We start from the raw sequence: 56871 nt of genomic DNA, 5'->3' as shown, positions 1-56871 counted from the left end.
GCAGCTCGATGCCGCACGCGATGAGATCTTCCGCCAGACCGAGGAGATTGAGCGCGAAACCGTCCGCAACATCCCCGACGGCGTGTACGAAGCCGAAGGCTTCCTGGACAACGACGGCATCAACCTGGACACGCCCATCCCCATCAGGCTGAAGATCACCGTCGCCGGCGACACTGTCGACTTCGACGTCACCGGCTCCGCCGACCAGACTATGGGCCCGGTCAACTGCGGCGCAGCCCAGGCCGTCTCGGCCCTGCGCGTGGGGTACAAGCTCCTGGTCAGCCCTGACTCCAACTCCAACGGCGGATCCTTCCGCCCCATGACCACCCAGGTGCGTTCCGGCTCGGTGCTGGGCGCCGTGGCACCGGCACCATGCCAGTGGTACTTCTCGCATCTCGGGCTGCTGATCGACTTGGTCTCCAAGGCAATGGCACCCGCCATGCCTGAACGCGTAGCCAGCGCCAGCCATGGTGACTCCATGATCATTACTGCCGCCGGCTTCGACCCCCGCTTCGGCCGGAACTTCGTCAGCATGGAAGCCACTCTTGGCGGCTGGGGCGCCTGGCAGGGAACCGACGGCGAATCCGCCATGATCAACAACGTCAACGGGTCCCTCAAGGACCTGCCCATCGAAATGATGGAAACCCGTTACCCGCTGCGGATCAACGAGTACTCCATCCGCCCGAACTCCGGTGGCCCTGGCCAGTGGCGGGGCGGCAACGGAGTTATCCGTGAATACGAGTTCCTGGCCGACTGCGTCGTGGGGCTGTGGTTCGAAAGGTCCAAGACGCCGGCCTGGGGCCTCTTCGGCGGTTCTGACGCCCAAGGCCCGGAGGTAGTGATCAATCCTGGCCGCCACGATGAGGTCCGGACGCTGAAGGCCAACGCACGGAAAATCAAGGCCGGCGACGTCGTCCGCCTCGCCGTCGGGGGCGGCGGCGGTTTCGGAGACGTCTCCAAGCGCTCCCAAGAAGACATTGAGTACGACATTGTCAACGGTTTCATCACCGAGGACTTCGCCAAAACCCACTACGGCTACTAAACGCCGCGCCAGAAAGGATTGACTGTGAAAATCACCAAACGTCCAGCCGCAGCGATGGCCCTCATGAGCCTCGCCCTGCTGACCTCAGCATGCGCCCCGCCCGCCCAGACCAGCACCACAGAAGCAGTGGCTGCCGGTGCAGACCAGAAACTCAACGTTGGATTCTTCGGTTTTGCCAAATCCAACGGTTTTGCCCAGGGCACGTACCTCGGCGTGGAGCAGGCGGCCAAAGCCAACAACGCCAGCGCCACCTTCGTGGACTCCAATTTCAGCGCCCAGACCCAGGTCCAGCAGATCCAGGACGCCGTCACCTCCAAGCAGTTCGAGGTGATCGTGGTCCAGGCCAATGACAACCAGGCCCTCATCGCACCTTTGACGCAGGCCGTACAGGCGGGCATCACGGTGGTTGTCGAATTCTCGGTCATCGGGCCAAAGTTCGACACCATCGAGGCGCAGGTCCCTGGTGCCATCAGCATCGTGGACCTGCCCACCCGCAACGGCAAGGTGCTCGGCGAGATGGGCAAGCAAGCCTGCGCCACGGTGCCGGGCGACACGTGCAAGGTGGCCTACCTTGAAGGCTTCAAGGCCATGCCCCTGGATAACGCCCGGACCGATGCCGTGAAGACGGAACTGGCCACCGATCCGAAAATCAAGCTCGTGGCCAGCGTGGAAGGCGGGTACACCCAGGACACCGGCCGCCAGGCATTCCAAAACGTCTCACAGGCGAACCCTGATGTTGACGTGGTGATTGGCGCATCCCAGGCCATCACCGGGGCCGCCGCAGCCGCCGGGAACAGCGACGTCAAGTTCATCGGCAACGGAGCATCCGTTTCCAATGTGGAAGCGGTCCGGTCCGGTAAATGGTTCTCCATCTACGTCAGCGACGTCGTAGCCAACGGCGCCAAGGCCACCGAACTGGGGCTCGCCAAGGCGCGGGGCAAGCAGGTGGAAACTGCCATCGACGAAGCCAGCCTGGCCCCCAACAACAGCAAGGGCACCAAAGAGGCACTCGATGCCCTGAACTACGTCTCAAAGTACTCGGACTAGTCCAGCCACCTCCCGGGGCAACCCCTGGGCCGGAGTCTTACCGCTTCGGCCCCGGGGATCCGGCCCTCAACTCCCTTCCATTTCCAGAGGTCAACATGGCGATACAACAGTTGGAAAAACCTGAGCATGCCAGCCGGCGGACCGCACCGGAGATCACCGTCTCCGGAATCGGTAAACGTTACGGTGCAACCCCGGTACTGAAGGACGTCACACTGTCGGTAACCCCCGGGGAAATCCACGGCATCATGGGGGAAAACGGCGCAGGAAAGAGCACCCTGCTCAAAATCCTGGGCGGTGCCATCATGGCGGACTCCGGCACCATGGAATTGGACGGAAACCCGGTCAGGATCACAACCCCACGGGACGCCATTTCCCACGGGATTTCCCTCATCTCCCAAGAATTGGCACTGATCCCCAATCTGTCGGTGCTGGAGAATGTCTTCCTGGGCCGCTGGGCCCAGAGGGGAAGCATCCTCCGCCCCAACAAGGACGGTGACCATTTCGCCCGGCTGTTGGAAGAGACCGGTTTTGACCTGGACCCCCGGGCAACCGTGGGGAACCTGCCTATCGGCCAACAGCAGCAGGTGGAAATCCTGAAAGCCCTCGCCCGCGGGGCGAAGGTGCTGTGCATGGACGAACCCACAGCGGTCCTTAACGAGGCCGAGAAGGAAAAACTCCTGCAGGTTATCAAAAGGCTGGCCTCTACCGGGACCACCGTCCTCATCGTCTCCCATTACCTGGAGGAAGTCCTGGAGTTGGTGGACCGGGTGACCATTCTGCGCGACGGACAGCACATCGTCACCGAAGACGCTGCCGGCCATACGCCGGAGTCGCTCGTGCGGCTGATGGTTGGCCGGGACGTCGATTTCCTCCTCCCCGAAGTTCCGCAGGTGTCGTCCAAAGCTGAGACGGTTCTTCGGGTTGTCGGATTGACCAGCACCAAGGTTAGCGACATATCCATTGAGGTCCGTCGCGGAGAGATCCTGGGCATCGCCGGCCTCGTGGGCAGCGGCCGCAGCGAAACCCTGCTCGCCATTTTCGGTGCAGACCGGACCACCGGCGGCTACGTCGAGATCAACGGCCGCCGCCTCCGCGCCTGCTCCATCAGGGACGCCATCAAAGCAGGTATTGCCCTCATTCCGGAGTCGCGGAAAGAACAGGGACTGGTCATGTCCCGTCCAGCCTCAGAGAATATTGCCCTCTCAACCCTGTCGGGCCGGTCATGGGCCGGCTTCGTCAGTTCACGGCGGGAAAGGGCGGCCGTCAAGGACGTCAGCAAGTCAGTTGACCTGCGCGGCGCCCGCCCGGGACAGCCCATTGCCAACCTTTCCGGCGGGAACCAGCAGAAGGCGCTTTTCGCCAAATGGCTGTTGGATCCTCCGGCAGTGCTGTTGGTGGATGAACCCACCCGGGGAGTGGACATCGCAGCCAAGGCCCGGATCCACAGCATCATCGTTGAACTGGCTGCTAAGGGTACAGCAGTCATCGTGGTCAGCTCCGAGCTCGAGGAAGTGCTCGGCCTGTCCCACCGTGTCCATGTCATGAGGCACGGGCGCATTGTTGCCGAGTTCGACCGAAACGCCTCCCGCGATGAAGTCATGACTTCCGCTTTCCTGAAATAGGTGAATCCACATGAGCACAACAACAGTTGCCGTGCCTTCGACGGCAGAGAAAAAGTTCAATCTGAATCTCAAAGATTTCGGAATCGTTTTTGGCCTGGCCGCCATCATGCTGTTCCTGGCCCTGAACACCGGAACATTCCTCACGGGCCGCAACTTCATCAACCTGTTCGACCAGGCCGCCGTCGTGGGGCTGCTCGCCGCGGCAGCCACGCTGTGCATCATCAGCGGGGTTTTTGACCTTTCCTCCACCGCAACCCTCGCAGTCTCCGCCATTTCGGGCGTGATGCTCACCCAGCACTTCGGTGTTGCGGCAGGGTTCTTCGGGGCTTTGCTGGTGGGCGCCCTGCTGGGGACCCTCACAGGGCTGATCGTGGTGAGCACGAAGGTCAACTCGTTCATCGGAACACTCGCGGTGAGCATCATTTACCGGGGCCTCGCCATCGTGATCACCGGCGGCGCGATAGTCGCACCGCTGCCCGACCAGCTCGCAACCTTCCAAACCTGGACGTGGCCCAGCATCTTCGGCCTCACGGCCGGCTCGGTATTGATGCTGGCAATGACCGCGGTCCTGGGAATTGTTCTCTGGCGCACCACCTTCGGCCGCAGGATCTACGCCGTAGGCGGCAACCAGGAAGCGGCCCGCCTGAGCGGCATCCGTACGGGCTCAATCCACGTTGCGGTCTTCGCCATCAGCGGTCTCTGCTCGGCAATGGCCGGCATGATTCTTGCCTCGCGTGCCGGCTCGGCGCAACCGGCCATGGCCATCGGCATCGAGCTCACCGCAATCGCCGCTGTGGTCATCGGCGGCACCAGCATCATGGGCGGGCAGGGCGCCATGTGGAGGGCCTTCGTGGGAGTCATGATCCTCACCGTCATCAGCAACGGTTTCAACCTGCTGCATTGGGATACCACGTACCAGCAGGTGGTGACAGGTGTCCTCATCCTGGTGGCCGTTGCAGCCGACGGATTGTTCTTCCGCAAAGCCACCAGATGACGGTCCAGGGTGGACCCTAGAGATATGACATGGATGCACCGCGGGGCAGGGGCCCGGCAGGAAGTTGAACAGGAGGCCCGGCAATGCGGATAGGACTGATGCTCCAGGGCACCAGTTGCCGGGCGCTCGTTTTGGAGGGACGCTCCGTCATCTCCGTGGCCGAACAGCTGCAGGCCGGCAGTCTGGCTGAGGCGCTGGACGGGGTGCTGTCCGCGTTACGCCTGCAGTTCGGGAGCCGGATCACAGACGTAACGGCCGACGTCGGACGCGTGCTCGCTGCGGGGCAGCCAGGGGACGTCGTCGCAATCCGCATCTCCCCCCGCCCTCCGGCTGATCGATTCCACCACACCGTCCTCCCGGCGCTCATTGAGCCTGCAGTCACCAGGACCATGCATGTCCGCGGCGGCCACGACCTGCGGGGACGGCCCCTTGCGCCGCTGGACCTGAACGCGTTCCTGATGGAATTGCCCTCAATGCTGTCCGGACACTTGCGGAACGTAGCCATCACCGCCGTCGGCTCCACCGCCTCCCCGGAGCACGAAACGCGCATCGCGGACGCCATCCTGTCGAACGACAGCGACACGCGGATCAGTGTTTCCAGTGATTTCTACTCGAGCGTATTCCGCGACCGTGACTACACAGCCATCCTTAATAGCGCCTTGATGGAATCGGGCGAAGAGCTGGGGGCAATTCTGGAAGAGGCCGGGAAGCGCCACTTCCCCGCCGCCACACTGTCCTATGCCAGGAACGACGGCGGCCGTGCACCCCTTGCGCGGCTGGCGGTAGCGCCCGTGCACGCGCTTCGTCCGGAACCTGCAATGGCAATCCTCGGCGCGGCCACTTTGGGCGGGATGCGTGACGGCGAAGTAGTTGTCTGCACCGATGCGGGTGTGAGCGTGGGCAACATGCGCCGCGGTCTTCCGGTTGCACACAGTCTCATCCGGCAGGGGTATGGAGCGAGCCTGGCCACCAACGCCACCATCGTGGAGCCCTACACTGCCAACCATCCAGTCCGAGCCGACATCCCGTCACTGGTCGCCGACGTCCGCACCAGCCAGGACACCCCGCCTGAGTACGGCCTGGTGCCAACACTCCCAGATGCTCAGGACCTGCCCCTCATAGGCTGTGCCGCGGCACCGCTGACGGCGTGGATCGACAGGCTCGAAAGGGTCAGCGGACAGGAGGATCTGCAACGGGTGCAGCACCGCGCTGAGGAGGAAGCCCAGTCGGCCGCGGTCCAGTTGGGCGCGAGCCCCACAGACACCCGCATCATCGAATCAAACGTCTTCGCCATGCCTTACGGGAATCCCGGAATCGTCCGGATCCGGGTCCAGGCCGCGGACGGGACTTCCAGCCCTGAGGAACAGGCGTCCACCGCGCAAGCCATGGAGGCGACGGCATGAGCACGGTCCTCACGGCCGAAGACGTCGGGCACCTCCGGACCGGTGCCCATTTCCTGGCCTGCGCCATCGATCCCACCGCCATCCACATCTACGCCGGCATGATCCAGGAGGCCATGAAGACCCGGTCCGTGGAGCTCGTCACCGTGGATGAACTCGCTCCAGATGACCTGGTAGTGGCAGTGGGCATGGTGACCCAAGGCCTGTTCATCGCTGACATGCCCCCGGTGGGTGACGAGTTCATGGGCTGTATCGATGCGATTGAAACCAGGCTGGGCCGCAGGGTGCGGGCCATCTATTCACTCGCCGCCGCCAACATCAACGGAATCATTCCGCTCATGGTGGGGCTGCAGTCCTCGCTTCCCGTGATCGACTCCGATCCCATGGGGCGCGTCTTCCCCCTCATCAGCCAGACCACTTTGAACATCGGCGGGGTGGCCATTGGCCCCATAGCGCTCATGGGGGTAACCGGCGAGCGCGCCCTGGTGGAGGCGAGTGATCCGCAGCGTGCCGAGACGCTGGTCCGCGCGCTCGTCACCGAGCTCGGCGGCTGGGCCGCCACCGTCATGTATCCATGCTCCGCGCGTGAGCTGAAGGAGCACGGAGTGCACGGCTCCATCAGCCGGATGATCCGCATAGGACAGATCCTCGACGCCGAAACCTCGGCGGAGAGCAAGTTCCTGTCACTTGCCGACTTCCTGGGCGTGACGCGGATTGCACGGGCGCGGGTGAGCCACATCGAAGGCCTGTCCCGCCCCACCGACCTGGGACTGCCTGCCCAGCCGTCAAGCCTGACCTTGGAGGATGAAACCACCGGGCAGATCATCCGGCTGGAGATCCAGAATGAGATTCTGTTGGTGCTTGTGGACGGTGCTGTAGCGGCAGCCGTCCCCGACATGGTGACGCTGCTCAACTCCGAGCACGGCTCTGTGGCCAACCTGGACGACGTCCGGGTAGGCAACGTCGTGGATGTGCTTAAACTCAATGCCGCGCCGCAATGGTATTCGGAGGCGGGACTGGACCTGGCCGAACCGGCTGCATTCGGCATTCCGCTCAAGCATCCAAGGCGGCGCCATGAGTAGGTCGATGAAGGACACACGGCTTGATGTAGCGGGCCTGCTGGCGCACGGGTCCCTGCGCGGCACGACGCCGCTGTATCTGACCCCCACCAGCGCAGTGATCGAAAGCGTCGTTCTTGTCTCCCAGCTGGAGGCGATCCAGCGCGTGCGGCCCAACACCGTTGTGGTCCTCGCCTCAGAAATGGGTTCGGGTGGATGGCTTGTGTCCGCCGCACTGCGGCATGCCTGGGAGCGGCGGGCCAGTGCCGTCGTCGTCGCCGGGAGCACCTATTCCAACGCTGTGATCGGCCTGGCTGAACGGCTGGGCATCACCCTTTTGGCTGCGGAGGGAAATCCGGCCGAAGTCGCATTGTCTCTGGCAGCTGAAATCGGTGCCGCCCTGTCCGTGGTGGATGCCGAGCTCGCCCGGTTCGCCCGAGCAGTGGCCAAGGACAGTACACTCGCTGACGTCCTCAAGACCATATCCGGTGAACTGGATGGCGTGGGCGTTTCGCTGGAATACGACGGAGTCGTCCTCGCCTCAGCCGGTGCTGCCCCGCGGGATTCGGCGAAGGTCATCACGGTTGACGTTGGCGCGGCCAACGCCGCCGTCCCTTCAGCCCTCACCGCCCGGGTACCCGCCTCCGGAGTACACAACCTGCGGCTGGTTCGTTCGATTCTCGAAGTAGCGGCTCCTTCCGTTAAGGCCGCATGGTTGTTGGGCAACTCCCGGGACGAGGCCCGCGCTGTTCCCACTGCGGCACTGGCCAGGCTAAACCAGGGTTCAGGTTCTTCCGGCACCGCCTTCGAGGAAGATCACCGGCATCTCCTCTCACAGCTGGGTTGGCGCAGGGACGAAGGCTACGCGGCTATCTGGATCTGCCGCAGCGGTGGGCACACGGCAGACCACGACCTGACGGCTGTGCTGAGGCTGCTCTGGCGTAAAGTCGCTGGGCGCAGTCCTCTGGCGGAGGTCGACGGCGGCTGGCTGGCACTTGTTCCGGCCGCACACCAGGAAGTTCTTTCGCAGCTTGAACTTCGGCTCAAGGCACGGCTCCAGCCTGCCTTGGCCGAGCTGGGCCTGGTGGCCGGCCTGTCCCGCTGGGCGGAGGAGGCTCCGCCGCTTCCGTCCATCATTCAGGAAGCCCGGCTGTCTGCTGTGTCAGCCCGGTCAGCGGGCCCGGGCACGGTATTGGGTTTTGCCGGTCTGGGCGTAGCGGCGGCATTTACATTCGTCGACAAGGACGCCGTGGCACTTGTGGCTGAGCTGACCCTGCCACGGCTGATGGCTTCTCCCGACCGGGAAGCGATCGTGGCAGCCGTAGCGGCGTTCCTTGACCACCGCGGCTCGGTAAGCCTCGCAGCGTCGGCACTTGATGTGCACCGCAACACCCTCCAGGCCCGGCTTAGCCGTGCACGGGAACTCGGCGTCCCCTTGGACAATCCGTCCGAGTTGCTGTCCGTCCATTTGATCCTCACCGTGCTGTCGGCGACAACACATGAGAAACCAGCTTTCCAAGCTCCCAACGAAACCAGAAAGGACTCCCATGAGTTCCCAGTTTGAATCCTTCGACGACGTCTACGCCTCCGCCCGGGACACCGTCGGCGTCCGCCTCTTCACTGCCTCCGTCATCGCCGACGAAGGCACCAGCATGGCTCGCATTTACACCACCCACCCCGAGGTCTACCCGATAGGCGGGAAGAAAACCCTCGCGGGAGACACCAATCCTGTGTGGCTGGAGCAGGTCCTCATCGGCCAGCAGCCATTCCTGGGCGCTGACAGGGAAGCCGTCCGGGCCTTCTTCTTCGACTCCGGAACCATTGAATCGCTGGGGTGTGGCGCGATTGTCAACGTTCCGGTGGTGAGCGGCCGCCGTACCATCGGCTCCATGAACTTCCTGGCGCCCGAAGGCAGCTATGACCAGTCTTCCGTGGACGCCGCCGTAGAGGTTGCGCGGCGCTCCGTCCAGCTCCTCGAAGCCGCTTTGGCCGCCACCAGCTAGCTTGCCGACGACAACAGGAAGGAAACACTCCACGTGATCCCCAACTTCCCGGGAAACCTGACCATCCGGAACGCCAGAATCTTTGACGGCGAATCACCTGCACTCGTAGAGGGCTCCATCACTGTCCGCGATGGCCGGATCACGGCCGTGCACGGTACCGCTGAGGACAGTGGCGCCTGGCCCGGCTCCGAAACAGTACTCGACGCGGGCGGCCGGGTGGTGATTCCCGGCCTCATCGACGCCCACTTCCACGCCTACGCGCTCAGCCTGACCTCGGCCCTGAACGAAACCGGGCCTTTGAGCTACTCCGCGCTGGCCGGTGCCCGCAGGCTTGAGGCCGCGCTGCGCCGGGGCTTTACCTCAGTGAGGGACGTGGCTGGTGGTGATGTGGGCCTTGCGGCTGCAATCGAGGAAGGACTGTGCCCCGGTCCCCGCTACTTCTTTACCGGTCCCGCGCTGAGCCAGACCGGCGGCCACGGTGATATCCGCGCCGCGAACGACGGAAGCTGCTTCCATGGCGGTCACATGTGCGAGGTGGTGGATGGTGTTGAGGACTTGCTGCGGGCGGTGCGCCACAGGTTCCGGACCGGTGCCACCGCCATCAAGCTCATGACCTCCGGAGGAGTGATCTCCCCGGTCGATCCGATCCGCGTCCCGCAGTACAGCGCCGCGGAGATCAGGGCGGTCACTGAGGAGGCATCCCGGCGGGGCAGTTACGCCACCGCGCACGCCTATTCACCAGAAGCCATCAGCCATTCGGTCCTCAACGGGGTTCGCTGCATCGAACATGGCAACCTGCTGGATGCTGAAACCGCCCGGCTCATGGCGGAGTACGACGTCTATCTCGTGCCCACGCTGGTGACGTACGACGCGATGGGCCGCCGCGGAGCGGAAATCGGGCTTACAGAAGTGGGTGCAGCCAAGAACCAGGAAGTACTGGCCGCGGGCAAGAACGCCGTCACACTGGCACAGGAGGCCGGGGTCCGGATTGGCTTCGGCACCGACCTTATGGGTGACCTTGAGGATGAGCAGCTGGCCGGGCTGCGCCTTCAGGTCGAAGTACTGGGCGTCTACGAAGCACTCCGCTCGGCGACATCAACGAACGCCGCACTCCTCCGGCGGGAAGACCTGGGACGCATCGCGGAAGGGGCCTGCGCGGACCTGGTGATACTGGACGGCAATCCCTTCGATGAGCCGTCAGTGCTGTGGGACGGGAGCCTGAACCGTATCGTCATCAAGGCCGGCCACATTGTCTCCTCAGACGCCCTTCGGGCCGGTCATGCGGCGATGGACGAGGCCATCAGCGGGGCTCACGGCTGACGCCTACCTTCAGGCCGCCGTTGCCGTCCCGTGTCAGGACAGCAACGGCGGCCCCGCCACATCAGTCTGAAACCACCTTTGACGTAATTCGCATCACCTCGTATTCTTGATGAAACGATTCAAGGGAAAGGGCTTTCCAAACTCTTGAACCAGTCACGGTCACGCTGACCATCCGGAACAGAACAGCTCCGGTTCCTTGCCGATGACGACGAAGGAATACATCGAAATGAGCACCACCCGCGGGACCACCCGCCCAATCCCGGAAGCCGCCAGCGGACGCCGGGATCCAAAGAAGGCCGCCATGAGCGGCTGGATCGGCAGCGCGCTTGAGTACTACGATTTCGCGCTGTACTCCCTGGCCGCAACGCTCATCTTCCCGGCCATCTTCTTCCCGACAGAGAACCCGACAGTGGCGATCATCGCCTCGCTCGCGACGTATGCCGTGGGGTATGTGTCCCGTCCGATTGGCGCTGTTGTCCTGGGCGCGTACGGGGACAGGCACGGCCGCAAACAGGTGCTGGTCTTTGCCATGCTGTTGATGGGCTTCGCCACCTTCGCCGTTGGGCTCCTGCCCACGTACGGCCAGGTCGGCATCCTGGCACCGGTCCTGCTGGTAATCCTCCGGCTGATCCAGGGGTTCGCGGTAGCAGGTGAACTCGGCGGTGCCAGCGCGATGATCGTCGAACACTCCCCCGATGCCAGGCGCGGCTTCTTCGCAAGCTTCAGCCTGCAGGGCACGCAGGTCGGCTCGATCCTGGCCACGGCCGTCCTGCTTCCGCTTGCAGCCATCCTGCCCGCGGACCAGTTCCAGGCCTGGGGCTGGCGCATCCCGTTCCTGCTCAGCGCGTTCGTGATCCTGGCCGGCTACGTTATCCGCCGCCGGGTGCAGGAGCCGCCCGCGTACGCGGCGCAGTCCGACAAGGGTAAGACCAAGCAGCGGTTCCCGCTCATTGACCTCGTGCGCAGCTACCCGTGGGTCCTGGTCCGGTGCGTCCTGATGACCTTCACCAACGTGGTGGGCATGGCGACGCTCATCTTCGGCGTGTCCTACGCAACTCAGAAGGGCTACGGCAACGGCTTCACCAGCAGCGAGTTCCTCTGGGTGACCCTCGTGGCCAACATTGCGGCCGTCGCGACGATCCCGCTGTTCGGCGCCCTGTCCGACAGGATCGGCCGGCGGATGCTGATGGTGGCCGGCGGCATCGGCGGCGGCCTGCTGGCAGGCGGCTACCTGTGGGCCATCGAGCAGGGAAGCCTGGTGCTGGTCTTCGTGTGCATCGTGGTTGTACAGGGCATCTTCTTCCAGATGTGGAACGCCACCTTCGCCACGTTCTTCCAGGAGCAGTTCCCCATGCGGATCCGGGTGACCGGGTTCGCCGTGGCGCAGAACGTGGGCCTCATGATCGCGTCGTTCTTCCCCAGCATCTTCACCGCCATCGCTCCCCCGGGGACGGCCAACGTTCCCCTGGTCATCGGGCTGACCACGTTCGGCATCTGCGTCGTCGCGGCCCTGGCCACCCTCATGTCCCCCGACACCAGGGGCAAGTCACTCGAGGACCTCGAAGCCGGCAAGGCCGACGCGCCGGCACCAACCGACGCACAGGAACACCAGACGGTCGGAGCCAACGCACCCAAGTAGCCCCTGCCGGCGGGCTTACGCAAGCGGCACTGAGAAGAAGAGGCCGACGGCGGGACCTCCCGCCGTCGGCCTCTTCCGTTAAGCGCGTCCCGGCGCGCTAATTCCCCGCCTGCCGTGCGGCGTGCAACTCCAGCCGCGCAAAGAAGTCTGCAATGACCAGCCGCGAATCGACGTCGGTGTAGATTCTTCGGTCCGGTGATTCGCTGGTCTGCTCGAACGACGACGTCATGTCGCCAAGGCCTGTCACGATAAGGGGAGCGCTGTCCCCCAGGCACCACAGCGGCCCAAATTTGATGAAGTCCGGCACCTTCAGGCCGTTAAACACGTCCCACAGCCATGTGCCTGCCGGGCCTGATTTCCTCAATGCGTGGTCAAGCTCGGCCGCAGAAACCACGAGGCGGCGGTACGTTTCTGACGGGAACTGCCAGATGTCGAGGCGCTGATTGCCCAGGACAAATTCTGCGGCCGCAGGATCGGTGAAGTAGTTGTACTCGTCCGCGTTATCGGCTCGCGCCGAGCCGCCCACCCAGACGAGCGTGATCAGGGCTGCAAGCTCCGGTTCCAGCAGCAGCGCGTCAGCGACGTTGGTCAGGGGGCCGGCGCACACCAGGAACAGGCGAACTCCGTCGGCACCCGTGGCGGCGTCAACGATGGCACGGGCGGCGCCTGTCTCGCGGGTTTCTCCGGTGAACGGGGAGTCCGGGCCCGCGTGGACCGTTGGCCGGTCCGGGTAGTCCAGGACACGCAGCAGGTCCGCCGCCAAATCCGCTCCGGCCTTGGCCATGCCTTCCGGCGGCCCAAACATCGGGTTGGTCAACGAACTTGTGACCGCAACAATGCGGTTTGCGGGCGACAGTGCATGATGGGCCAGTCCTATCAGCCCGTCCGGATCACCTGCCCAGTCATTGTCGATGATGACGCGGCAGTACTGCTGAATGGGGATCATGTGAAAAGACTGGCCCGGACTCCCTCCGTTTCCACCGGGGAATTCCATTAGCCGAAAGGCTTGTCGCCGGGATCGAGGCGGAGGCCCCAACTCCGGTGCCTCAAACACCCAGCCACACTTGAGAGACCTTACGGCTGACCCCTCCCCCGCGCGGCCCTTAAGTGGTCAAATGGGAAGGTTAGACCGGTTGCCCGAGTCCGACCGCGGCCTCGGCCATAGGGAAGGAAGCACATGACCGATCGCCAGGAACAACCCCCGGTCCCCACCCCCGGAAGCGCCGATGCTCCGGACCCCAGGGCCGAGGGTGAGTACCCCGTTGCCTCCGACAGCGCAACCGCACACGGCAGCGACAGCGAAAACCCTGTGATCGACGCGCCGCAGCCCAAGGCGCACCGGCCGCGGACCATCGCGGATTGGTGGCCAAACCAGCTGAACCTCTCCGTGCTCCACGCCCACAACCCGGCGGGGAACCCCCTGGGTCCGTCGTTCAGCTACCGGGAGGAGTTCCAGAAGCTCGACGTCGAAGCACTGAAACAGGACATCACCCAGGTCCTGACCACGTCCCAGGACTGGTGGCCCGCGGACTTCGGCCACTACGGCGGCCTGATGATCCGGCTGAGCTGGCACGCTGCCGGCACCTACCGCGTCCACGACGGCCGCGGCGGTGCAGGGGACGGCAGCCAGCGGTTCGCGCCGCTCAACAGCTGGCCGGACAACGCCAACCTCGACAAGGCCCGGCGGCTGCTGTGGCCTGTGAAGCAGAAGTACGGCCAGAAGCTCTCCTGGGCCGACCTGCTGGTCCTCGCAGGCAACGTGGCCCTCGAGTCGATGGGGTTCAAGACCTTTGGCTTCGCCTTCGGCCGCGAGGACGTGTGGGAGCCTGAGGAGATTTCCTGGGGGCCGGAAGAGGCCTGGCTCGGCGAAGGACGCTACGTCGACGAAAGCCATATGGCCGAGGGCGTGGGCGCCACCGAAATGGGCCTGATCTACGTCAACCCCGAAGGGCCCAAGGGCAATCCGGACCCGGCCGCAGCCGCGGCCTTCATCCGCGAGACCTTCAAGCGCATGGCGATGAACGACGAGGAGACCGTTGCACTGATCGCCGGCGGCCACACCTTCGGCAAGACCCACGGCGCCGGTAACGCCGATGCCGTTGGCCCCGAGCCTGAGGGCGCCAACCTCGAGACGCAGGGCCTGGGCTGGCTCAGCAGCCACGGGACCGGCAAGGGACCGGACACCATCACCTCCGGCCTTGAGGTCACCTGGACCGACAAACCGACCCAATGGAGCAACCGCTTCTTCGAGATCCTGTTCGCGCACGAGTGGGAGCTCGTCGAGAGCCCTGCCGGTGCCAAGCAATGGGTAGCCAAGGACGCAGAGGAGATCATCCCGGACGCCCACAACCCGGAGAAAAAGCACCGGCCCACGATGCTCACCACCGATCTCTCGCTGCGCGTCGACCCGACCTACGGGGAGATCTCGCGGCGTTTCCTGGAGAACCCCGACGAGTTCGCCCTCGCGTTCGCCAAGGCCTGGTACAAACTTCTGCACCGCGACATGGGCCCCGTCAGCCCCAACCTGCTGGGGCCATGGGTGCCGGAGCCGCAGCTCTGGCAGGACCCCATCCCCGCCGTCGACCACCAGCTGATTGATGAGCAGGACATCGCATCCCTCAAGGCCAGCCTCCTGGACTCCGGCCTGTCCGTCTCACAGCTCGCCAGTACGGCGTGGGCGGCGGCCTCCACCTTCCGCAAGACCGACAAGCGCGGCGGCGCCAACGGGGCACGGATCCGGCTCGAACCCCAGCGCGGTTGGGAGGCCTACGAGCCCGGGAAACTGGACACTGCGCTGCAGGCCATCGAGGCGGTGCAGGAGCAGTTCAACTCCGCCCAGGCCGGGGGCACGAAGGTCTCGCTCGCAGACCTGATCGTCCTCGGCGGCTGCGCGGCGGTGGAGAAGGCCGCGCAGGACACCGGCTTCGCCGTCACTGTGCCGTTCCGGCCCGGACGTACGGATGCCGCCCAGGACCAGACCGACGTCGAGTCCTTCCAGTACCTGCAGCCGCGGGCGGACGGGTTCCGCAACTACGTGCGCCCCGGTGAGAAGGTCCAGCCGGAGACCCTCCTGCTGGACAAGGCGTACATGCTGGACCTCTCCGCGCCGGAGATGACAGCCCTCGTCGGCGGCATGCGCGCCCTCGGAACCAACTTCGGCGGTTCCGCCCACGGCGTCCTCACCGACAGGCCCCAGGTCCTGACGAACGACTTCTTCGTCAACCTGCTCTCCCCCGGCACCCGGTGGAAGGCATCGGAGGCGGAGGAGAACGTCTACGAGATCAGCGACGTCAGCACCGGCGAGCTGAAGTGGACGGCAACGGCGGTAGACCTGGTCTTCGGCTCCAACTCCCAGCTCCGGGCCCTGGCCGAGGTCTACGCGAGCGAGGACGCCCGGGAGAAGTTCGTGAACGACTTCGTGGCGGCCTGGGTAAAGGTCATGGAACTGGACCGCTTCGACCTGAACTGAGCCTTCACTGACTTGGGGCACCCGGGCCGGCCGCAGACGCGGCCGGCCCAGGCAGTCCGCGCGTCAGGGTTCAGGAATCCACGGCAACGGGTACCAGGCTGGGCGCACCGAAGTCATAGCTGAGGCTGTCCGCAGCGGTGCGATTCCCAGCATCAGGCCGTCCAGGCTGAAGGACGCCGGTGCCCCCTTGGCCACGCATTCGAGGGAATCGGAAGCACCCCGTCCGTTCCGACGACGCGCAGATCAGCACTCGCGACTTCATGCAACTCGCCGCACAAGAAAAGTTCCAAACTTCCGGTTTTTCAACCTCTTATGAGGTAGAGTTTCAAGAAGTTGCTAATAGGAGAGTGCAGACTGAATGAACGCTATTGTCCATACCGAACAAAAGGCCAGCTTCCGACTGTCGGAGCTGGGACTGGATGTCGCGGGCATTACGAGGACACTGCAGCGCGCCGACGCCGAAGCTGCCACAGTCACCAAGCTGGCCCCTCCGAATTTTGCGGGGATCATCTTCTACGGACGGACGGTCCAGTTCCTCCGAGAGGAGTATCTGTCCGAAGGATGGAACTACTCCAATCCGAAGAATCAGTGCCGAACGATTTCCCCAAGCGGCGAGTGGCAGCTCATCGCCAGTTCCGGTGCAGTCGGAACCGGCGTGGAAGGAGGCAACCCTTCAACCCGCAACCCAAAGGGCATCACAATGGACGAAGTGGTTGCCAAGAACGCAATCCAGACTTCGTTTGACCTGGGGCCTGAATTCGCCCTTGAACAAGCGCCAGTTGAAGAGGGTCTACTGACGTGGATCCTGCTTTATCAGGTGGTGGACGATGGTATTTTGAGCGAAATTTCACTCCCGCGAAGCATGTCCGGGTCATTTATCAACGACTGGCAGGAACGCATCATCCTTCCTCGTGTGGATCGAAGCAGCGACGCCGCACGGTGGACGACCCCGATCGATGAGCCGACAGCAGACCTGGATACATACGATGTTCCTGTGTCTCGAATTTCCTAAACAAGAAGCCAGCCAAGCAATAAATGCACTTTGAACCCACTCGTCTTACCCTCGCTCGTCGTCGGCGGGGCCTTTCACTAACGGCACTCGCGCAACTCACAGGTACGACCTCCCGGTCTATTTCTGCATACGAGAACGGCGAATGGACACCGAACTCCGATTCCATTCAGGCCATAGCTTCTTCGTTAGACTTTCCGCCCGAGTTCTTCCTGGCACCTGCCATCGACGAAGTCCCCGTGGACTCTGTTAGTTTCCGCGCGCTCAGCAAGATGACGGCGCGCCAACGCGACGCCGCGCTTGGGGCCGGTGCGATTGCCGCGCTGATCGACTCATGGATACAAGAGCGGTTCACCCTTCCACGAGCGGACCTTCCTTCCCTAACGGGATACGACCCGGAGCTGGCGGCGGAAACGCTGAGGGCTAAGTGGGGGCTAGGTGTGCGCCCTTTGGGCAACACGGTCCACCTAGTGGAGTCAAAGGGTGTACGCGTCTATTCGCTTCCGCACGACACCGCAAACCTAGACGCTTTTTCCCTTTTTCGATCCGAGAGACCTTACATATTTATCAACACTCAGAAGAGCGGCGAGCGCGGAAGATTCGATGTGGCGCATGAACTAGGACACTTGATTCTTCACCAAGAGCATCTGCCAGTTCACGGGCCAGCAGCCGAATCCGAGGCGAATAAGTTTGCAGCAGCGTTTCTCATGCCAAAAGGTTCGGTGCTGGCCAAGGGACTCCATAATGCTTCCGTGGCGGAGACCCTAAAGGCCAAGACCACTTGGCAAGTTGCAGCGATGGCCCTTACTCATAGATTGCATGAATTGGACCTGCTAACAGATTGGGGATACAGGGCCAACTGTGTGCAGCTATCACGCATGGGCTATAGAAGCAGTGAACCGAACGGGATCCCGAGAGAAACGTCGCAGCTACTCAGCAAAGTCCTAAAGGAGCTACGCCGAGAAGGCACGACCACGTCTCGACTTGCAGGCGAGCTCAACATCAGTCAGCAGGATCTGACCAGTCACCTCTTCGGACTGACATTGATGGCGGCCTGAACTTTGCGTCGCCAAAGGGGCCAACAAGTGGATGGTCAGGCAAGCGCTTAATAGGTTCTTGATGTTGAGCCCGAGGCACATCGCCGCGAACGCAGCCGTGTCTACGCCAGGTGCCGCGCGACGCCGGCCGGGTGCCGCAGGTGCGCCAGCATCGCGGCGAGTGCGGCGGGGATCAGGAAGATCCCGGTCAGCCAGCCCCAGCCCCCATCCTCAAACTGCAGGGCCAGGCCGCCCACCACCACCGCCGGCAAGGCCGTGAGGACCTTCACCCACAGCGCTCCGCCCCGCAGCCATACCCATACCGCGGCGCCGGCAAACCCGAGGGCTCCTAGCAGTACGAGCCGGTGCCCCACCGGATACGTGGGCGGCTCGACGATGAAGGTGAAGGTGTCGGCCAGCCCGCAGGCCATCAGTACCGCAGAGAGCAGCACGAGCAGCGCCCACGCCCCCTCGGCCCAACGGATCTGGTACATGCGTTGACGGTACTTGATGGACTTCATCCCGGGCGGGAATCGGACGTGGTCCATCAATGTCGCGACGGACAGTACCGGGGAAAACGTCGCCACCAAGAAAGTTTGCTAAAACGCTTGATCATGTGATCTGACGCACTTATGCTGAAGGTGATTAAACGCTTTAGCAGATTGGACATCAGAGCCGATGAATCGCTCAGTTTTCTTCAAACCCGCCGACGGCTGGGTGGGAGACCTTATCCCTTTCGAGAAGGACGGGGAGTTTTGGCTCTTCTACCTGCACGAGGTCCGCGCAGACCCGAAACCGGGAACCTCCTGGCACCTGGTGACCACCAAAGACCTCACGCAGTTTGAGGACCACGGCGTTTCCCTCCAGCACGGAAGTGAAACGGACCTGGACTTCAACGCCTACACAGGCAGTGTCGTCGTCGACGGGACCGGCACCCACCATCTGTTCTACACGGGCCAGAACCCGCGCAACCTCGGACCGGATGGTTCGCCCCTCCAGCTCGTCATGCACGCCACAAGCACCGATGGCATGCAGACCTGGGTGAAGCACCCGGAGCTCACCTTCGGCGCCCCGGACGGCTACGAGTCCGGCGACTGGCGGGACCCCTTCGTCTTCCGGGACGAGGCCGCAGGCCAGTGGCGGATGCTTCTGGCGGCGCGGCACTCAGCCGGACCCGAACGCCGTCGGGGTGTCATTGCCCAGTGCATCTCCAGCGACCTGCTGACCTGGCAGCACACTGAACCGTTCTGGGACCCCCGGCGCTACATCACCCATGAATGCCCGGACGTCTTTGAGTGGGGCGGCTGGTGGTACATGGTCTACTCGGAGTTTTCCGAATCGTTCACGACCAGATACCGGATGGCCACAAGCCCCGACGGCCCCTGGACGGTTCCGAACCTGGACTCGGTGGACGGCCGCGCCTTCTACGCTTCCAAGACGGCTGAGCGCGACGGACGCCGCTTCTTCTTCGGCTGGATCGCCAGCAAGGAAGGCAACGCCGACGGCGGACCCTGGCAGTGGGCGGGCACGATGTCTGTCCTCGAAGCCCGGCAGAACCCCGACGGAACACTGGGATTCGGCTTCGCGGACGAACTCGTTGACAGCTTCTGGGATGACGTCCCGGTATCCCTGGCTGACGCGCTGCCCGCACGGCTGGACGTACCGGACGGATACACCGCCAACGTCTCCGACGAAGTCCTGCCCGCCCAGTTCTACGCCGCCGCAGTACTGGACATCGAAGCCGGCACCACCGAATGCGGGCTGTTGCTCCGCTCAAGCAAGGACGGGGACCAGTCCTATGTCCTCCGCCTGGAACCGAAGCGCGGGCGCATGGTGTTCGACCGGTGGCCCCGGAAGACCACCGGTGACGCGCAATGGCATGTCTCCGGCGACGTTCCGTTCGAGATCGAGCTGGAACGCCCCTGCGACCTGGCTCCCGGCGAGCACACCCTCGAACTCGTCGTCGACGGGGACATGTGCGTGGCCGTGCTGGACCGGCAGGTCGCCCTCAGCACCAGGATCTACGACCTGCCGTCGGGACGGATCGGCGTCTTCACCGGGGAGGGGTCCGCGACCCTCATCGACCTTCAGATACGCAAGCGCACAGACAACTGAACACCCGCACTGCTTTCACCCGAATCAAAGGAGATTTTCATGAAGAAGCTATTCACAGCCGCCGTGGCTGCGGCCGCGGCCATCGCCCTCGCAGGATGCGGCAGCGGAGGAACCACTGCCCCTTCCAACGTCAGTCCCACCGGCGAGGTCAAGCCACGGGAAATCTCGTGGCTGCTGTCCCGGCCGGCCGACGGCGCCGTCATCAACATCATGAAGAAACTGGCCGACGACTACGCCAAGGACCACCCGGGCTTCTCGCTCAACCTGATCACCACCCCCGACAGGCCCTCGTACATCCAGAAGCTGGAAACCCTCGCGGCCGCGAACAAGCTTCCCGAACTCTTCGACACCGACGCCACCCCCTTCGCCCAGCAGCTGGCGAAACAGGGCAAAATGCTCGATGCCGAAAAGCTGCTCAAGTCCCTGGACGTCTATGACGACTACCGGCCCAGCGCCCTGGACTACCAGCGCTTCGACGACGGGTCCCTGCACATGATCCCGTTCCAGTTCGAGCTGGAATTCATCTGGTACAACAAGGCGCTGCTGCAGAAGGCCGGCGTCGCCGCCCCGAAGTCCCTCGATGACTTCCCCGCAATGTGCACGGCCCTGCGCGAGGCCGGCATCACCCCCATCGCCATCGACGGCCAGGACCAGTGGCCGCTGGAGCGGTACGTCGCCTACCAGCCGTTCCGCGAGGCCGGGCCAGAGTTCATCCAGAAGCTCAAGAAAGGCGAAGCCAAATTTACGGATCCGGCAGGCCGGAAGACCGTCGAATGGCTGGCTTCGCTGGGCAAGGCCAAGTGCTTCCAGGACGGTTTCTCCTCACAGGGCTACTCCGATGCGCAGAACCAGTTCACCTCGGGCCAGGCAGCGATGTACAACATCGGCACCTGGGAGCTGCCAAGCCTGGCAACGGACAAGCTGAATCCTGCAGTGCGGGATGACATCGACTTCTTCACCCTGCCAACCACGGACGGATCCGTCACGGCGGCAAACGAGTTCGTCTCGCCGTCGGGCATTGGCATGGCCGTGAACGCCAAGACGTACGACCCGCTGGTGAGCGACTTCCTGAAGTTTGCCCTGACGAAGTACCCGTCCGAGTACGCGGCCACCGGCGCGCTGTCACCGACCACCAACGTGGAGACAGCACTTCCGGCCAACGCCACCCCGCTGTACAAGAAGGCCCTGGACATGGCCAACGACCTCGGGGGCAAGCAGGCCATGCCGTGGGACACCCAGCTGGACCCGACCACCAACGGCCGGCTGCAGCAGGAGCTGGTGCTCCTCGTCCAGGGCAACATCACGCCCGAACAGTTCACCAGCACGATGGACAGCACCATCGCGCAGAACGCCCCGAAGTTCTTCAAGTAATCACAGCGGTGGGGGCTCCGGCCCCCACCCGAAAGGCCCTGCCATGCTCCCCAACAGGTCACGACTCTCAGTCCTGGTCTTCCTGCTCCCGCCCCTGCTGCTGTACGGCGTCGCCGTGCTGTTCCCCATCATGCAGTCGCTGTTCCTGAGCTTCTTCTCCTGGAACGGCATCAGCGACATGGAGTTCGTGGGGCTCGCCAACTACGTCCGGATGCTCACCGCGGACGACATCTTCTGGCGCTCATTCTTCAACGCCCTGGGTTACCTCGCCATCTGCCTTGTCCTGCAGCTCGGCGGTGCCCTGCTGGTGGCCAGCCTCCTGACCTCGATGCGGCGCGGCCGCGAACTGATCAAAACGCTCTACCTCCTGCCTGCGGTGATCTCCACGGTGGCCATCGCGTTCCTCTTCGTGCGGATCTACTCGATCGAACCGGCTGGCCTGCTCAACCAGCTCCTGCACTGGATCGGCCTCGGCGCCCTTGAACGCCCCTGGCTCTCGGACATCAACACCGTGCTCGCCGCGGTGTCGGCGCCGGAGGGCTGGCGTTTCACCGGCCTGTACATGCTCATCATCTACGCGGCGCTGCTGTCCGTCCCGCAGGAGCTGGAGGAGGCGGCCCGCCTCGACGGCGCATCCCGGTGGCAGCTGTTCACCAAGATCCGGTTCCCGCACATCATGCCCGTCTGGATCACCACCACGATCATGGCGACAACGTACGGCCTGCGCGGATTCGACATCCCGTACCTCATGACCAACGGCGGCCCCGGACAGTCCTCCGAACTGCTGACCACGTACATGTACAAGACGGCGTTCACCAGCACCGACTTCGGGTACGCCAGCACCATCGCCGTCTTCATCGTCATCGAGTGCCTGGTCGCCGTCGGACTCATCCTCTTCATGCTCAAACGAAAGGCGGACGCATGACCGCGCCAGCAGCTCCCGTCACCCGGCCCGTGGCAGCACCGCCAGAGAGCGTCCCGCCGCTCCGAAGAAGGCGGAAGCCCGGCCTCCACGCCACCCTTTCGAGGGTGATCATCGCCCTCATCGCGATCGTGCAGGTGTACCCTCTGGCCTGGCTGTTCATCACCAGCCTGCGCACCGAACACGACTTCGCGACCGGCGACCCGTTCGCGCTCCCGAAGGCGATCACGTTCGAGAACTACGCCCGCGCCTTCGAGACCGGCAACCTCGGCATGAACATCCTCAACAGCTTCGTCGTCACCATGGGCGCCAACCTCCTGATTGTTCTCCTGGGCATGATGGCCGCGTACGCCCTGCAGGTCCTCGGCTTCCGGTACAGCAAGTTCGTCCGCGGCCTGTTCCTGATCGGCATCATCGTGCCCGTGCAGATCGCGCTCGTACCGCTCTTCATCGATTACGCGAGCATCAACCTGCTCGACACCTACCCGTCGATGATCATCCCCCTGGCCGGCTTCGCCCTGCCGATGTCGATCTACCTGTTCTCGTCGTTCTTCGAGTACATCCCCCGGGAAACATATGAGGCGGCGTCGCTGGACGGGGCAGGGCCTTACCGGATCTTCGGACTGATCACCCTGCCGCTTTCGCTAAACACCGTGGTGACCGTGGTGCTGGTCAACAGCATCTTCATCTGGAACGACTTCATCTTCGCCAACACTTTCGTCCTCTCCGAGGAACTGAAGACCATCCCGCTGGGCCTGCAGAACTACATCGGCGCGATGGGAAAGACGGACTGGACGGCTACGTTCGCCGCCGTCTGCGTCACGATCACACCCCTGCTGCTTGTCTTCCTCGTGCTCAACAAGGCAATGATCCAGGGCCTGGAAAGCGGGGCGTCCAAGGGATGACCGGCCGATATACTCCTGAAGGAGGGCACATGAATTCGCAGGAGAATAGTTCGGGCACGCCATCGTCGCCTGCCCCCGCGCAGCAGACCCGGCGCGCCCAGCCCGTCACCCTGCGTCAGGTGGCCGAAGCCGCCGGGGTCTCCACCGCCACTGTTTCCCTGGTTGTGAACAACAAAAAGGCGGCCCGGATATCCGACGAGACCCGCAAGCGCGTCCACGACGCGATCCAGGATCTGGGCTACCGGCCCAACGCCATGGCCCAAACCCTGGTCAGCGGCAGTTCCCGGTTCATCGGGCTCGTCGCCGACGCGATCGCCACCACCCCGTTCGCCGGCCAGATCATCCACGGCGCCCAGGACGAGGCCTGGAAACACGGCTACGCCCTCCTCATCGCCAACACCGAAGGCAACCGCGAGCTTGAACGGGACGCCATTGCCATGATGCTCGAGTACAAGGTCCGCGGCATCCTCTACTCGACCTGGTTCCACAGGGCAACGGACGTGCCGGACTCGCTCCGGGAATCGGACTTTGTCCTCGTCAACTGCTTTGCCGAAGAACCCGGCGCCCGTGCCGTCGTCCCCGACGAGGTCCAGGGCGGCCGTTCAGCCACCGAGGTCCTGCTGAAGCACGGCCACCGCCGGATCGCCTTCATCAACGCCACCACCCCCGCCCCGGCCAAGGACGGCCGGCTCCAGGGCTACCGGGAGGCGCTGGAAGCGGAAGGCATCCCGTTTGACAACAGCCTTGTCCTGGAAGCCTTTCCGGATCAGGAGGGCGGGTATGGGGCAACCGAAGGGCTGCTAAAACTCGGCGTCACCGCCGTGTATTGCTACAACGACCGAATGGCGATGGGACTGTACGACGGGCTGCGGGAGCAGGGCCTCTCAATCCCCGACGACATGGCTGTGGTGGGATTCGACAACCAGGAAGTCATTGCTGCCCACCTGCGGCCTCCCCTCTCCACGGTGTCCCTCCCCCACTACGAACTGGGCGCGGCGGGGGTAAGAATGCTGCTGGGCCTTGACGCCGAGCAGGCCAGCGGCCCCGAAAAAATCTACTGCCCCACCGTGGAACGGAACTCCGTCCGGGCGCTGGCGCCTGCGTAGCTCGCCAGCCTGCCGGGAATGGCGACGGCGGCGATCACGTCTGCGCCTTGCTGACTGTTTGACTGCAGGCAGGCGAGTTGCGTCAAAAACTGCTCGGAGGTTCGGGGAAGTCCGTGGCGGGCGGGCCATCATAGGCACGGCGTCCGGAACGCGTCACGGCGCGCCGGTCAACCTTTCCGCATTTCGTGCAGTGCCGGGCGAATTTCCCATCCCGGTCCGTCTCGGCCAACCAGTGGTGCCCTAGGTTCACTTTGCAAAGCAGTGTGTTGAGCATGAGGGCATCCATCCTGGGAGTCGCCAACGGGCTTGTATTCTACGCGCCTGCCATCCCGACATCCACAGGACGGGAACCGGATAGCACGACGGCGGCACTCCGCTCAAGCCAGGGGCTACTCTTCGATCTCCCCGCCGAACGCGCGCAGGTGCTGCCGGAACGTGAAAGCGGGGTTCGAGGCGCGGGCTGCCAGGAACTCGCCCAGGTGCGCCTGGGTCCGGAATGTGGTGCCCATGTGCATCTTCGCAGCCTGCGAGCGTTCTGTGTCACGGATCGTGGCCGCCACGTCTGCGACCTCGGCGGCACGGGTGAGCGGGATGAACAGCGCGCCGTCGTCGTCGCTCAGGGCGAAATCCTCGGCCGTAACGCGGTGCCCGCCGCACAGCGCGGCTTCCAGGGCATCGGGGTCGCGCGGATCGAGCCGCTGCGGGCCCACCGGCAGCGCCCCCTGGCTGAAGACGGGCAGCCGGATGGTCCGCAGCTCGGTAGTGTCGCGGTGCAGTCCCCAGATCAGGATGCCGGCCAGGCCGGCCCCGCTTGCCTCCAGTGTCACGAGGTCCCCGACGCAGGCTTCGTCTTGGCGGCCGCCGTTGTCCACCACCAGGACGTCGCCGGGTTCGGCGCGTTCAATGGCCTCAAGGAAGACGTCGACGCTGCCGTAGTGCCGGGCCGGGCGGACCCGGCCCGCCAGGTGCGTGCCGCTCCACAACGGGACCGTCCCGGGCGGGGCGCAGCGGACCTCGATGCCGAGCCGCATGCAGGCGTCGGCCACGTGCGGGGTGGTGAGGTCCAGATAAGTCCGGTGAAGCTGTTCTGGATGCAAGGGTTTCTCCTATTTGTTGCGGGTTGTTAGGGCAATCTGGTGAGGCGCCGCCGTCGGGCATTCCACAATTAATGCATCAGCTGCTCCGCCAGGAGGAACAGCCCGATGGCCACCATGGCGGCGCCGGAGAACCGGGTCACCGTCCGGGCAGCGGCGGGCCGGGTGCGCAGCACCACCCGGGCGCCGGCGCCCACGCCGGTGTAGACGACGGCGCAGCTCGCCACGTGCACCAGGCCCAGCACCACGATCTGCCCCGCGACGGGCCACGCGGCGCCGGGGTCGGTGAACGGCGGCAGCAGCGCCAGGAACAGCAGGAAAAGCTTCGGGTTCAGCCCGCTGATCCCCGCGCCCCTAAACATTTGGCGGGCCCACGAGCCCGAAGCCTGTTCCTCGCCGGCCTGCGGGATCGCGGGTCGCCTCAGCATCCCGATCCCCATCCACACCAGGTACGCCGAACCGGCCACCGTCAGCACAGTCAGCACCATCGGTGAGCCGGCCACCACAGCGCCCACGCCGGCGGCGACCACGGCAGTGGCCGCCAGATGCCCGGACAGCAGACCCCCGACGGCGGGCAACACCGTCCGGTGCCGGAGCCCGGCCGAAATCGCATACGCCCAGTCCGCCCCCGGAGTGAGGACAAACAGGAAGGACACCGCCCAGAACGCGGCCACGGTCCCAAAAGCCATATCTTCTCCCTCAAGGCTGACCCACAGAGTGCCTGAAGGTGCCTTACCAGCCTAGGAAAATCGGACCGAAAGCCGCTTCCAACTTCTCCCTCCCCAGGCCCCTAGTTGAGAAGAATGTTCTCCACTAGCGACGTGGACCGGAAAATTCTTGCCCGCTTGCGGATCTGGCCACGGCCAGGAGACTTGGCGGCCAGCAAACAAGGACCTCAGTCTGTGAGGGATCCTGAGAGGAATTCGATCACGGCCGCAGTGACCTGTGGTGAGAACTCCTCGAAGAATCCATGCCTGCTTCCGGGGTAAACGTGCAGCTGGGCACCGGGAATCCGGTCAGAGAGAAGGCGGGCATTCTCCACCGGAGTCATCAGGTCGTCCTCCCCATGCAGGACCAGCGTCGGCACGGCAATCGACGGCAGCACCTCCCAGGCATCATGCCGCCGGCTTGCTTTCCGGTGCGCAGCCAACTCCTGCTGATTCATCGTGGTATCGCCGAGCAGTGAACTGTCCTTCGGGGCATGAGGCCAGGCCGGCGTGTAAAACAGGTCATGCAAAACGCTGAGTCGGTCAGCCGCAGTAGCCCGGGCAAGTTCCTCGGTGACTTTCCGCGAGCGATCGAATGCATTCGGCCCGCCGGGGGTAGTGCATGCCAGGACCAGGGCTTTCACCCTGTCCGGATGATGTGCCGCGAGCATCTGGGCCACGCGCCCGCCCATCGACGTTCCATATACAAAAGCGTCAGAAGCCCCGGTACTCTCCAAAACATCAGCGGCGTCGGCGGCGAAACTTTCCGTAGTCCAGGAAGCAATGGCGCCGCGGCTTGACCCGGTTCCGCGGTAATCCAAAGTGATGGTCTGGAAGTCGGACTCAAAGTCCCCCCGAAGACCATCCCACCAGACATGGGAGTTTGCTTGCCCCTGCAAAAGGAGCAGGGCCGGCGCGCCGGCAACGCCGCCTGTCTGCACGGCTAAGTCAAAACCATCCCTGGTTTTGCAGACGGACTCTGCAAGCAATTCTCGAACTCCCTCTGACACACCGGACCATTGCGGATTCCATCAGAACACAGATTAAGAGAAGGGGGCGCGACTCATAGAGGAGAGCGGAAGTCCTGGCGGCACAGGAGCTTGCCGTTGGGCAGCGGATAGGTCCTCTCCTTGACTGCCTCGAAGCCGCCCTCGACCATGGCGTCTGCGAACCGTCCGGTGACGATGTCCGTTGCGATGGACGCCAGGCCGTCGAAGGAATCCGAGAACTCTGTCTTGCTGACGAGTCCCGCGGCGTTGTTCAGCTGGGTCACACAGGACAGGACCTTGATCGAGGCCCGGTTCTTTGCGGCGAAAGCAGCGAACTCCCGCTCACCCACGTATTCGACGATCAGGTTGGCGATCAGGAGGTCCGTCGTTTCGAGTACCAGGGAAGGCCCAATGGCGCATTCAACAAGGTGCAGGCGGTCACCGAACACCGGCTCGTAGCGTGTCCGGCACACGTCGAGGTAGGCCGGATTGATGTCGTAGCCGTAGACGGCCTGGACCGTCTCCGGGTCGACAAGGTCCAGTCCGTTTCCACCAGCCACTCCGAGCACGCCGACGGCACGGGGGCGATAATCCGCCAGCTGCTCGCGCGTGATGGCGTGAAGGGCCTGGAGTTGGCCCACCTGCGCATCGCTCATGTGACGTTCGTAGACGTCCAGGTCTATGTGGCGCCAAGGGTGCTCGGGCATGGAAACTCTCCTGTGCGGTTGCCTTCAGGATGGGGAGTGCATTCTTCCCCCTGGACATCAAGTATGGGGAAGAATACTCCCCATGGACAACGTGGACAGGAAAATCCTTGCCGAGCTCCAGATGGACGGCCGGCTCTCGCTGACCGAACTCGCCGAGCGCGTCAACCTCAGCCTCTCGCCCTGCCACCGCCGGCTGCGCGCACTGGAGCAGTCCGGCGCGATCAGCGGCTACCGCGCCCACCTCGACGCCGAAACCCTGGGCCTCACCTTCGAAGCCCTCGTCTTTGTCACCATGCGCGACGCCGACCACGACACGGTGGCGTCCTTTGAACAGGCCGTCGCCACCATCCCCAACGTCCTCCAGGCCCAACGGCTCTTCGGCGATCCCGACTACCTCCTGCAGGTGGTCGCCCGGGATCTGCGGGCCTTCCAGAAGCTCTACGACGAACGGATCTCCACCCTCCCGGGCGTCCAGCGCCTCAGCTCCACCCTCGTGATGAAAAGCGTCGTCGAAAACCGGCCCCTCCCCTTGTAGCCACCTCGCCACAAAACAATAATCTTCTCGCAAATGAGAAATAGTTCTTGACTCTGTGCATGCCCCGCCGTAGGCTCAAAGAGGCGCTGAAGCACACAGATGACAGCCAAGAGAACTTCGAGAAGAGGCACCCTCCATGGACCACCCATCACCCTTTGACCTCACCGGGCGAACAGCCCTGATCACGGGATCAAGCCGGGGCATCGGGAAGGCCCTGGCCGGCGGCCTGGCCCGGGCCGGAGCCACCGTGGTGCTCCACGGCCTGGACCCGGCCCGGCTGGAAGCCACCAGGAAAGAACTGGCCGGAACTTTCGGCGAGGACAAGGTGGGTGCAGTCTCCTTCGACATCACCGCCGAGGACGCCGTGGCGGCGGGAATAGCCCACGCCGAAGCCGCCTACGGGCCGCTGGACATCCTGGTGAACAACGCCGGCATCCAGCACCGCGTGCCCCTGCTGGACCTCGACGTGGCCGACTGGAACAGGGTGCTCGCCACCGACCTCACCAGCGCCTTCCTGGTGGGCCGCGAAGCCGCCCGCCGGATGCTGGAGCGCAAGCGCGGCAAGATCATCAACATCGGCTCCGTCCAGTCGGACCTCGCCCGCCCCACCATCGGCGCCTACACGGCCGCGAAGGGCGGGCTGCGCAACCTCACCCGCGCCATGACGGCCGAATGGGCCGGCCAGGGACTGCAGATCAACGGCATCGCCCCCGGCTACATCCACACCGAAATGACCCAGCCCCTGGTGGACGACGCGGCCTTCAATTCGTGGATCCTCGGCAGGACGCCGGCGGGCCGCTGGGGAACCGTGGACGACCTGTCCGGGCCGGTCACCTGGCTGGCCTCGGACGCGTCCAACTACGTGAACGGACAAACAATCTTCATCGACGGCGGAATGACAGTGGTGGTCTGACATGGCAACAACAACTAACCCAGTAGCGGGCCCCGCCGTCGTCGTCCACGGCGTCGGCGACCTTCGCATCGAAACCCTCGAGCACGCAGCGCCCGAACCCCACGAAGCAGTGGTGGACATCGCCTACGGCGGAATCTGCGGCTCCGACCTGCACTACTGGCTCCACGGCGCTGCCGGCGAATCCATCCTGCGTGCCCCGCTGGTTCTCGGCCACGAGGTGGTGGGCACGGTGGTCCAGGCGGCCGCCGACGGCTCCGGTCCGGCCGCAGGCACAGACGTGGCCGTCCATCCCGCCACCCCGGGCGGAGACGGCGTCCGCTATCCCGCAGACAGGCCCAACCTGTCCCCCGGCTGCACCTACCTGGGCAGCGCCGCCCGCGTCCCGCACACCCAGGGCGCCTTCAGCCGGTATTCCGTGCTGCCCGCCCGGATGCTCCGTCCCCTCCCGGATGGGCTGCAGCTGCGCGCAGCCGCCCTTGCTGAGCCCGCCAGCGTCGCCTGGCACGCCGTCTCCCAGGCCGGGGACCTCGCCGGCAAGCGGGTCCTGGTCATCGGCAGCGGCCCGATCGGAAGCCTCATCGTGGCCGTGGCCAAACGTGCCGGCGCGGCCGAAATCATCGCCGTCGACATGCACGAAGCTCCCCTGAAAATTGCCCGGGCCGTAGGGGCCACGGGCACCATCCTGGCTACCGACGCCGACGCCATCGAAGCCGTCCAGGCCGACGTGGTGCTGGAGTCCTCCGGGAACCACCGCGGCCTGGCCTCCGCACTCCGCGGTGCCATGCGCGGCGGCAAGGTGGTCATGGTGGGTCTCCTGCCCAGCGGCGACCAGCCGGTCCCGATCTCGCTGGCGATCACCCGGGAACTCGAAATCGTTGGTTCGTTCCGCTTCAACGACGAGATCGACGACGTCCTCACTGCCCTGGCGGACGGCTCGCTCTACGTGGACCCGGTGGTCACCCACGAATTCCCGTCATCGGAGGCACTGGAGGCCTTCGACCTTGCCAAGGACCCCACCAGGTCCGGCAAGGTGCTCATCTCGTTCCGCGACCAATAACAACTGCACTCCCCAGGCATCAGGAGCAAGAAAATGATTCAGACCTTCAAAGCACCCACCCTGCGCTGCCGGCCCCTCCGGGCCATGACGGCGGGCACCGGCACGCACTGCCCGGCCAGCGGCCGGTGGAGCCCGATCGGCAAAGTACAGGACGGCCAGGTGTTCTTCGAAGGCAGCCTCATGCCTTCCTTTGACGGCGCACCGGTGGTGTGGGTCCTGGCCCCGGAAGCGGACAAGCACTGACGTGGCCGTCCAGCCGCTGCGGGCAGGCCGGCGCCGCCGGTTCGAACCCATCGACCAGGAAACGCTCCGCCATGAACTGGCTCTGAACCGCCAGCAGGTGGCGCAGGCGGACAGCAGCGTCCGGGGTGCCCTTCGGCAGCGGAACGACAGCGTTGCCCAGGCCCTTGCCGACGGCGTCCCGGTGGCCAGGATCGCTGACGCAGCAGGCGTCAGTAAATTGGAGGTTCGACGGCGGATCGGCGCCGGGTACACGGACCTTCAGCCGGCAGGCTGGCCGGCCGATACGCACCTCGACGCGATCCGCGGCCGCACGCAGGCCCTGGCTGCCGCCGTCGAGCATAAAAGCGTGCTGGAAGTACGACGCCGGTCCCTCACCGTGATGGCGCTGAAGACGGACCAGCTGGACCTCTTCGAAGTCGCATCCCTGGCCGCTGTTCCGCCCGAGAGGATCCGCAGCGAGATGCGCGGGATAACGCTCCGGAGCGTCCGGCTGGCGAACTAGGCCCGGGGTTCAGTCCTTCGCCGCGGACTTGTTTTCGTCCCAGCCAATCAGTGCCCCGCGGAGCGCGGAGACCAGCCGTTCAGTGGCCTGCTTCTTGTTCAGGCCCACCGTGTTGATCAGGTCAAGGATTTCACGGGGATCAAAAAGGATGTTCCACAGGAACATCGCCTCGTCCCCCAGAGGGCTCAATCCCAGCTCGGTGCAGGCTTCCTCCAACGGGCGCTGCAGTGCCTCGGCCTGGACGGTGAGATAGAAGGCTCCGGTCCGCAGCCGGGCGAGGTACCCCTCGCCGGAACGCGTGTACAGCATTGCCCCGCCGTGCTTGACCACCAGGTCCACCCATTTGCGGCTGACCGCTTCGAGCAGCTCAAGGCCGCCGGTGGCCTGCTTGAGGCTGTAGTCCCGCAGCTTCTGGCCCACGTTGAAGCGGTACTCGGCCAGGACATCCTCGACGGACGCGAAATGCCGGTACGCCGTGGCGGTGGAGATCTCGGCGTGCTTGGCGATGTCCGTCATGTTGATGGGCCCCCGCCGGGCGGCAAACAGCGCACCGGCCGCGTTGACCAGTTCCCTGCGGTTACGTTGGGTATCGCTTCGCATTCCCGGGCCCCTTTCTGTTGCGTACCAAGCTTATTGCCTGTGCCCGCCGATCGGGCCGCACCAGCCCTTCAAGGCCCCCACCAGCGTGGCTACGAGCCGGCGGGCTGTGTCGTCAGGACTCAGTCCCAGCGTTTCAATGAGATCGAATATTTCGCGCGGATCGAACAGGACGTTCCACAGGAACATGGCCTCATCGCCGGGATCGTCCACGCCGAGTTCCAGGCACGTGTCCCTGAGCGCCGCGCTCAGGGCATCGGCCTGGACGGTCAGGTGCGTGGCACCGGTGCGCAGCCGCGCAAGGTAGCCTTCGCCGGACCGGGTGTGGACCATCGCGCGGCCGTGGGCCACCACCAGGGTGACCCACTTGGTGCTGACGAGGCGCAGCAGCTCCAGGCCGGTGGCCTCCTGCTGCTGGCTGAATTCCAGGAGTTCGCTGCCGACGTCGAACCGGAACCGGGCCAGGACCTCATCCACGGAGGCGAAATGGCGGTACGCGGTGGCCGTTGAGACCTCGGCGGCGCGGGCAATGTCCGCCATGGTGGCCTGGCGGCCTTCGGCGAACAGTTTTCCGGCGGAACGGATGATGAGCTTCCGGTTGCGCAGCGTATCGCTGCGCAACCCGGGAGCTGCGCTGGTGGTGGCCACAGGTGCTACTTCAAGGCTGCGAGGCCGGCCGCGAGCCGTGCCACGCCGGCGGTGATGGCCGCGGCACTGGCGGCGTAGGAGAGCCGCAGGTGGTGCTCGCCGTTGCGGCCGAACTCGCTGCCGGGACGGACTGCCACACCGTGGCTGCGCAGGTGCGCCACCATCTCGGAAGCCGGCAGGTCGGCGTCGTACTTCGGGAAAAGGTAGAACGCGCCTTCCGGTGAGCTGACCGTGAGCCCCGGGATGTTCTTCAGGCCGTTGTACATCAGTTCACGCCGGAACGCGTAGGAGGCGTGCATCCGCTCGATGTCCGGGCCGCAGGTCTGCAGTGCGGTGAGGGCGGCCAGCTGGACTGCCGTGTTCATGGAGCCGTTGAAGGTGTTGTGGACCCTGGCGGCGGAGGCGATGACGTCCGCGGGACCCCACAGGTAGCCCACCCGCCAGCCGGTCATGGCGTAGCTCTTGGAGAAGGTCTGGCAGTAGATGGTGCGGCCCGCGAGGCCTTCGATTTCCAGTGCGGAGGTGAACGGCTCCGGCGTGTAGACCAGGTCGCTGTAGGCCTCGTCGGAGAGGACCAGGATGTCGGTGCCGGCGACCATCGCGGCCAGGGCTTCAAGCTCGGCGCGGGAGTGGACGATTCCGGTGGGGTTTGACGGGTTGCAGAAGACAAACATCTTCGCCCCGTCGAGGGCGCCGGCGAGCGCTTCGAGGTCCCAGTGCAGGTCCTCGGCGAGGGGCACCGGAACGATCGTGCCGCCGGCCATGCTGACCAGGTCCGCGTAGAGGGAGTACGTGGGATCCGGGATGACCACCTTGTCGCCCGGGTTGACCGTGCCGAGGATCGCGGCGGCCAGTCCGGCCGTGCCGCCCTGGGTGATCAGCACATCGTTGGTGCTGACGGGAGATCCCAGCAGGGCACCGATCCGGACGGCCAGTTCGTCGCGGAGTACCGGCTCGCCGAGCAGCGGCGAGTAGTGCGTGTAGCCGTCCTGCAGGGCCTTTGCAGCGGCGTCGCGGACCTGCTGCGGGGTGTCAAAGTCCGGTTCGCCCATGGCCAGGGACACCAGGTCGCCGCTGGACTGCGGCTGCTGGACGCGCAGCGACGTGTCGAGCACGCGCTGGACGGCGTCGGAAGGACGGAAGCTGAGGATGCTGGGTGCTGCGGGAGTGGTCACGACGGTGTCCTTTCAGACAGGGAGGCAGGGGGTAGTCAGGGGCGGCGGAAGGATCCCGGCCGTTTGGTGCTTGAAGGGACGCGCTATTTGAGCGTCCGGGGGAGGTCGGATTCGGGGGCGCCGGTCCAGCGGCTGATTTCGATGTCCCCGGAGGTGTCGCGCTGCACGGTGGGGGCGATGATCAGTTCCTGGACCACCGTCCGCTGGGGCAGCGTGGCCACCAGGTGGATGGCCCGGGCCACGTCCTCCGGCTGGACCATGGCGTCCCGTTCCTCCTGGCGCGGCGGGCGGGCCCGGTTGTCCAGGATGGGGGTGGCCGTTTCACCCGGGAGGATGGTCACGGCGCGCAGCCCGTCGTTGCGGAAGGTGGTGTGCAGGTACGTCATGAAGTTCCGGACCGCGGCCTTGGCAGCGCCGTACGCGGCGCCGCCCAGCAGGTTCGGCGTGACCGCCGCCAGCGAGGAGACGGTGATAATGGTTCCGGTGTTGCGGCTGAGCATGTCCGGCAGGACCGCCTGGGTGAGCAGGAAAACGGCGTTCAGGTTCACGTCCAGGACCTGGTTCCATTCCTCTTCGGCGATCCAGCGCACGTTGAGGACCTTGCTGGCGCTGCCGGCGTTGTTGATGAGGATGTCCACCTGGCCCACGTTTTCGTGGATCCAGTCCACCAGGGCGTCCACCTCGGCCTTGCCGGTGATGTCGGCGGTGCGGACGTGGGACTTGCCGCCGGCGGCCGAGATCTCGGCGGACAGTTCGTCCAGCACGTCCTGCCGGCGGCCCACGAGCACCAGGACGGCACCTTCGGCTGCAAGCAGCTTCGCCGTTTCCCGGCCCATGCCGGTACCGGCGCCGGTGATGATGGCAACCTTGCCATTCAGGAGCTCCATGATGCGTCTCTTTCGTCCGGCCCGCTGCGGGAGGCAGCGCGGCAGTGGCAACCGGGAAACCCGGCTAAAACAAGAACCAAATTAGATATGAGAATAGTTTCTCATTTGAAACTGGGGGCGTCAACCCTTTTCAGGCTGCGCGGGTGCCGGGCGGCGTCGCGGGATCCGCAGCCTCTGCGACGGGAAGCCCGACGGCGGCGAACAGGTTGTGGACCCGCTCCTCCAGCGCGCAGAGCAGCCGCTGCTGTTCCCGCCAGCGTTCGACGGCGGCCTCCTGGCTGACCCAGCGGAAGGTCATCTTCCGCCCGGGGCTGGCCTGGCCCAGGAGCGGCAGCGAAGCTTTCGTCGCCACGGCCACGATGGGGTAGCCCGCGGTCAGGGTGCGTGAGCGGCCCAGGATGATCAGTTCGTCGCCGTGCGGGATCTCGAAGGCGCCGATCGGGACGCCGTGCGACACGATCTCGCCCAGCCCTTCCGGGTGGATGACCGGGCCGTCCAGACGGAGGCCCACGTGGTCGGATTTGCCGCCCACGGTGTAGGTGCTGCCGCTCAACAGCTCCCGGATGCCGGGGGTCCTGTCCGTTTCCGGCCCGTCCACCACGTCAACAGTCCAGACGCCGGGGCTGAAGTCGGGCACCGGAACCGGCAGCCTGAAGAGCGGCTGGCCGAGGTAGGGCTGGCTGAAGCCCCGGTACCGGGTGGCGAGCGCCACCTGCTGGCCCGCGGCCAGCCGCTGCGGGAACCCCATCCGGGCTTCCGGTGCAGCGCTGCCCATGAACCTTGGGGTGTCCAGCTCGCCGCTGAAGGCCAGGTAGGTGCGCATGCCGCCTGTTGCCTTGGAGATGACCACTTTGGTCCGGGCCGGCACGCAGACCGGCTGCCACAGCGGCACGGGGACTCCCCCGACGGTTACTTCCGCCGGGGTGCCGGTGATGGAGATGAAGATGTCGTGCGACGGGGTGAACGCGAAGCGTCCGCCCATGATTTCCAGCAGGGCGGCCCCGCGCCGGTTGCCCACCAAAATGTTGGCAGTCGCCGCGGAATGCTGGTCCGCCGCACCACCGCAGGGCACTCCCATGAACTCGGAGTCCTCGCGGCCAAGGTCCTGGAACGTGGACAGCCAGCCGGCCTCGCTGATGGCGAGGGTGACGGCCTGCTCAGGCTTCGCTGCCATGGGTGCCGCCTTCCTGCTGGGGTGCGGACAGTTGGTCTGCGGGCGGTACGGGCCGGAGGAACCGGCCTTCCAGTTCCGCCCAGCCGCTTTCCGGGATGACCTGGAATCTGACCCTGTCCCCCGGCCGGTAGGACGTTGCGGGGTCCTCCCGGATATCGCAGACGGTCAGGGGCGTGCGGCCGATCACCTTCCAGCCGGTGGGTCCCGGGAACGGCTGGATGATGGCGCTGGTGCCGGCCACCATGACCGAACCGGCGGCAACGTCGGTCCGGGGCTCGGCGCACCGGCTCACCTGGCCCGGGAAGTTAACCCCGGCCATCATGGGCGCCATCGCGGCCGCCAGCAGGTTGATGGTGAGCACCGACGAGGTGAGCGCCTCAAGCGTTGCTTCCTGGCTGAGACCCAGCTCCTCGGCCACTCCGGGAAGGTCCGGCGCAAACTCGTCGCTGACCACCATGGGGATCACAAAGTCCTTCGCACCCGGGGCCGGTCCGGTGTCCTGCAGTCCCAGCCCGGCCACGGCGAGCCGGACGGTCTGGGCGAGCTGGCCGTGGCTGACCGCCAGGCAGTCGAACTCCACCAGCAGCGATTCCGCGCCCGCCACCAGGTTCAGTACCCCGTACGGCCGGACCTCCAGCAGGACGTCCCGCAGCCTCCTGGCACCGGCCCGCCGGACCTCGGGGTCGTCGTCGGCGATGCCCAGCATAAGCGCTGAATCTCCAAACGGGTGCGCCTCAATGCCCGGTGGCCGGCTGTGGTTGGCGGCTGGCGGTGGTTGCGTGGTCATATGTCCTGCTCGGTGGTGCGGGCGGCGGTCAGGGGCGGACGGGCCAGGAGGCGGACGCGGCGGTCAGGCCGCTGCCGCTTTGGCTTTCTCGGCGAGGACTTCCTGCAGCCCGGTCGCCTTCACGCCTGCCTTCTCCAAGGCCGCGCGGAGGGCGGTGCCGTTCTGCAGGACCTGCGGGTGGTCGCCGTGGAGGAGGACGACGTCGGCATCGTGGCCCAGCGGGACCACCTTGCCGGTGACGGCGCGCACCGTTCCCTCGGTGACCACCTGGACAACCCGGCGGCCGATCTCTTCAGGATCGTGCAGCAAAGCGCCTTCGGTGTTGCGGGAAACCGGCATGCCGTCCTCGCCGTAGCCTCGGTCCGCCAGGAACACGTAGCCCACCTCGAGGCCGCGCTTGCGGGATTCGTCGGCGAGCAGGCCGTTCTGGCAGATGACGATGTAGGACGGGTCGTACGCCTTGATGGCGTCGGTGATGGCCCGGGCGTGCTTGGCGTCGGTCTGGGCGATGCTGCCCATCCGGCCGTGCGGGGCGACGTGGCTGATTTTGCCGCCGTGGATGCGGGCGAAGGCGTCCAGCGCGCCGATCTGGTACAGGACGTCCGTGCGGATTTCCTCTTCGCTGGCCTCGATGAGGCGGCGTCCGAAGCCCACCAGGTCGGGGTAGCCGGGGTGGGCGCCGAGTTCGATGCCGCGCTCCACGCAGGACTTCACGGTGGCGTCCATAACGCGGGGGTCCCCGGCGTGGAAGCCGCAGGCGATGTTCGACGCCGTGACCAGGCCCAGGAGGGCCTCGTCGTCGCCGATGCTGTAATTTCCGTAGCTTTCGCCGAGGTCTGCAACGACGGCGACTGAATTGATGCTCAAGGTAACTCCCGGAGGTTCTTGTTGGGATGCTGGATGGTCCAACGACGGCGGCCTGCCGGCAAAGGCGGGAGGCCGCCGTCGTTCGTGTTTGCTTAGTGCGTCTGGAGCGGCTGCCCCTTGGTTTCCTTCAGGAAGTAGACGGACGTGAGGGTGATGATGGCCGTGCCGATCGCGGCGTAGGCCGGGACCATGCTGTTGCTGGTGGCCTTGATGATCTCGGTCATCACCAGCGGGGCGCTGCCGCCGAAGATGATGGTGCTGATGCTGAAGCCGATGCTGTACGCGCTGTAGCGGACCGTCGTGGGGAACATTTCGGTCAGTACGGTGTGCACGACGGCGGCGTGGCCGGAGAAGGCGATGGCCATCACCACGGTGGCGATGCAGGCCAGCAGCATGTTGCCGGTGGTGATCATCGCGAACATCGGGTACGACACCAGGGCCATCAGCACGGCGGAACCGGCCAGGACCGGCTTGCGGCCGATCCGGTCGGACAGCCGGGCCATCAGCGGGATGCTGATGATGATGGCCACCAGGCTGACGGCAGTCACCATCAGCGCCTGCACCATGGTGAAGTTGTTGCCGGTGCCCAGCTGGGTCTTCAGGTAGGTGGGCATGTAGGCGAACAGGAGGTAGTAGCCGGGGCCGTTCAGCGCGGGCAGGAAGATGGTCAGCGCGATGGCCTTGAGGTGGCGCTTGGAGGTGAAGACGGCCTTCAGCGGGTTGCGTTCCACTTCGTTGCGTTCACGCAGGGCGGCGAAGTGCGGGGTGTCTTCCATCTTGGAGCGGATATAGTAGCCCACGTAGCCCAGCGGAAGGGCGAACAGGAACGGGATGCGCCAGGCCCAGGATTCCATGGTGGCATCGCCCAGGGTGGTGATGAGGGTGGCGGAGAGTGCGCTGCCGAAGAGCAGGGCGCAGAAGGAACCCACCGCGATGAAGCTCATGGAGAAGTTGCGGTGCTTGTTGTGCGCGTACTCGCCGACGAACGCCATGGCGCCGGCCACTTCGCCGCCCGCGGAGAAGCCCTGAAGGATGCGGAACAGGATGAGGAGGGCCGGAGCCGCCCAGCCGATCACCGACGAGGAGGGGATCAGGCCGATACACGCCGTGGCGCCGGAGATCAGGAGCAGCAGGACGGCCAGGAGGTTCTTGCGGCCCAGCTTGTCGCCCAGGAAGCCGCAGATCACGCTGCCAAAGGGGCGGGCGAGGAAGCTGACCAGGAAGCCGACGTTGGTCAGCAGCAGGGATCCGAGGTCCTTGGACCCCATGATGTTGATGGCCAGGTACGTGGTCAGCAGGCCGTAAATGCCGTAGTCGTACCATTCCACGAAGGAGCCCATGGTGCCGGCGATGGTCGCCTTGCGCACCATCTTGCCGTCAGCGGTGACAACCTTGATTTGTGCGGTATTCAGTTCCACTGAGTCCGTCGATGCAGTAGTCATTAGGTCTCTCTTAGTCTAGGGCTGGTCCTTTGCGCGGTGAAGCGCAGGTCAGCTGTATTCGCGGGTGATTTCGGCCGTCATTTCGGCCTCGTGGGCGGCAACAGCGATCACGCGTTCCAGGATTTCGGACGCACGGGCCGCCGGGATGATGACGACGCCGTCATCGTCAGCGGCGACGATGTCACCGGCGGCGCACACGATGCCGCCGATGGCCACGGGTTCGCCGATGACGCCGGGGCCGTTCTTGAAGGGACCGGCGGGGGTGACGCCGCGGGCGAAGACCGGGAACCTGATTTCGCTGATCGTGTGGCGGTCCCGGATGTAGCCGTCGATCACGGCGCCGGTGGCGCCGGCAGCCTCGAAGCGCTGTGACAGCTGCTCGCCGATCAGGGCACGGTGTTCGTGGCCGAAGCCGTTGATGACCACCACGTCGCCGGGCTGGATGTAGTTCAGGGCCTCGATGACCGCGGCGTTGTCGCCTGCCGCACCCAGGACGGGCAGTGCCGAGCCGACGCAGTGGGCGCCTTCCCAGACAGCGCTGATGCCGCCGTCGACAATTCCCAAACGCTCCATGGCGTCCCCGATGTTGGCCACGGGGAAAGCGGCGAAGGCTTCCACGAGTTCCTTGGGAAGCCGGGTCCAGGTGGCCTTGCGGACCGTGAGCTCGAGTGTTGTTGCCATTGTTGTCACCTTTGGTTGGTTCGGTGGATTGCGCCCTCCCCGTCGACTGGGGCCAGTCAGATGAGGCGGCTGTCACATATGAGAAAAGTTTCGCGTTTCAAACGTGATTCGTCAAGGGGGTCCGGCGGATTGGCCCAAATAAGTCGGGTGATTGTTGCCGGCAGGTAAATTGCGGCGGCCCCAGGTAACGGCTGTGTGTCAGCTCACAAAAAACCGTTGACTTGGCCGAGTGAATAAGAGAAACTCTTCTCATTCGCGAACTTTCTCGCAGATCCCCCGTTGTATCGAGGAGACACCATGCATGGAAGAATTACCGCCCTGGCCGCAGCCGCGGCGGCAGCAGCGCTGCTGCTGACCGGCTGCACCACAGGCACCGGAACCACCAGCACCGGGACCGGCGGAAGCGCGGGCCCCTCCACGGACACCATCCGGACCGCACTGAACTCGGACCCCACCACGTTCAACGCCGCCAAGGCCAACGCCAAGGACGACTACGAAGTAGCCCGCTTCCTCTACGACACCGTGGTGCGCCGCGACGCGGACGGAAAGTTCATCGGCGGACTCGCCACCGAATGGACCTCCACAGCCACCGACGCCTCACTGACCATCCGCAAGGACGCCACCTGCGCCGACGGAACTGTCATCACCCCCACCATCGTGGCCAAGTCCCTCACCTACTTCGCCGATCCCGCCACCAAGAACAACTTCGGCAAGCTCGTCTTCGGCCCCGGCCAGCCCACCATCACCGCCGACGACGCCGCAGGGACCGTGTCCGTCAAGCTGGCCCAGCCCTGGTCCGAACTCATCGGCGGACTCACCCTGGCCCAGACCGGTATCATCTGCCCCGCAGGACTCGCGGACCTCGAGGGCCTCGCCAAGGGATCCGTGCAGGCAGCCTTCTCCGGGCCCTACACCCTGACGAAAGCCAGCCACGGCGTCAGCTACGACATGACCCTCCGCGAGGACTACAAGGCCTGGCCGAAGTGGTCCAAGCCGCTTGAGGGAACGCCGGCCAAGACCGTGCGCTTCTTCCCCGGCGTCAACAAGACCACCGTGGCCAACCAGCTCCTCACCGGCGAAATGGACATCTCGGACATTGCCCCGGCGGACACTGCCCGCTTTGAAGGGAACAAGGACTACACCGTCACCTCCGTGCCGTTCGCGGGAATCTTCCTGCTCTTCAACCAGCGCCCCGGCAGCCCCTTCACCGACCCCGCCCTCCGCAAGGCCGTGGCCCAGCTGATGAACCAGCAGGCCTTCAACGCCGCCGCCTACGCCAACAAGGGAATCCCCTACACCTCCATCGTCGCCCCCACGGTGGCCTGCTCCCTTGAGGACAACTCACACTTCACGAAGGAAGACGCCGAGGCTGCCAAGGCGGTGCTCGCCGGCAAGACCTTCAAGATGGTGGGCACCACCAGCATCGGCCCGAACGGCGCAGGCAGCACCTACGTCCAGGAAGCCCTCCGGGCAGCCGGCGCCACCGTCAACCTGAACCTCGTGGACAACGGCACCTGGGCCACCATGACCCAGACCAAGCCGGAGACCTGGGACCTGACCATCCAGGGCGACGCGAACTTCGTGGGCACCGTGGCAGCATCCCTGACCCGCATCGCCGGCGTCCCCACCGAAAAGGGCGGGCGCAACATCGGCGGCGGCGAGAACGCCGACATCCTGGCCGAAATCGCCACCGCACAGTCCGCTACGGACCAGGCCAAGCGCTGCGAAGCCTACGAACGGGCGCAGATCAGCATTCTCGAAGACAACGACATCGTCCCCTTCGTCGGCGAACCCCAGATCGTTGCCCAGCGCGCAGGATTCTCCATCCAGGCGCCGTCCGGCATCGTCGACTACGCCACCATGCGCATCACTAAGTAAGGCCAAGGACCATGACTGAACCGACCATGCTGAACAGGGAAAGCGCCCTGTTCAGCAACCCCCCGGGGGCTCCCAAAAGCCCCCGGGGCGGGCTCCGCAATCTCTCCCCCTGGGCCAGCTACGGCCTGCGCCGCGCCGGCGGAGTGCTGCTGTCCGTAATCCTCCTTGTGGTGGTTACTTTCTTCATGGTCCCGCTCATCCCCGGCGACCCGGCCGTGGCAGTCGCCGGCGCGGACGCCACCACGGAGCAGATCGAGGCCATCAGGGAAAGCCTGGGACTGAACCAGCCCCTGCACCTGCAGTTCATCCAGTACGTAGGAAACCTGTTCACGGGCAACCTCGGCGAATCCTTCGCCTACAGCACGTCGGTCTCCTCGATCATCGCCACCAAGCTGCCCTTCACGGCAGAACTGGCCCTGCTGGGCATCATCGTGACCCTGCTCCTTTCGATTCCGGCCGGAATGGTGGTGGGCATCCTCACCCGCGGCGGACGCCGGAAGTGGCTGGATGTGTCCTTCGGCATGCTCACCGGTTTCTTCCAGGCTGTGCCGCAGTACGTCATCGCCACGATGCTGGTGGTCGTTTTCGCCATCGTCCTCAAGGTCCTCCCGGCCGCCGGGGCGGCAACCCTCACGTCCCTGATCCTGCCCGTCGTGGGCCTCTCGGTTGCGCCGATCTGCTCAATCGCCCGCGTTGTCCGCCGGGAAACCTCGACAGTCCTCGAGCAGGACTACCTGCGGACCGCCCGCGGCTGGCGCCTGCCGCCCCTGAGGCTCTACGCCCGCCATGCCCTGCCGAACCTGATGACCACAACCCTGACCCTCGCCGGGCTGATCCTCGCCGGCATGCTCGGCGGCGCGATCATCATCGAAAACGTCTTCAACTGGCCCGGACTCGGCAAGGAGATCGTCACGGCCATCATCAACAAGGACTACCCGGTCATCCAGGGCATCATCCTGGTCCTGGGCTTCCTGGCCATCATCCTCAACCTGCTGGTCGACGTCATCCTCGGCATCATCGATCCGCGCACCCTCGGAGGAGGAAAGTCCCATGGCTGAAAAGACCCGCACCAAGCGCCACTTCCGCTGGACCACCGGCCTGATCATCGGCATTGCCCTGATGACCGTCATGATCCTGATCGGCCTCCTCGCACCCCTGTTCCTCACCGAAGCCGCGGAAAAGCTCACCGCCAACGCCTCCCAGGGGCCCAGTTCCGCGCACTGGCTGGGAACTGACGACTTCGGCCGCGACGTCCTCGCCCGTTCGCTCGTGGCCACCCGGCTCACCCTGGTGATGACGGCAGCCACAACGGTGATCTCGGTGGTGGGCGGCGTATTGATCGGCACGTTCATCTGGCTGGCCCCGGCAAAGATCCGCAACGCCGTCCTGCGCGTCATCGATGCCGCCGTCGCGTATCCCAGCCTTATTTTCGCGCTGCTCATTGCCGCCATCCTCGGCCAGGGAGCCTGGTCTGCCGTCCTGGCCATCGCCATCGCCAGTATTCCGGCGTTCGCCCGCCTCACGGCCAACATGGCTGCGTCCATCTCACAGCGCAATTACGTGTCAACGGCACGCCTGCTGGGGGTCCCGGGCCCACGGATCATCACGCGGCACCTGTTGCCGAACATGGCAGAACCGCTGCTGGTGCTGACTGCCACGGTGTTCGCCACCACCCTTATCGAGCTGTCCAGCCTGTCGTTCATCGGACTCGGCGTCCAGAACCCGGAGTACGACTTCGGGCGCCTGCTCAACGAGGCCCTCGTGAACATCTACTCCCAGCCGCTGCAGGCTGTGATGCCCTCGATCATGATCACTGTCGCGGGATTGAGCGCGATGCTCATCGGCGACGGCCTTGCCGCCGCCACGGACCCCCGCGGCGGACGGAAGTTCGGCAGCGTCAAGGCTGCCTCCGAGCTCCCGGCCTCGATGCGGGCCGACCGGGAAGCGCTGGTGGAGGTGGACAACCTCACCGTCCTCACCCCCAACGGCGTGCCCCTGGTCAAGGGTGTGTCCCTGAGTATCCACGCGGGCGAAGTGGTGGGGCTCGTGGGTGAATCCGGTTCCGGAAAGTCCCTCACGGCCATGTCCATCGCCGGCCTGCTCCCGGAGGAACTCACTGTCAGGGCACACTCCATGCGCCTCGGTGAACTGGACCTGCTCAAGAGGAACGATCCGCGCACGCTGGCCACGTCCATCGGGCTGGTCTACCAGGATCCGGGAACCAGCTTCAACCCGGCCCTGCGGATCGGGTCCCAGCTGACCGAAGTCAGCCGGATCCACCTGAAGCAGTCCGGGAAGACCGCGTTCAACAGGATGGTCAAAGCCCTGGCGGACATCCGGATCACGCAGCCGGAACTGCGGATGAAGCAGCACCCGCACGAGCTCTCCGGCGGCATGCTCCAGCGGGCCATGATTGCCTCCACTCTGGTGACGGACCCGCGGCTGATCATCGCCGACGAACCCACCACGGCGCTGGACGTCACGGTCCAGGCGGACGTCCTGCGGCAGTTCCGCACCATCAACCGGGAAATGGGCACCGCCATGCTCTTCATCTCCCATGACATCGGCGTGGTGCAGGCCCTGTGCGACAAGGTGATCGTGATGAACGGCGGGAAGATCCTGGAACGGCTCACCGGCGCCCAGCTGGCTGCCGGGGACGTCAGGCACCCCTACACCAAGGCGCTGCTTGCCGCGACGCCGAGCATCGCCGAACGCAAGACGGAACTCGTCGCCGTCCGGGCAGAGGACTTCACTTTCGACGAAATCACCGACGACGTGCCCGGACCGGTTCAGCCGGTGACAGAGAGGCCACAGCCATGACAAGCACCGCAACGTCCGCCGCCCCGGTACTGGAAGTCCGCGACCTGGAAGTCACGTTCGGATCCGGGCACGCAGCGGCCAAGGTCCTCAAGGGCGTCTCAGCCACCATCGAACGCGGCAAGACCCTGGGCATCGTGGGCGAATCCGGCTCGGGCAAGTCAACGCTGGCCAAGGCCATCGTTGGCCTGAACCCGGTCAGCGCCGGCAGCATCTGGGTGAACGGCGCGGACGTGTCCCGCATGACGTCGGGCCAGCGCCGTGCCATGCGCCGGGAAGTCCAGATGATCCCGCAGGACCCGTACTCGTCGCTGAACCCGCGCCGAACCATCGGGCAGACGCTGGCCGAGGCGATCGATCCGGTGAAGTCGAATCCGCGCGCGCACCGCGAGAAGATCTCGTACTGGCTCTCCACCATCCGCCTGGACGCGGACGTGGCCGAGCGGTACCCGCACGAGTTCTCGGGCGGGCAGCGGCAGCGCATCGCCATTGCGCGCGCACTGGCAGTGGGGCCCAAACTGATCATCGCCGATGAGATCACCTCGGCGCTGGACCTGTCCGTGCAGGCGGAAATCCTGAACCTGATCAGCCGCCTGCGCACCGAACTGGACCTGACCATGGCCTTCATTTCGCACGACCTGGACGTGGTGCACCATGTCAGCGACGAGATCATGGTGCTCTTCCACGGCGAGGTGGTGGAGCTCGGCGACGTGGACAGCGTCTACGGCAACCCCAAGCATCCGTACACGCGCAAGCTGATCGACTCCGTGCCAGGCGGCCCCGGCTTCGACATCGGGGAACGCCGGGCCGCCGTCGCCTAAGCCCCCGTGGTTGAGCCTGTCAAAAAAGCTCAACCACCGGCCACACACACGAAAGCGGGCCCGGGCACATGCCCGGGCCGGCTTCGTTGTTGTGCTCCCAGCGGAGCCGACCGCTCCTACTCCCCCGCCGCCGTCGTGCTTTCCACCGCCAAACCTTCCAGCGCTGCGGCAGCCCGGTCCACCAGCTGGGCGGGTGACTGGCGGACATCGAGCAGCACCTGGCGCTCCTCAGCCTCAAGAGGTTCCAGTGCCTCCAGCTGGGAGGCCAGCAGGGTTGCGGGCATGAACTCGTGGTTCCGGGCCGCCATCCGGGCGGCGAGCGTGTCCGCCGAACCTTGGAGATGGACGAACACCACCTCCGGGGCATGCTCCCGGAGGAGGTCGCGGTAGCGGCGCTTCAGTGCGGAGCAGGCGACGATGACGCCCTGGCCGTCCTGCTGGCGTGACTGCAGCGTCCGTCCGATTTCCTGCAGCCAGGGGCGGCGGTCGTCGTCGTCGAGTGGAATCCCAGTCCGCATCTTCTCCTTGTTCGCGGCGGGATGCAGGTCGTCGCCGTCAATGAACGGGACCCCCAGCCGGTGTCCCAGCAGCTCTCCCACGGTCGATTTTCCAGAACCTGACACGCCCATGATGACCATGGGCGGAAACCTGTTGCTACTCACTTGAATTGCCTCCGCGGAGCTCTTGCCTGACGCTTTCTGAAGTGCGATGATTGTCACACATGAGAAAAGTTTCTCAGATTGATGTTGGGCAGTCAACGGTTTTTCCGCAAGACACCACCACCACTGGGAGCCACAACTACCGAACAGGGTTACCGATGCAGACAGTCCGTACAGTCACCTTCCCGGACCGGGACCTCCTCGCCAGGGTGCAGCCGCTTCCCGAGGGCATTGAGGCCTCGGTCTGGGATCTCCGCTCCGAGCCGGAGGGCATCGCACTGGACGCCATCGACGCCGTCATCCTTCCGTACATTGATGCGTCCGCCGTCCTCGGCTCGCTGTCCAAGGCGCCGAACCTGAAATTCGTCCAGACCCAGTCCACCGGGTTCGACGGCGTCCCGGAGGCGGCGGGGTCCGCGGCCGGGGTTGCGAGCGCCTCAGGCGTCCACGCGGCAGCCACCGCCGAGCTGGCCATCGGCCTGATCATTGCCAAACTGCGCGGCATAGACCAGGCCGTCCGCGACCAGCAGACCGGCAACTGGCAGCCGCAGCGCCGCTCATCACTGGCGGACCGGCGGGTACTGCTGGTGGGCGTCGGCGGCATCGGGCACGAAATCGCGAAGCGCCTCGAGCCGTTCGAGGTGGAGATCACCCGGGTTGGCAGCAGCGCACGCGAGGACAGCGCCGGACGGATCCACGCCTCCTCCGAACTCGCCGCCCTGGCTGCCACCCACGACGTCCTCGTTGCGGTCACCCCGCTGAACGAACACACGCACCGGCTGGTGGATGCCGCCGTCTTGGCTGCCCTGCCGGACGGTGCCCTGGTGGTCAACGTCGGACGCGGACCTGTGGTGGACACGGCAGCCCTGACCGCCGAAGTCCTGTCCGGCCGGCTCCACTGCGCGCTCGACGTCGTCGACCCCGAGCCGCTGCCGGCGGACCACCCGCTGTGGTCATCCCCCAACGCACTGATCACCCCGCACATCGGCGGCAACGCCTCGGCCTTCGAGCCGCGGATCGTCAAGCTCCTCGCCAGCCAGCTCAAGGCGCTGGCCAGCGGAGAGCGGCCGGCCAACCTGGTCCAGTCCGGACCTTTCTGACCCGGACACCCTGTCCGCGCCTCATGCACCATCCCCGTTGAATCCCCTCAAGAGAAAACGCGCCAGTCATGAAAAGCAGAGCCCTCGTCCACAGCAACTATGAATCCCGCCTCCTCGGCGCCCGGCCCCAGGGCAGCCAGCTGCCTTCCGGTGCCACGGCCGCGCGGATGCCCGGCCACACGCCTGGCCGGCTGGCCACGGAACAGGCACCGCTGCAGTCCCTGTCGGCCGGTTACCAGCCCCAGCCCATTCGCCTGCCGAAGGGCTGAGCTCCGGGCTTCAGCGGGCAGGGGCGAGGACCCTACGTGTCGGCCTGCCGCTTTTTCTTCGGTCCCAGAAGGACCTCGGCCTGTCTCCTGATGTCCTGCAGCAGGTCTTCGACCGAGCTGCCGATGTTGACGGTTGCCGCCATGCTGACAAACATAATGGCGGAGATGATGCGTGCCTGCGCCACGGCCTCGGGTTCACCGACGCTTTCATCGCGGCGCAGGACCCCGACGATGGCTTCTTCAGTTTCCACCGAAAGGGCAAGCGCGTCCCGGTGGTGGGGCTCTTCAGGATCCCCGAAGAGCATCTCCCGCAGGTATGTCCGTCCGTTATCAATCTGGGTGCGGTTGCACTCCACAACCGGCCGCACGATGGCCATCACAGCATCAAGTACATCCAGGGTCTTCCCGGCTGCCGCCCGGCCGCGTTCAAGTGCGTCGACGTAACTGGAGTTCTGAACAAGCAGGAGCAGCTCGCCCTTGGTCTTGGCGTAAAGGAAGAGGGTGCCGGTGCCGATATCGGCCTTATCGGCGATCTGCTGCGTAGTGACTTCGTCGACGCCATGTACTGAAAAGAGTTCCTTGGCGGCCGCGGTGATGCGTTCAAGCTTCTCCTGCTTGTTGCGTTCGCGCCGGCCGACGGACTTGGATGCGAGGGACATGGCCACCTTTCCGGGAATAGACTCTGACTACGCTCAGTTATGAGCATAGTCATTAATGCTGCTGCTCAGATACTGCTCCCATCTTCGCATGGCTTCTGGGCACGGCTTCATCACAACGAAGGAAGCACACCATGCCCTCACTCAAAGGATCATCCGTCCTCGTAACCGGTGCGAACGGCGGCATAGGACGGGAGTTCGTCCGCGACGCCCTCGCCCGCGGCGCAAGCAAGGTTTACGCCACCGCCCGCACCCCGCGCACCTGGGACGACGAGCGGATCGTCCCGCTCGCCCTCGACGTCACCGACCCCGCCTCCATCCAGGCAGCAGTCGAGGCCGCCGGGGACGTTACGGTGTTGATCAACAACGCCGGGGCCTCCGTGGCAAGCCCTGGCATCCTTACCCACACCGACGCGGAAATCCGGAACAACGTCGAGACGAACTTCCTCGGCCCGCTGTTCCTCGCCCGCGCATTCGCACCGATCCTGTCGGCTAACGACGAGTCCGTCATCATCGACATCCACTCCGCCATGAGCTGGTACGCCGTCGGTGGCATCTACAGCGCCACCAAGGCCGCCCTCTGGTCGGCCACCAATTCGCTGCGCCTGGAGCTCGCCCCCGCAGGCGTCCACGTCGTGGGCGTACACGTCGGCTATGTCGACACGGCGATGGCTGCGCACGCCACCGGGCCCAAGACGGACCCGGCCGATCTCGTGCGTACCGTCTTGGATGCCGTGGAAGCCGGTGAGTACGAGGTTCTCGCCGACGACACGTCCGTGCAGCTCAAGGCCGGACTCAGCGCCCCCATCGAGGCCGTATACCCTCAGCTGACCGCCAAGAACGGCTAAAACCCGTGGCGCCGCGGTCATGACGCAATCGCATGACTGCGGCGCCGCCCTTCCCCGTTTGAACGAACGGGCGTATGCCCTCGGCATTTCGCCGATCCCGCCTACTCCTCGTAGTGGGGAAGGATGCGTCCGTCCGTGACGTAGGTCAGGGCCGAGGACACGTCGTAGGCGTGGACCGCGGACGCGAAGGACGCCAGGTGGCCGGACAACCCCTGGACCTCGGGGCTCTCGAAGAACGCCGCGCGTGCTGGCCGGTCCGGGAAGCCGAGGATCAGCGAGGCGTGGAACCGCTCGCCGGCTGGGTTGTCATGGGCGACGTTCGGGGTGTCCCAGAGCTTTTCGTTCCAGGGCATGAAGACCTGGGTGCGGAGTTCCGTCATCGAGCCCGTGTTGGTCAGCGCAGGCACGAGCTCGTCGGTAAGGAACTTCCGGAACGGGCGGGTGCCGATGCCCTCCCGTCTCCTGAGGTAGATCAGGGCCCGAGCCCCGGTCCTCTCGCCGGGTCCGGCGACGTCGTACCAGCGCGTCGAGTAAGGGGGCCCGGCGTAGAGCAGGGTGCGGCGGAACACGTTGATCTCGTCCCGGTACGCCAGGCGGGTCTGCTTCCGTCCCAACAAGGGCGAGAGCACTGAGGCGAAGGTGACCTCGGCCACCCCATCGATCCGCCGCCCTGCGGGAATGACGGTATCGACGCCGGGGGTGGCCGGCCACAGCCCCGGATTGGTTTCGGCCAGGTGAATCTGGCGGTACTCGTCAAACCCCGGTGTCGCGGAGATGATCCCCGAGTGGGGACCCTTCCAGTAGTCCATCCCCTGCTGTCGGGGCTGGTCGGTGCGGATCCACAGCATGATCGATGAGGCGAACGGCTTCTTGGCGTACGGAATCGTGTTCGGCATTGGATCGTCCGTTCGGTGAATTTCGGGTGCCGGTCAGCGGGCCAGGAACTCTGCCGCGACCGGGGCGAACTTGTCGTGGAACTGAAAGATACCTCCGTGGCCGGAGTCAGGGTAGATGATCATTTCGGAGCCGCTGATGCGGCGGTGCAGATCCTCGGAAAGGATCGAGGGCACCATCCGGTCGTTGTCCCCGTTGGCGATGAGGGTGGGCTGGGTGATCGTCGACAGGTCTGCCGGCGTACCGCGCCCCCACTTCTTGATGGCTTGCAGCTGGGTCTGGAGTGCCTTGACCTTGATCGGGGCATCGCGGTCGGCGGTGCGCTCCTCGAGTCGCTTCACGAATGCCTTCGCGGCGCGCTTGCCCGCGGTGTCGCGGTTGAAGAACAGGAACTCCTTCGGATCTGAGCGGGTCAGTGTCGCGCGGAGTATGTCGTAGTAGGTTGTCCCGGCGACCTTGTCCATGTCTTTGCCACCCTTGGGGCCGGTGCCGGTGAGGACGAGCTTGCGGACGAGGCCGGGGTGCTTGAGGACCAGGGCCTGGGCAACCATGCCGCCGAGGGAGAAGGAGAAGACATCGATCTTGTCGAGTCCGAGCGCTTTGATGAACGTGTAGGCGTCGTTGGCCATCGCCTCGATGCTGTCGGGCACCTGGCCGGTGGATGCGCCGACGCCCTGGTTGTCGAAGGCGATGACGTGGTGGTTCTTCGCGATGGGGTCGATGATGCGTGGATCCCAGTTGTCCAGGTTCGCTGCGAGGTGGACGAAGAAGATGACGGGGATCCCACCCTTGGGTCCGAGCTCGCGATAAGCGTAGCTGACGCCCCCGGCGCTGACGGTGCGGGCTGGGGCTTTGGCGTAGGACGTGATAACGGGTTGGCTTGAGGCGTCGCGGGTGTTCATGACGGTTCTCCTGTGAAGTGGGCTGATGCCCGTTGGGTGAAGCAGCGGATGGTTAAACGGCCCATTCTGCTCAGGGGTTAGTGATGACGGCCTTGCCACGGATCCCGCCCTTTGCCAGGCCCTGGAGGGCCTCTGCGGTCTGGCCGAAGGGGAAAACCCGGCCGACGACGGGGCGGAGCGCGCCGTCGTCGATGAGGGCGGTGATCCGGCGCAGCTGGTCGCCGCTGGCGCGCATGAACAGGAATTCGTAGCTGACGCCGAGCTTCCTGGCCTGGCGGCGGATCCTTGCGCTGAGGCCACTGATCGCCAGGCGGAGCACTGGATTCAGGCCGGCTTCGCGGGCGAATGCCGGGTCCGGAGGCCCGGCAATGCCGATCGCCTTGCCGCCGGGCCTGAGGACGCGCAGTGACTTCTCAAGGTTCTCGCCGCCAAGGCTGTCCAGAACCAGATCGTAACCGCTCAGGAGCTGCTCGAAGTCCTGGCTGCGGTAGTCGATGACGGTGTCGGCGCCAAGCTCCCGCACGAAGTCCAGATTGGAGGAACTTGCCGTGGTCGCGACGGTCGCCCCGAGGTGCTTGGCGAGCTGGATGGCGATCGACCCAACTCCCCCCGCCCCGGCATGGATGAGGACCTTCTGTCCCGGCTGCACGTTGCCGCGCTCAACGAGCGCCTGCCACGCCGTCAAAGCAACCAGCGGAAGCGAGCCCGCCTCCTCCATGCTGATCGATGCCGGCTTGGGAGCCAGATCGGCCTCGGCGACGGCGATTCGCTCGGCGAACGTGCCAATTCGGTCCTGGTTGGGACGCCCATAGACCTCATCGCCAGGCGTGAACGCAGTCACCTTCGATCCGACACGGATGACCGTTCCGGCGACATCGTTGCCGGGGATCAAGGGAAGTTCGTACGGCAGGATCTGCTTAAACTCTCCCGCCCGGATCTTCTCATCAAGCACGTTGAGACCGGCAGCCTGCACCTGTACGAGCACATCATGCTCCCCCACCGCGGGCTCGGGGACGTCCGATGCCTGCAGAGGGCCTTTGTACTCCGTGATGACGAACGCTTTCATGGTTCCGACTCCTCTTGGTGACAAATCAATTATTGACTATACTCAATTATGAGTAGAGTCAGTAATTCTGTCAAGGAAAGCGTGATGGGAGCTGTTCGGCGACGAAGTCAGCCGGTCCGGGTCACGCTGTAGAGAACCACCTGGTCGGGGTGGATCCTCGGGGAAGCGACACCCACCTTTGCCAGGACGCTGCCGAAGAAGTTGGCTCCGGGAAAGACCAGGTCATCCTGGGTGGCCTGCCGCAGCGAAGTGTGTTCAATCGCCTGGCCGGCGGCTGCCGGCCGGCCCCACCACTTGGGCGGCAGAAGCCCCGAGGGTGTGGTCCCGGGGAAGACTGGCTTCACTAAATAGGTTGCTTCCGGGTCGAGTCCGCGAAGTTTGAGGCGCCCCGCAGGATCCGGGTAAAGGCTGTCGAGTGCCGCGGCCGCGAAGACCGCGCGCGAGCGGTCGCGGCTGACGATACCGTGAACCAGGACGTTCGGATCGGGGCCATCCATTCGGACGACGTCTCCGCCGAGCAGGAGGCCCCGTTCCTGCTTGTAGAAATCGGTCCACCGCCGAAGGGCTGATATCTCCTCCGGTGAGGCCTTGGCCAGGTCCCACTCGACGCCCAGATGTCCGAAGATGGCGGTGCCTGCCCGGAATGCCAGGTCGTGCTGGCGGCCGGTGGTGTGGGAGTGTCCTGATGCGATGTGGGAGCCCATGTACTCCGGCGGCAGCAGTTGCGTGGTCCAGCGCAGCATCGCCTGCCGGTCGTGGGGGTCGATGTTGTCGGACACCCAGACCCTGTCTGTGTGTTCCAGGACGCCCAGGTCCACCCGGGCACCACCTGATGAGCACGATTCGATCTCCAGCCCCGGGTGCAGTGACCGGATTTCCTCAAGCAGGGCGTAGAACGCCAGCGTCTGCGCATGAACGCCCGGGCGTCCGCCGTCGAGCTGGTTGCCGGCCTCGATGAGGTCGCGGTTGTGGTCCCACTTGATGTAGTCGATCCGGTACTCCGCCAGAAGGGCCAGGATCTGCTTTTTGACGTGTTCGTAGGCTTCGGGGATGCCAAGATTGAGGACCTGCTGGTTGCGCGACTCCACCGGCCAGTCGGCGCGGGCGGCCATGATCCATTCCGGGTGCGCGCGGGCGACGTCGCTGTCGGCGTTGACCATCTCGGGTTCGAACCATAGGCCGAACTGCATTCCGAGCTCGTGGATGCGGTCAACGAGGGGATGGAGCCCGGCGGGCCAGACGTCCGGGGAAACCACCCAGTCGCCCAGCCCGGAAGTGTCGTCGCGCCGTGAACCGAACCACCCGTCGTCGAGCACGTACCGTTCGATGCCGACGGCGGCGGCCCGCTCGGCCAGGTCGATGAGCTTGGTCTCTTCGTGCCCGAAATAGACGGCCTCCCAGACGTTGAGGGTTACGGGCCGCTCGGCGGAAACCCGTGGCGTGCGGCCGCGCGCATGTGCGTGGAAGCGGCGTGCGACGTCGTCGAGGCCGGCCCCGTAGGAGGCGTAGATCCAGGGGCTCGTGTAGCTGTCGTCGCGGGCCAGCCGCACTTCGCCGGGCAGCAGCAGCTCGCCGCCTCCCAGCAGCTGCTCCCCGCTGAACACCCGCTCGGCGTAGTGCTGGTGGTTTCCGCTCCAGGCTGTGTGGACGGCCCAGACATCGCCGTGGCCGAATCCGAATCCGGGAGTTCCCGCATGCAGGATGTAGGCACTGTCGGCCCCGGTGCGGCCTTTGCGGTTCTCCCGAAGGTGTGTGCCGGTGCGCAGTGTTCCCCGCTGCGGTATTCGTTCGTAATTGTGGTTGCCAGCGAAGTCCAGCAGCTCCGTGGCCTCCGCGGGAATCGGGAAGGACAAAGCGAGATCCTCGAGGGTGAACGTCTCATCGCACAGGTTGGTCAGTTCCGCGCGGCTGCGCAGCAGGCCGCCGGGGAGCAGCTCCACTGTCAGGTCAAGGCGCAGCCGTTCGGCGTCGTCGAGGGCGCTAATCTTGAGAAGCCCGGCGCCGGAGGAGGTGAATCCTCTGATGGCGGTGCCGTCGAGCGTCAGGGAGCGGGTGCGGAACTTGGGCGACCAACCGGTGCCGGCGAACGATCCCCGGAGCCCGGGGCGCCCTGTCCAGCCACTGTGTTGCCCGGGCAGCAGGCCGGGCCGGGGAGACAGGTCAGCGGTGTTTGATCCGGTCACGGGGACGTTGGCGGCAATCAGCGCCTCGGCTTGGGGGGCGGTCAAAACCGGAAGTTCGGGCCCCCAGTGGACGATGGCGGGCAGCTGGCCTTCCGTTGCGTCGATCAGCACAGTGACGCCGGTGGCGGTCAGTTGCAGGATCGCGTCCTGGCTATTGGTGGGCATTGAACTCCTCATGCGTTGGTGCGGTCACGCCCGTGGTGGGCTAGCGTGCTTTGGCGGTGCTCGTTGGCGGTGCCACCAGGGTCAGGCCGCCGCGTTCAGGGTCCCAGCGGACAGGAATTGGGTCCGACACGACGCCTTCGAAGAAACCATCACTGTTGGCGTCGTGGCAGGCCATCATCACCCATTGGCCGGACCGGCTGCGGATCAGTCGCCCGCTGTAGAGCTGCGCAGTGGTGACATTGGCCGCTGATTCGACGTTGTAGGATCCGCTGGCTTGGTCCGTTTCCAGGCTCCAGATCCCGCCGCCGCCGAATCCCTTTGGACGCGTGGCGGCGAGCGTGTCCACACCACAGGAGAACAGCAGGACGGTGCGGTCGTCCATGACAGCGGTTTGGAGGACTTCAAGGTGGCCGAAGCCGGCGTCGGGCTGGCTAAGTGGCGGCCTGACCTCCCAGGTTTCCAGGTCGCGAGATGTGGCGTGGCCGATGACGCCGCGGTTGTCGACGTCACCCTCGTTTGCCCTGGCGGTGATCAGCATGTGCCAGCCGTTTCCAGCCGGGTCGGCAAAGACCCACGGGTCACGCCAGGCTTCCTCCGGCCAGGTGGAGTCACCGTATTTTTCGTACCAGCGCCCGTCCGCTTCAATGACGACGGCGGGCTGCTTGGTCCAGGTGTGGAGGTCGGGGGACGTGGCGACGCCAATGGCCTCGATGTTGTGCGATTCGTAGAATCGGGCGCCGGTGTAGAACATCCGCCAGATGCCGTCCGGGCCTTTGAGTACGCTTCCGGTCCAGGTCGAGGTTGCATCAAAAGCATCCGGGTCATCGGGCTGAAGGACCACGCCGTGCGGGACCCAGTTGCTCAGATCCTGTGAGGTGGCGTGCCCGATCCGGGCGTTCCGGTGCCTGAGTTCCGGATCGCCGAGGGACTTGGGCGCATGGAGATAGTACATATGGAAGGTGAAGCCATCGTCGGCGAGCCAGAAGTCCCACACCCATGAGTCCTTGAGACTGAAAACCAATTGAACATACCTTTCTGTTGGGCCGTCCGCGGTGGCGGGACAGCGGTTGGAAGTGTCAGCCCTTGACGGCGGAGCTGCTGATGCTGGCGACGAACCAGCGCTGGAAGATCAGGAAGACCGCCAGGACAGGGACAATGAACATCGTCCCGAAGGCCAGCACCTGGCCCCACTCGGGTGGCTGCTGGTTTTGGAAGATGCTGATTGCCAGCGGGAGCGGCCGGACGGTGGGGTCCGAGACCATGAGGACCGGCCACAGGTACGATCCCCACTGCGCCAGGAACGTGAGGATGGCGACGGTGGCAAACGCCGGCTTGGTGATTGGCACTACCACCTGGAAGAACGTCCTGAATGGCCCGGCACCGTCAAGGCGTGCCGCCTCTTCGATCTCGCCCGGAACGTCGAGGAAGAACGTATAGAACAGAAAAATCGAGAACGCGTTGGCAATGAAGGGAATCGCCTGGACAAGGATGGTGTCCCGCTGGCCGGAGAACATGAAGTACAGGGGCAGGGCGACTGCTTCGAACGGGATGATCGTCAGGACAATCACCAGGAGGAAGATTAGCTTCTTACCCCGCCATTGCATCCTCGCAAAGGAATAGGCAGCCATTGAGTTAACAATCAGGCTGCCCGCAACAACTGCCGTGGTAACGATGATTGAGACGACCGCGAACTGTCCGAAATAGCCCGTGGCGCTTGAACTGAGGTGCTCGAAGACGCCGGTGTAGTTATCGAAGGACAGGTTGGTCGGGACGAAGCCGCTGAGCCCGCTGAGGACCTCGGCCGACGGGCGGAAGCTTCCAACGATGAGGTAGTAGACGGGCAGGAAGAAGAACAGAGAAACCGCTGTCAATATCAGGTAGTGGAGCGCGGTTTGCCATCGTCGGGTGCGTTTTATGCTTCCGCTCCGCCGCCCTGGCTTTGCGGTATTGGACATCGTCATCAGACGCCTCCTCGTTGTCGCGCCGCGGCGCGTTGGATGATTGCGATCACCGTGATGATCAGCATAAAGATGACGGTCATGGCCGCGGCCTGGCCGACGTTGTTGTTGTCGAAGCCGGTGTTGATAATCTGGGTCATCACCGTCTCGGTCGAACCCCGGTCAACGCTCCCTGACCGGCTCAGGAGGTACACCTGGTCAAAGAGCCGGAAGGAAAAGATCGTGGTGATGAGGGCAACGAAAATCAGGGTGTTCCTGATGCCAGGGACGGTCACGTTGAGGAATTGAGCCCATTTGCTCGCGCGGTCCAGCGACGCCGCCTCATAGAGTTCCGCGGGCACGCTCTGCAGTGCGGCGAGAACGATGATCATCTGGAAGCTCACGCTTTGCCAGATCGACATGACAATGATGGACCCCAGAGCTGTGGCGGGATCGCCGAGCCAGTCGTGGCTCGACAAGGCTCCACCGCTGAACAGCCCCAGGATGGCGTTCAGGAGACCCTCGTCTCCGCGGGAGTAGATGAGCCGCCAGATCACGGCTGTCAGGGCCAAGGGAAAGACCAACGGCATAAAGATAAAGGTCCGGAAGATCACCATGCCGCGCAGTTTGCGGTTGACGAGTACGGCGAGGGCCAGTGCCAGGACAGTCTGCACTGGTACGACGATCAGGGCGAAGGTGAAGTTGTTCAGCAGTGCCTGGCCGAAGGCTGCGGACATGTCCGGATCGGTGAACAGGCGGGCGTACTGCTCGAACCCGACGAACCGCGCCGGGCGCGGGCTGTTGAGCTGCACGCGGTAGAAGGACAGCACGAGTGCGAGCACGAAAGGTGCGACGAGGAAGATGGCGAGCCCGAGCAGGGCCGGGCTGGCGAAAAGTGGGCCTGCGAACCGCTGCCCGGAAAGGCTGGCGGTTCGCCGTCGACTTAAGGGCTGCGGGCTGGTCTGGATTTGTTGAGTCTTGGTGGTGGTCATGATGGAGGCTTTCGCTAGGGCGAGTCCGATGAGATCCGTCCGGCCGCCGGTTGTGGCCGGCGGCCGGGGTACCTGCTGGAGCTTTACTTCTTGTAGCCGTCGTTGTCGGCGAAGTTCTGATCGATGGCGCGGGCCGCCGCGCTGAGGGCCTCTTGGGCGTCCTTGCCGGCATAGATGGCTGCCTCGGCTTTGCCCACCTGGTCCGTGACGATGGGGTAGCCCGCAGTCACCGGCCGGGTGACGCTGACGCAGGTGTCGCTGATCTGGTCCTCTGCTCCGCACGCCTTGCTCAGCTGGTCGCCCAGGAGCTGCAGCTGCTTACCGGGACCGTAGAGGTCGGAAGCGGCAAGTGCGGTCTTCGTGGCGGGAGGCGCGCCGTTGGCGGCGGTGTAGATGCGGACGCTCTCGTCAGACATCAGGAAGTCCAGGAACTTCCCGGCCGCAGAACCATTCTTCGTGGTGGCGCCCATGCCCCAGGCGAAGGTTCCGGAGGCGGTCTTGGTGCCCGTGCCGAAGTCCGGAAGGGGGATGGAAACCAAATCACTGCCGAGGGCCTTGTATGTCGGGTAGGTCCAATGCCCCACCCAGCTCAGCGCGACGCGTCCGCTCGGGAAAGCCAG

General features: G+C 65.0%; 55 protein-coding genes (2 of these 55 only partly in view). 30 read left to right on the top strand and 25 right to left on the bottom strand.

Annotated elements, in window-relative coordinates; all coding sequences use genetic code 11:
* The 10 genes from J2X42_RS11965 to J2X42_RS11920 all read left to right on the top strand — a co-directional run.
* A protein-coding gene (locus J2X42_RS11965) for a hydantoinase B/oxoprolinase family protein (RefSeq protein ID WP_310165363.1) crosses the window boundary here: on the top strand, window positions 1-1042 show its 3' portion. It extends 632 nt beyond the left edge of the window; 1042 of the gene's 1674 nt are visible here — the last part of the coding sequence; its start codon lies off the left edge, out of view; its stop codon occupies window positions 1040-1042.
* A gap of 24 nt (window positions 1043-1066) precedes the next feature.
* The gene (locus tag J2X42_RS11960; protein ID WP_310165361.1) at window positions 1067-2089 is read left to right on the top strand and encodes a sugar ABC transporter substrate-binding protein; all 1023 of its coding nucleotides are present in this window, start codon (window positions 1067-1069) and stop codon (window positions 2087-2089) included.
* A 110-nt stretch (window positions 2090-2199) separates the two neighbouring features.
* Window positions 2200-3711 carry a sugar ABC transporter ATP-binding protein gene (locus J2X42_RS11955; protein ID WP_310165359.1) on the top strand — a complete coding sequence of 504 codons (1512 nt, stop codon included), beginning with the start codon at window positions 2200-2202 and terminating at the stop codon, window positions 3709-3711.
* 10 nt (window positions 3712-3721) lie between these two features.
* Entirely contained in the window at window positions 3722-4705 is a 984-nt protein-coding gene (locus J2X42_RS11950; RefSeq protein WP_310165358.1) for an ABC transporter permease, read from the top strand.
* An 83-nt stretch (window positions 4706-4788) separates the two neighbouring features.
* Window positions 4789-6108 (top strand): methylhydantoinase, encoded by a 1320-nt coding sequence (locus J2X42_RS11945; RefSeq protein ID WP_310165356.1) that lies wholly within the window; start codon window positions 4789-4791, stop codon window positions 6106-6108.
* Window positions 6105-7187 carry a DUF917 domain-containing protein gene (locus J2X42_RS11940; protein ID WP_310165355.1) on the top strand — a complete coding sequence of 361 codons (1083 nt, stop codon included), beginning with the start codon at window positions 6105-6107 and terminating at the stop codon, window positions 7185-7187. Before J2X42_RS11945 ends, J2X42_RS11940 begins: the two co-directional genes overlap by 4 nt.
* A complete protein-coding gene (locus J2X42_RS11935; RefSeq protein WP_310165354.1) occupies window positions 7180-8727 on the top strand; it encodes a helix-turn-helix domain-containing protein in 1548 nt (515 codons plus the stop codon). The genes J2X42_RS11940 and J2X42_RS11935 overlap by 8 nt, the downstream gene beginning before the upstream one ends.
* Window positions 8711-9166, top strand: coding sequence for a GAF domain-containing protein (locus tag J2X42_RS11930; protein WP_310165353.1), 456 nt, complete (start codon window positions 8711-8713; stop codon window positions 9164-9166). The genes J2X42_RS11935 and J2X42_RS11930 overlap by 17 nt, the downstream gene beginning before the upstream one ends.
* Window positions 9167-9199: 33 nt before the next feature.
* Complete coding sequence (locus J2X42_RS11925) at window positions 9200-10486, top strand: amidohydrolase family protein (RefSeq protein ID WP_310165351.1); 1287 nt, start codon at window positions 9200-9202, stop codon at window positions 10484-10486.
* Between the two features lie 226 nt (window positions 10487-10712).
* On the top strand, window positions 10713-12125 hold the full coding sequence (locus tag J2X42_RS11920) for an MFS transporter (RefSeq protein WP_310165350.1): 1413 nt from the start codon (window positions 10713-10715) through the stop codon (window positions 12123-12125).
* A 97-nt stretch (window positions 12126-12222) separates the two neighbouring features.
* Here J2X42_RS11920 and J2X42_RS11915 read toward each other — a convergent pair whose 3' ends face one another.
* On the bottom strand, window positions 12223-13071 hold the full coding sequence (locus tag J2X42_RS11915; RefSeq protein WP_310165349.1) for a nucleoside hydrolase: 849 nt from the start codon (window positions 13069-13071) through the stop codon (window positions 12223-12225).
* 231 nt (window positions 13072-13302) lie between these two features.
* Here J2X42_RS11915 and katG point away from each other — a divergent pair, with 231 nt between their 5' ends.
* The 3 genes from katG to J2X42_RS11900 all read left to right on the top strand — a co-directional run bounded on the left by katG (window position 13303) and on the right by J2X42_RS11900 (window position 17661).
* Window positions 13303-15594 (top strand): catalase/peroxidase HPI, encoded by a 2292-nt coding sequence (gene katG, locus J2X42_RS11910; RefSeq protein ID WP_310165346.1) that lies wholly within the window; start codon window positions 13303-13305, stop codon window positions 15592-15594.
* A gap of 358 nt (window positions 15595-15952) precedes the next feature.
* Entirely contained in the window at window positions 15953-16606 is a 654-nt protein-coding gene (locus tag J2X42_RS11905; protein WP_310165345.1) for a hypothetical protein, read from the top strand.
* A gap of 23 nt (window positions 16607-16629) precedes the next feature.
* Window positions 16630-17661: an XRE family transcriptional regulator gene (locus tag J2X42_RS11900; protein WP_310165343.1), complete on the top strand. Its 1032-nt coding sequence runs from the start codon at window positions 16630-16632 to the stop codon at window positions 17659-17661.
* 101 nt (window positions 17662-17762) lie between these two features.
* Here J2X42_RS11900 and J2X42_RS11895 read toward each other — a convergent pair whose 3' ends face one another.
* Entirely contained in the window at window positions 17763-18134 is a 372-nt protein-coding gene (locus tag J2X42_RS11895) for a hypothetical protein (RefSeq protein ID WP_310165342.1), read from the bottom strand.
* A 184-nt stretch (window positions 18135-18318) separates the two neighbouring features.
* Between J2X42_RS11895 and J2X42_RS11890 the strand changes: the two genes are divergently transcribed.
* From J2X42_RS11890 to J2X42_RS11870, 5 genes are read left to right on the top strand one after another with little or no spacing between them, the layout of a single operon-like run.
* Window positions 18319-19755 (top strand): GH32 C-terminal domain-containing protein, encoded by a 1437-nt coding sequence (locus J2X42_RS11890; RefSeq protein WP_310165341.1) that lies wholly within the window; start codon window positions 18319-18321, stop codon window positions 19753-19755.
* Window positions 19756-19794: 39 nt separating this feature from the next.
* Complete coding sequence (locus J2X42_RS11885) at window positions 19795-21126, top strand: extracellular solute-binding protein (protein ID WP_310165339.1); 1332 nt, start codon at window positions 19795-19797, stop codon at window positions 21124-21126.
* 43 nt (window positions 21127-21169) lie between these two features.
* Window positions 21170-22051 carry a sugar ABC transporter permease gene (locus J2X42_RS11880; RefSeq protein WP_310165337.1) on the top strand — a complete coding sequence of 294 codons (882 nt, stop codon included), beginning with the start codon at window positions 21170-21172 and terminating at the stop codon, window positions 22049-22051.
* Window positions 22048-22953, top strand: a complete 906-nt coding sequence (locus tag J2X42_RS11875) for a carbohydrate ABC transporter permease (RefSeq protein ID WP_310165335.1) — start codon at window positions 22048-22050, stop codon at window positions 22951-22953. Before J2X42_RS11880 ends, J2X42_RS11875 begins: the two co-directional genes overlap by 4 nt.
* A 29-nt stretch (window positions 22954-22982) precedes the next feature.
* Window positions 22983-24059: a LacI family DNA-binding transcriptional regulator gene (locus tag J2X42_RS11870; protein ID WP_310165333.1), complete on the top strand. Its 1077-nt coding sequence runs from the start codon at window positions 22983-22985 to the stop codon at window positions 24057-24059.
* A gap of 389 nt (window positions 24060-24448) precedes the next feature.
* Here the strand turns inward: J2X42_RS11870 and J2X42_RS11865 are convergent, their stop codons facing one another.
* The 4 genes from J2X42_RS11865 to J2X42_RS11850 form a co-directional block, all read right to left on the bottom strand.
* Window positions 24449-25156, bottom strand: a complete 708-nt coding sequence (locus J2X42_RS11865) for an RraA family protein (RefSeq protein WP_310165331.1) — start codon at window positions 25154-25156, stop codon at window positions 24449-24451.
* Window positions 25157-25224: 68 nt separating this feature from the next.
* A complete protein-coding gene (locus J2X42_RS11860) occupies window positions 25225-25842 on the bottom strand; it encodes a LysE family transporter (protein ID WP_310165329.1) in 618 nt (205 codons plus the stop codon).
* 206 nt (window positions 25843-26048) lie between these two features.
* Window positions 26049-26801 carry an alpha/beta fold hydrolase gene (locus J2X42_RS11855; RefSeq protein WP_310165328.1) on the bottom strand — a complete coding sequence of 251 codons (753 nt, stop codon included), beginning with the start codon at window positions 26799-26801 and terminating at the stop codon, window positions 26049-26051.
* A 122-nt stretch (window positions 26802-26923) separates the two neighbouring features.
* Window positions 26924-27556 (bottom strand): hypothetical protein, encoded by a 633-nt coding sequence (locus J2X42_RS11850; RefSeq protein WP_310165326.1) that lies wholly within the window; start codon window positions 27554-27556, stop codon window positions 26924-26926.
* An 82-nt stretch (window positions 27557-27638) separates the two neighbouring features.
* Here J2X42_RS11850 and J2X42_RS11845 point away from each other — a divergent pair, with 82 nt between their 5' ends.
* The 5 genes from J2X42_RS11845 (at window position 27639) to J2X42_RS11825 (ending at window position 30806) form a co-directional block, all read left to right on the top strand.
* Window positions 27639-28091 (top strand): Lrp/AsnC family transcriptional regulator, encoded by a 453-nt coding sequence (locus J2X42_RS11845; protein ID WP_310165324.1) that lies wholly within the window; start codon window positions 27639-27641, stop codon window positions 28089-28091.
* Between the two features lie 136 nt (window positions 28092-28227).
* Window positions 28228-29004, top strand: a complete 777-nt coding sequence (locus J2X42_RS11840; RefSeq protein WP_310165322.1) for an SDR family oxidoreductase — start codon at window positions 28228-28230, stop codon at window positions 29002-29004.
* Window position 29005: 1 nt separating this feature from the next.
* Window positions 29006-30061 carry an L-idonate 5-dehydrogenase gene (locus J2X42_RS11835; protein WP_310165320.1) on the top strand — a complete coding sequence of 352 codons (1056 nt, stop codon included), beginning with the start codon at window positions 29006-29008 and terminating at the stop codon, window positions 30059-30061.
* A 33-nt stretch (window positions 30062-30094) separates the two neighbouring features.
* Entirely contained in the window at window positions 30095-30304 is a 210-nt protein-coding gene (locus J2X42_RS11830; RefSeq protein WP_310165317.1) for a hypothetical protein, read from the top strand.
* Between the two features lies 1 nt (window position 30305).
* Entirely contained in the window at window positions 30306-30806 is a 501-nt protein-coding gene (locus tag J2X42_RS11825) for a hypothetical protein (protein WP_310165315.1), read from the top strand.
* Window positions 30807-30815: 9 nt separating this feature from the next.
* Here J2X42_RS11825 and J2X42_RS11820 read toward each other — a convergent pair whose 3' ends face one another.
* From J2X42_RS11820 to J2X42_RS11780, 9 genes are all read right to left on the bottom strand, one after another.
* The gene (locus tag J2X42_RS11820; protein WP_310165313.1) at window positions 30816-31406 is read right to left on the bottom strand and encodes a TetR/AcrR family transcriptional regulator; all 591 of its coding nucleotides are present in this window, start codon (window positions 31404-31406) and stop codon (window positions 30816-30818) included.
* A 30-nt stretch (window positions 31407-31436) separates the two neighbouring features.
* The gene (locus J2X42_RS11815; protein ID WP_310165310.1) at window positions 31437-32051 is read right to left on the bottom strand and encodes a helix-turn-helix domain-containing protein; all 615 of its coding nucleotides are present in this window, start codon (window positions 32049-32051) and stop codon (window positions 31437-31439) included.
* Between the two features lie 5 nt (window positions 32052-32056).
* Window positions 32057-33226, bottom strand: coding sequence for an aminotransferase class I/II-fold pyridoxal phosphate-dependent enzyme (locus tag J2X42_RS11810; protein ID WP_310165308.1), 1170 nt, complete (start codon window positions 33224-33226; stop codon window positions 32057-32059).
* A gap of 83 nt (window positions 33227-33309) precedes the next feature.
* Window positions 33310-34113 (bottom strand): SDR family oxidoreductase, encoded by an 804-nt coding sequence (locus J2X42_RS11805; protein ID WP_310165307.1) that lies wholly within the window; start codon window positions 34111-34113, stop codon window positions 33310-33312.
* A gap of 130 nt (window positions 34114-34243) precedes the next feature.
* The gene (locus J2X42_RS11800; protein WP_310165305.1) at window positions 34244-35287 is read right to left on the bottom strand and encodes a biotin-dependent carboxyltransferase family protein; all 1044 of its coding nucleotides are present in this window, start codon (window positions 35285-35287) and stop codon (window positions 34244-34246) included.
* Window positions 35271-36074: a carboxyltransferase domain-containing protein gene (locus tag J2X42_RS11795; RefSeq protein WP_310165303.1), complete on the bottom strand. Its 804-nt coding sequence runs from the start codon at window positions 36072-36074 to the stop codon at window positions 35271-35273. Before J2X42_RS11795 ends, J2X42_RS11800 begins: the two co-directional genes overlap by 17 nt.
* Window positions 36075-36137: 63 nt before the next feature.
* The gene (locus tag J2X42_RS11790) at window positions 36138-36941 is read right to left on the bottom strand and encodes a 5-oxoprolinase subunit PxpA (RefSeq protein WP_310165302.1); all 804 of its coding nucleotides are present in this window, start codon (window positions 36939-36941) and stop codon (window positions 36138-36140) included.
* A 92-nt stretch (window positions 36942-37033) separates the two neighbouring features.
* Window positions 37034-38383, bottom strand: coding sequence for an MFS transporter (locus J2X42_RS11785; RefSeq protein WP_310165299.1), 1350 nt, complete (start codon window positions 38381-38383; stop codon window positions 37034-37036).
* 48 nt (window positions 38384-38431) lie between these two features.
* The gene (locus J2X42_RS11780) at window positions 38432-39064 is read right to left on the bottom strand and encodes an RraA family protein (protein ID WP_310165297.1); all 633 of its coding nucleotides are present in this window, start codon (window positions 39062-39064) and stop codon (window positions 38432-38434) included.
* A 297-nt stretch (window positions 39065-39361) separates the two neighbouring features.
* On the opposite strand from J2X42_RS11780, the gene J2X42_RS11775 reads away from it, so the two are divergent.
* The 4 genes from J2X42_RS11775 to J2X42_RS11760 are packed head-to-tail and all read left to right on the top strand — an operon-like array spanning window position 39362 to window position 44580.
* Entirely contained in the window at window positions 39362-40942 is a 1581-nt protein-coding gene (locus J2X42_RS11775; RefSeq protein ID WP_310165295.1) for an ABC transporter substrate-binding protein, read from the top strand.
* A gap of 11 nt (window positions 40943-40953) precedes the next feature.
* Window positions 40954-42000, top strand: coding sequence for an ABC transporter permease (locus tag J2X42_RS11770; protein WP_310165293.1), 1047 nt, complete (start codon window positions 40954-40956; stop codon window positions 41998-42000).
* Window positions 41993-43762: an ATP-binding cassette domain-containing protein gene (locus J2X42_RS11765; protein ID WP_310165291.1), complete on the top strand. Its 1770-nt coding sequence runs from the start codon at window positions 41993-41995 to the stop codon at window positions 43760-43762. Before J2X42_RS11770 ends, J2X42_RS11765 begins: the two co-directional genes overlap by 8 nt.
* A complete protein-coding gene (locus tag J2X42_RS11760) occupies window positions 43759-44580 on the top strand; it encodes an ABC transporter ATP-binding protein (protein WP_310165289.1) in 822 nt (273 codons plus the stop codon). The genes J2X42_RS11765 and J2X42_RS11760 overlap by 4 nt, the downstream gene beginning before the upstream one ends.
* 116 nt (window positions 44581-44696) lie before the next feature.
* On the opposite strand, the gene J2X42_RS11755 is transcribed toward J2X42_RS11760, so the two are convergent.
* Window positions 44697-45242: a gluconokinase gene (locus J2X42_RS11755; RefSeq protein WP_310165287.1), complete on the bottom strand. Its 546-nt coding sequence runs from the start codon at window positions 45240-45242 to the stop codon at window positions 44697-44699.
* 155 nt (window positions 45243-45397) lie between these two features.
* Between J2X42_RS11755 and J2X42_RS11750 the strand changes: the two genes are divergently transcribed.
* Window positions 45398-46339: a 2-hydroxyacid dehydrogenase gene (locus J2X42_RS11750; RefSeq protein WP_310165285.1), complete on the top strand. Its 942-nt coding sequence runs from the start codon at window positions 45398-45400 to the stop codon at window positions 46337-46339.
* A 68-nt stretch (window positions 46340-46407) separates the two neighbouring features.
* The gene (locus J2X42_RS11745; protein WP_310165284.1) at window positions 46408-46608 is read left to right on the top strand and encodes a hypothetical protein; all 201 of its coding nucleotides are present in this window, start codon (window positions 46408-46410) and stop codon (window positions 46606-46608) included.
* Window positions 46609-46640: 32 nt separating this feature from the next.
* Here the strand turns inward: J2X42_RS11745 and J2X42_RS11740 are convergent, their stop codons facing one another.
* Window positions 46641-47267 carry a TetR/AcrR family transcriptional regulator gene (locus tag J2X42_RS11740; RefSeq protein WP_310165282.1) on the bottom strand — a complete coding sequence of 209 codons (627 nt, stop codon included), beginning with the start codon at window positions 47265-47267 and terminating at the stop codon, window positions 46641-46643.
* A gap of 131 nt (window positions 47268-47398) precedes the next feature.
* Here J2X42_RS11740 and J2X42_RS11735 point away from each other — a divergent pair, with 131 nt between their 5' ends.
* A complete protein-coding gene (locus J2X42_RS11735; RefSeq protein ID WP_310165280.1) occupies window positions 47399-48112 on the top strand; it encodes an SDR family oxidoreductase in 714 nt (237 codons plus the stop codon).
* 101 nt (window positions 48113-48213) lie between these two features.
* Here J2X42_RS11735 and J2X42_RS11730 read toward each other — a convergent pair whose 3' ends face one another.
* The 8 genes from J2X42_RS11730 to J2X42_RS11695 all read right to left on the bottom strand — a co-directional run.
* On the bottom strand, window positions 48214-49008 hold the full coding sequence (locus J2X42_RS11730) for a strictosidine synthase (RefSeq protein ID WP_310165279.1): 795 nt from the start codon (window positions 49006-49008) through the stop codon (window positions 48214-48216).
* 33 nt (window positions 49009-49041) lie between these two features.
* The gene (locus J2X42_RS11725) at window positions 49042-49908 is read right to left on the bottom strand and encodes an alpha/beta hydrolase (protein WP_310165277.1); all 867 of its coding nucleotides are present in this window, start codon (window positions 49906-49908) and stop codon (window positions 49042-49044) included.
* 70 nt (window positions 49909-49978) lie between these two features.
* Window positions 49979-50974: an NADP-dependent oxidoreductase gene (locus J2X42_RS11720; protein ID WP_310165275.1), complete on the bottom strand. Its 996-nt coding sequence runs from the start codon at window positions 50972-50974 to the stop codon at window positions 49979-49981.
* A gap of 107 nt (window positions 50975-51081) precedes the next feature.
* Entirely contained in the window at window positions 51082-53322 is a 2241-nt protein-coding gene (locus tag J2X42_RS11715) for an alpha-galactosidase (protein WP_310165272.1), read from the bottom strand.
* Window positions 53323-53362: 40 nt separating this feature from the next.
* Window positions 53363-54343 carry a glycosyl hydrolase family 32 gene (locus J2X42_RS11710; RefSeq protein WP_310165271.1) on the bottom strand — a complete coding sequence of 327 codons (981 nt, stop codon included), beginning with the start codon at window positions 54341-54343 and terminating at the stop codon, window positions 53363-53365.
* A 55-nt stretch (window positions 54344-54398) separates the two neighbouring features.
* On the bottom strand, window positions 54399-55193 hold the full coding sequence (locus J2X42_RS11705; RefSeq protein WP_310165269.1) for a carbohydrate ABC transporter permease: 795 nt from the start codon (window positions 55191-55193) through the stop codon (window positions 54399-54401).
* An 89-nt stretch (window positions 55194-55282) separates the two neighbouring features.
* On the bottom strand, window positions 55283-56251 hold the full coding sequence (locus J2X42_RS11700) for a sugar ABC transporter permease (protein WP_310165267.1): 969 nt from the start codon (window positions 56249-56251) through the stop codon (window positions 55283-55285).
* An 83-nt stretch (window positions 56252-56334) separates the two neighbouring features.
* A protein-coding gene (locus J2X42_RS11695; protein WP_310165265.1) for an extracellular solute-binding protein crosses the window boundary here: on the bottom strand, window positions 56335-56871 show its final stretch. The gene runs 819 nt beyond the window's last position; 537 of the gene's 1356 nt are visible here — the last part of the coding sequence; its start codon lies beyond the right edge, outside the window; it ends in the stop codon at window positions 56335-56337.

The organism is Arthrobacter sp. BE255, from assembly GCF_031457335.1.
Classification (GTDB): Bacteria; Actinomycetota; Actinomycetes; order Actinomycetales; family Micrococcaceae; genus Arthrobacter.
The sequence above is the reverse complement of the archived record's forward strand: the minus strand, read 5'-3'. Positions and strand labels throughout refer to the sequence as shown.

What these genes read in the sequence shown, in the direction of transcription:
- J2X42_RS11950 (WP_310165358.1), top strand. Translation starts at nt 3,722, where the DNA reads ATGAGCACAACAACAGTTGCCGTGCCTTCGACGGCAGAGAAAAAGTTC.
- J2X42_RS11945 (WP_310165356.1), top strand. Translation starts at nt 4,789, where the DNA reads ATGCGGATAGGACTGATGCTCCAGGGCACCAGTTGCCGGGCGCTCGTT.
- J2X42_RS11940 (WP_310165355.1), top strand. Translation starts at nt 6,105, where the DNA reads ATGAGCACGGTCCTCACGGCCGAAGACGTCGGGCACCTCCGGACCGGT.
- J2X42_RS11935 (WP_310165354.1), top strand. Translation starts at nt 7,180, where the DNA reads ATGAGTAGGTCGATGAAGGACACACGGCTTGATGTAGCGGGCCTGCTG.
- J2X42_RS11930 (WP_310165353.1), top strand. Translation starts at nt 8,711, where the DNA reads ATGAGTTCCCAGTTTGAATCCTTCGACGACGTCTACGCCTCCGCCCGG.
- J2X42_RS11920 (WP_310165350.1), top strand. Translation starts at nt 10,713, where the DNA reads ATGAGCACCACCCGCGGGACCACCCGCCCAATCCCGGAAGCCGCCAGC.
- J2X42_RS11915 (WP_310165349.1), bottom strand. Translation starts at nt 13,071, where the DNA reads ATGATCCCCATTCAGCAGTACTGCCGCGTCATCATCGACAATGACTGG.
- katG (WP_310165346.1), top strand. Translation starts at nt 13,303, where the DNA reads ATGACCGATCGCCAGGAACAACCCCCGGTCCCCACCCCCGGAAGCGCC.
- J2X42_RS11905 (WP_310165345.1), top strand. Translation starts at nt 15,953, where the DNA reads ATGAACGCTATTGTCCATACCGAACAAAAGGCCAGCTTCCGACTGTCG.
- J2X42_RS11900 (WP_310165343.1), top strand. Translation starts at nt 16,630, where the DNA reads ATGCACTTTGAACCCACTCGTCTTACCCTCGCTCGTCGTCGGCGGGGC.
- J2X42_RS11895 (WP_310165342.1), bottom strand. Translation starts at nt 18,134, where the DNA reads ATGTACCAGATCCGTTGGGCCGAGGGGGCGTGGGCGCTGCTCGTGCTG.
- J2X42_RS11890 (WP_310165341.1), top strand. Translation starts at nt 18,319, where the DNA reads ATGAATCGCTCAGTTTTCTTCAAACCCGCCGACGGCTGGGTGGGAGAC.
- J2X42_RS11885 (WP_310165339.1), top strand. Translation starts at nt 19,795, where the DNA reads ATGAAGAAGCTATTCACAGCCGCCGTGGCTGCGGCCGCGGCCATCGCC.
- J2X42_RS11880 (WP_310165337.1), top strand. Translation starts at nt 21,170, where the DNA reads ATGCTCCCCAACAGGTCACGACTCTCAGTCCTGGTCTTCCTGCTCCCG.
- J2X42_RS11875 (WP_310165335.1), top strand. Translation starts at nt 22,048, where the DNA reads ATGACCGCGCCAGCAGCTCCCGTCACCCGGCCCGTGGCAGCACCGCCA.
- J2X42_RS11870 (WP_310165333.1), top strand. Translation starts at nt 22,983, where the DNA reads ATGAATTCGCAGGAGAATAGTTCGGGCACGCCATCGTCGCCTGCCCCC.
- J2X42_RS11860 (WP_310165329.1), bottom strand. Translation starts at nt 25,842, where the DNA reads ATGGCTTTTGGGACCGTGGCCGCGTTCTGGGCGGTGTCCTTCCTGTTT.
- J2X42_RS11850 (WP_310165326.1), bottom strand. Translation starts at nt 27,556, where the DNA reads ATGCCCGAGCACCCTTGGCGCCACATAGACCTGGACGTCTACGAACGT.
- J2X42_RS11845 (WP_310165324.1), top strand. Translation starts at nt 27,639, where the DNA reads ATGGACAACGTGGACAGGAAAATCCTTGCCGAGCTCCAGATGGACGGC.
- J2X42_RS11840 (WP_310165322.1), top strand. Translation starts at nt 28,228, where the DNA reads ATGGACCACCCATCACCCTTTGACCTCACCGGGCGAACAGCCCTGATC.
- J2X42_RS11835 (WP_310165320.1), top strand. Translation starts at nt 29,006, where the DNA reads ATGGCAACAACAACTAACCCAGTAGCGGGCCCCGCCGTCGTCGTCCAC.
- J2X42_RS11830 (WP_310165317.1), top strand. Translation starts at nt 30,095, where the DNA reads ATGATTCAGACCTTCAAAGCACCCACCCTGCGCTGCCGGCCCCTCCGG.
- J2X42_RS11820 (WP_310165313.1), bottom strand. Translation starts at nt 31,406, where the DNA reads ATGCGAAGCGATACCCAACGTAACCGCAGGGAACTGGTCAACGCGGCC.
- J2X42_RS11805 (WP_310165307.1), bottom strand. Translation starts at nt 34,113, where the DNA reads ATGGAGCTCCTGAATGGCAAGGTTGCCATCATCACCGGCGCCGGTACC.
- J2X42_RS11800 (WP_310165305.1), bottom strand. Translation starts at nt 35,287, where the DNA reads ATGGCAGCGAAGCCTGAGCAGGCCGTCACCCTCGCCATCAGCGAGGCC.
- J2X42_RS11795 (WP_310165303.1), bottom strand. Translation starts at nt 36,074, where the DNA reads ATGACCACGCAACCACCGCCAGCCGCCAACCACAGCCGGCCACCGGGC.
- J2X42_RS11785 (WP_310165299.1), bottom strand. Translation starts at nt 38,383, where the DNA reads ATGACTACTGCATCGACGGACTCAGTGGAACTGAATACCGCACAAATC.
- J2X42_RS11780 (WP_310165297.1), bottom strand. Translation starts at nt 39,064, where the DNA reads ATGGCAACAACACTCGAGCTCACGGTCCGCAAGGCCACCTGGACCCGG.
- J2X42_RS11775 (WP_310165295.1), top strand. Translation starts at nt 39,362, where the DNA reads ATGCATGGAAGAATTACCGCCCTGGCCGCAGCCGCGGCGGCAGCAGCG.
- J2X42_RS11770 (WP_310165293.1), top strand. Translation starts at nt 40,954, where the DNA reads ATGACTGAACCGACCATGCTGAACAGGGAAAGCGCCCTGTTCAGCAAC.
- J2X42_RS11765 (WP_310165291.1), top strand. Translation starts at nt 41,993, where the DNA reads ATGGCTGAAAAGACCCGCACCAAGCGCCACTTCCGCTGGACCACCGGC.
- J2X42_RS11760 (WP_310165289.1), top strand. Translation starts at nt 43,759, where the DNA reads ATGACAAGCACCGCAACGTCCGCCGCCCCGGTACTGGAAGTCCGCGAC.
- J2X42_RS11750 (WP_310165285.1), top strand. Translation starts at nt 45,398, where the DNA reads ATGCAGACAGTCCGTACAGTCACCTTCCCGGACCGGGACCTCCTCGCC.
- J2X42_RS11745 (WP_310165284.1), top strand. Translation starts at nt 46,408, where the DNA reads ATGAAAAGCAGAGCCCTCGTCCACAGCAACTATGAATCCCGCCTCCTC.
- J2X42_RS11740 (WP_310165282.1), bottom strand. Translation starts at nt 47,267, where the DNA reads ATGTCCCTCGCATCCAAGTCCGTCGGCCGGCGCGAACGCAACAAGCAG.
- J2X42_RS11735 (WP_310165280.1), top strand. Translation starts at nt 47,399, where the DNA reads ATGCCCTCACTCAAAGGATCATCCGTCCTCGTAACCGGTGCGAACGGC.
- J2X42_RS11730 (WP_310165279.1), bottom strand. Translation starts at nt 49,008, where the DNA reads ATGCCGAACACGATTCCGTACGCCAAGAAGCCGTTCGCCTCATCGATC.
- J2X42_RS11725 (WP_310165277.1), bottom strand. Translation starts at nt 49,908, where the DNA reads ATGAACACCCGCGACGCCTCAAGCCAACCCGTTATCACGTCCTACGCC.
- J2X42_RS11720 (WP_310165275.1), bottom strand. Translation starts at nt 50,974, where the DNA reads ATGAAAGCGTTCGTCATCACGGAGTACAAAGGCCCTCTGCAGGCATCG.
- J2X42_RS11715 (WP_310165272.1), bottom strand. Translation starts at nt 53,322, where the DNA reads ATGCCCACCAATAGCCAGGACGCGATCCTGCAACTGACCGCCACCGGC.
- J2X42_RS11700 (WP_310165267.1), bottom strand. Translation starts at nt 56,251, where the DNA reads ATGACCACCACCAAGACTCAACAAATCCAGACCAGCCCGCAGCCCTTA.